Genomic DNA, 57671 nt, shown 5'->3' with positions numbered 1-57671 from the left:
CAGTCGCTGCTGCCTGCACGGCATCCCTACCGAACCGAGGCACCGAGGGTAGATGACGAAGATTTTCCGCATCGCTACAGTTACGATGCCGAGCGATGGAAGATGCATTGGGACCGAAACCCTGATGCGTCGCGAAGGGCTTTCCATGGAGAGCTGTTGCCGGAAGTGATCGGGTATGAACGCGTGTTCTTCGATGATTTCCGAACCAACCGGGTTTCTGACAGTACTGCGGGCGAAGGTGGAGAAGCCTCCATTTGGTATGCGCCGGGGCACAATCACAGCGTAGGACGGCTGGCGAGGCTCATTGAACCAAGTAGAGCGCCCGAACTCTATCGGCATGACGGCGAGGAAAAGACTTTGACGCTTTCGCTTCAATACGACGAGGGTTGGAAGGGCGCTGCAATTTATTCTGTGAATGACGCTGGTGTGGGCCGGTCGTGGCAGGGCGGTGGAATATTTCGCGTTCGCGTCAAATTCCCCGAGATCACGAGCAATCCTGGCGTAGGATATTTCCCGGCCGCTCCGTGGTTTTACAATCTCGAACAATTGTTCTGGCGCACAAGCGAGCGCATTGAGTTTGATGGGTTTGAATTCGAGGGTATCGACGATCGATGGATCAACGGTGGCTCATCACATGTCCATTCCGGCCGGTTTCCAGGTCTGTTCGGGAAGCTCGCAGAAGATGCACCGGCTATGGAAATCTTCAACGATCAGGCATGGGTCGATGTCTGGGACGGTGAGTTCCACACGTGGGAGGTTCGCATCTACGACGACGTCACGATTCTTGGTGTCGACGGGTTGGAGATCGCCCGGGTAGAGACGCCCGTGGAGTATCTCGAACGGCTGTACATGATCCTCAACGTTGCAGCGAAGCGCAATAAGCCGGAACCCGACCCTGAAGCCATCCATGAGATGACAATAGACTATGTCGAAGTGCTGCAAGCCACCGATAAGCTGGCAAGCGTTCAACTGCCCTTCATGCAGCGTCCAAAAGTCCGAGGGATTGCAAAAGTGGGGGCTACGCTAACTTGCGACGCATGGCTCGAGCCTGGCATGGACGATGTCTGGTACTTCTGGTACGCAGATGGCTATCCGCTAGGCTTCGATCTCTCGCCGAAGCTTCGTGTTTTGGAAGAGCACGCAGGATCGCGTTTGAGATGCATGGTCCGAGCCGCCGGTGCGCGGGATGCGCCCGAAGCCTGGGCGCCACCGACTGAGCGCGTGGCCAAGTCGCCGTGACATGAAGTTTTGTGTTGATATGCGGACTGCTGATGTCACACTCCGGATTGTGAAGAGGTAATCCTCAGTTGTTCGAGGCTATTGGCAAGCAAACTTGCATGTCTAGCGTCTGAGGGACTTGTGCTGGATTGCTGTCTCCGTGAGACTTGCGTTTGTAGTGCCGTAGGGTTGAGTTAAGATGTTGAAGAACGCTGTCGATAGTTCTGAGATGGACAGCAATGCCATAGACCTCTTGGAGCTCCTGCGGGTCTTGTGGCGGGGTCGCTGGATCATTGTTTGCGGCGTCGCTTTGACGGTGGTGGTTACTGCAGCCTACGTCTTCACACAGACCCCCTACTACACCGCTCGCGCCCTTGTTGTCGTTGATCCAGAGCGTTCCGAGTTCATCGATATGCGTGGAGCATTCGACACGCCGGTCGCCGGCCTCGAGAGCGATGATATCAGCATTGCTGACGAGGCCCGTATCCTGCGGTCGAGGCGCGTCCTTGAGAGGACTGCAACTCTTCTCAACTTGACTGAGCACCAGGAGTTCAACCCCACTTTGGATGATAGGGGCGGCTTCAACCTTTTGGAGTGGATCAGGAAGCTTCCTCGTGCGATCGGACAGGGCGGCTCAGAGGGTTTGGATGGTGATTTGGATGCCGAGGCGTTGCTCCTGCGCTCAGTCGTTGATCGGTTGTACAATCGCATAGATATTGAGCAATCCCTAAATTCTCGCGTGATTGGTGTCGAAACGACACTTGAGGATCCCCAGACTGCCGCCGCTATCTCTAACGCGATCGCCGAGTCATACATCGACTTTCAAAGACAAGATCGACTAGAGGGGTCTCGGCGAACTGTCGAGTGGATGACAAAGAGAATATCCGATCTTGAGCAGCAGGTGCGGCGATCCGCCGAGGCTGCCGATACTTATCGGCTTTCAATCGGCGTCGTAGACGATGATCGAATTGGCGCGTTGCGGGACCGTCTACAAAGACTGAAGCGTACACTCGAAGAAACTCGAAACCTGACATCCGCATCTGGGAAGGGGTCGGAGTCTGTCGCTCAAGTCTCTGACGACATTCTGGAGCAACAGGCCGCCCTCGAAATAAGCATAGAGCGAACTCAGGAGGAACTATTCTCTCTTGCACAGTCGCAACAGGAGCTTGAGCAATATGTTCGCCAGGCCACGGCCGATCGACTGATCTACGAAAGATTTCTCGACGAGCTGAAGGAAATCGACGCGCTCGGCGCAGTGGGATACTCAAGTGCGCGCATCATTGAGACCGCTCAGACACCTCTCAATCCATCCGGGCCCGACAAAAAACTCGCTATAGCGATCGCTGCTCTCATCGGATCGGTCCTTGGCCTGATAGTAATCCTTATCCGGGAAATCCTGCGCCGTGGTTACGATTCACGTGATGAATTGGAAAACGAAACAGGGCTTCCTGTGTTGGCGAGCCTTCCGGAGATGCGCGACGCGACCTCGCCAGTTTCTCTTCTGAAGAAAATCCGGGACGAGCCGCATTCGGAATTTGCAGAGACAATCCGAGGCTTGCGCGCCGCGATCCTCTATCAGTTGCCAAGCGAAAAAGGTCGTGTGCTAGCGCTAACCTCCACACAGCCAAACGAAGGTAAAACGGCCCTCTCTTTGGCTCTCGCGATGGTGGCAACGACCGGGCACAAAAAAGCGATACTTGTCGACGGTGACCTCAGAAAGTCCGACCTTGCATCGGTGCTGGATATCGATGCGAAGGATTATTTTGATGACCTACTTTTTGAGGACCTGCCGATAGAAAGAGCCATCTACACCGATAAGCAGTTCGGGATCGATGTGCTTCCAGTTCGGCCGAATGGGCAGTCTGATCCGAATGCAGTCGACGAAGATGCTTTCTCGAATATTCTGAAGCAACTGAGAAAGAAATACGAACTGGTAATCGTAGACACCCCACCGGTGACACCGGTTTTCGATGCTGGCGTCATTGCGCGTCATTGCGATATGACACTCCTGATTGTCACTTTCGCAAAGACGAAACGCGCTGCTGTCACAGACGCCTTGCGCAGGCTGAGGGACCTCGGCGTTGTATCGGCTGGCTTCGTTTACAATCGCGTGGATTTCCGAAAGGAAGCCAGCCGCCGTGGCGTCGCGTACAACAGTTATCAAGAGTATTGGCGCGGGGCATGACCATGTACAAACATCTTATTTGCAGCTTGCTCGCATTCATTGCTGCAACAGTCCTTTCTACAAGTCCCCTATCTGCAGAGCAGGAGTATCTGCTGCAGCCGGGCGACCAATTGACGGTGTCGATCAGCGGGTTGCTTGATAGTACAGCGACGGCCACTGTGCAGGCGGATGGTCGCGTCATCTTTCCGCACTTCGGTGACTTTCAGGCCATGGGAAAGTCCCGTGAAGAATTGCAACGTATCATTGGGCTCGCGAGCATCGGAAAGATCATTTCATTCTATACTCCGGTAGGAGATCGCTTTGAGATCGCGTTGACTGGCGATGACGTTTTCCTGGATGTCTCGGGCTATCGACCGATCTACGTTACCGGAGATGTTGGTCAAAGTGGCGAAATAAAGTACTTCCCTGGGATCACGCTGCGCATGGCGGTAGCGGGAGCGGGAGGCCTGTCAGGTACCGGCGGAGTTAGCGATTCTGCGATGCTTCGTGCGCCCGACCTAAGATCTCGCTGGGAAACCCTTACGATTGATCATGCGAACGCGGTCGCAAGCCTCTGGCGCGTGAATGCGGCCCTCGCCAACGATCCAGATCTGGAGTTCCCTGAAGCGACCTCCGTTTACATTGACGAGGCAAGCTTCGAGGAACTTCTCGCTGATGCGCGTCGTGAGGTGACACAGCTTTTGCAGGAGAAAAACAGACGAAAATCCCACCTTGATACGCGCTTTGAGACCCTAGAGCAGAGAATCGAGTTGCTCTCTCGCGCGCTTGAAAATCAACGCCACGCCTTGGCGATCGAGGAAGAAGATTTGGCCAGAATGGAGCAATTGGGTGAGCGTGGTCTGACTTCGAGGGCAGGGATCTCCAATGCCCGGCAGGCCCTATTAGGGGTCTCAACGAGCGTCTTGGATGTCGAGGGACGTCTTGCACAACTGATCCTAGATCGCGACGAGCTTCTGCAGGAAATCGACACGACCCAACTCCAGTTCGAGCAACCGCTTCTGAGCGAGCGCGCGAGCATCGTCCCGTCACTCTGGTCATTCAGGTCGCGCATAAACGCCGCGCGTGAGGCGCTTCTTCTTAACGGCGTTGCGGTTCAAGTGGCCGGGCAGGAGGAAGAGCCGGACATCACGTATAAAGTGGCTCGACGCGAAGGTGGGACTAGCTTTGTATTTCGCGCCGAGCTCGACACTTTGCTTTCGCCGGGTGATGTCTTGAACGTTGAGGTGATCTACCCCGATCGTACGATGCAGCAGAGTGCGGAGGAAGGCGTTCCCCGCCAAACAACGCAATAGCGTGGCGATCGGGCGGCAGCATTGCGAAGTGGGCAGAAGGTGGGCCCAATAGATGACGAGTGCGCCAGACATCGACGTTGTCATCACTTGCTACAATGAAGGAGCGTTTATAGGTGACGCTGTAGAGTCTGTTCTGGCTCAAACTGTCTCACACCGTGTTTCAAGCATAACGATTGCCGATGATGGTTCTAACGACGAGACCATTGCCGCCCTCAATAGAATCAATGGAACAGATCCAAGGATACAAATCCTGTTCGGCCCTGGCGGAGGAGGCATATCGAAACAACGAAACCTTGCCCTTGCCACTGGAAGTGCACCCTTCGTCGCTATCCTTGATGGCGACGATATCTGGACCGACGAGAAGCTAGAGAAACAGCTTCCATCGATCGAGAATGAAAATGGCATCGGGCTGGTTTTTTCTGAATACTACATGTTTCCGACAAACAACAGGGAGTCACTTTACCATGTGCACATCCCTAACTTCACTAATTCAAACGACCTGGCCCGCCGCTATTTTCTGGATAGCCCGACAATCCTCCCTTCAGCTTCTCTCATGCGCAGATCTTCCCTCGAGGCTATTGGCTTTTTTGATGAGAAAGTGCAGGTCTTTGAGGATACGGACTTCTTCTTCCGACTTGCGCGGGTGTGCAGGTTTGCGTTCATTGGTGAGCCTTTGACTCTGAAGCGTGTTCACCCGGACAGCATCACGGAGAGCCGCAGAGATCTCTTGTCTCACCATGCGTTTGTTGCCTTTCGCGCGGGCGCGCTTGAGCCGTCACTGTTGAAATACATCCCAAAGAGGCTTTCCGAGCGCGCGCGCAAACTAGCAAGCCGAGCCTTCATAGCCGATGATGTAAGACTGGCAAAACTCTTGCTAGGCGCTGCAACTCGGCTTTCGCCCTTGAATCATCGCGCCTGGATCCAGCTGCTCGTGGTAATACTGGCACCGGAACTTGGGCATTGGTACTTGAAACGATACAGATCAGATCAGTTCCAGTTGTTCCGCTCAAACGCCGGGAGACCCGATGCTTGACGACAAGCCTGAAGCAAGTTGTCAGCAGATGCCGGCACAACCAAAGCTCATCTACGTCATAAACAGTATGGATCGCGGCGGGGCGGAACTCGGGTTACTGCACCTCGTTCGCGCAGGCATGTTTCAAGGCTTTGATTTGAAGATCATCTCATTGGTTCGGGGGCAGGGGGGGGTTGAGACAGCCCTTGAAAAAGAAGGGGTATCGATCGAGTTTTTGCGCGACGTCAGGCAAATGGGTGTCGTAGATCTTGCGGTGGCGTTCTTCAAGTTATTGGGTATCTTTCGTCGGGAGAGACCGCGCGTGGTAATAGCGAGCCTTCCGCAGTCGAACATAATTTCAAGGCTCGCCCTGCTTTCCTCCCAAGAAACAATTTTGGTGACTTTTGAGCACAGTATTCGGTTGGCCAAGCCCGTTTATGAGGTTCTTTACAAATGGACAGGCAGTAAGGTGGACTGGGTGTTTGGCGATAGCGAGGTTACGCTTCAAGAAGCCCTCCGTTCACGCTACGTGCATGCACCACGAAAAAGCTCGTTCGTTCCTTTGCTCGAACTGCCGGCACCATGTACCAAAAAGGTCAGGAAGTGCGGTGAACCCTTCCGTGTGATTACCGCAGCTCGATTTACTAAGGAAAAAAATCTGGAAGTCGTTATCAAGGCAGTCGCGGAGCTGCGGGCGCAAGGGCATGAAATCGAACTCACTCTCTACGGGGAGGGTCCAGGCGAAGAAGCCTATCGAAGCCTCGCCAAGTCTCTTTGTGTAACTGAACAAGTCCTTTTTCCCGGTTTCGTAGAGGATTGGGCTACAAACCCTGCCGACCTCTTTGTTGTAGCGAGCCACCGAGAAGGGCTTTGCCTTGCGCTCGCTGAAGCCATGAATGCTGGTATTCCAGCTGTGGCACCGCTAATTGGAGGTATCAATGACTATGCTGATAGTTCGATGTTGGAAGTACTATCTGCCGTGGATGCAGAGACGATAGCGCATGCGATACGATTAGTTAAACAAGATTGGCAACGTGCACTCGTGAAAGCCGATCTCGCTCAGAAGCTAATCTCTCAGCGATTTGGTAAAGAGAAAGTCAGACAAGTAATCGGCGAACTCAACCTGCAGTTGCGTAGAGAGCTTGAGACCTACACGTGATTGAAAAAAACCTGATCAGTGGCCCAGACACAGGGGACTAGATACAAAAAGTTTGCTGCATAAGTAAACAAATTGGCGGCCAAAAGATTGACACACAGACAGCGCGAGATGATCCTAAGAAAGTTGTCAAAGAGTATGGTCAGGTTGACTTACTATTAGGCGGTTGGTGCAAATGAAAATTGGACTCGATTTATTGAGTCACCTGCATCGCACTCTTTGAGCTTTCTGAATTGCACAATCTAAATCATTCTAGAAGGGTTCAGGAAGAATGAAATCTTTTGGAGGCGCATTGGCATCCATCCGACTGCTATGTCCATGTCACCTTCGGGCTGATCTTCATTTGGAGGCGGGAGGGCAGTATCGATGCACCAACATTACGTGTCCACACAATGCCGAAAGACCCTTTCAGAGCATTGGCCATAAACCAGTACTAGTGAGTGCGCTGCGCTGTGACACTTTAGTCGACCCTGAAAACATTGGGAGCACTATCGAGCGCGCCACTGAAGATTACTTGAAGATCAAGCGATTCCTGTTGGGGCAAAGCAAAGTTACTACCAAGAATTGCGAAAAATTCATTGATGACTGTGTTCGTAGACAGGGACGCCCAAAAATCTTAATCATTGGTTCGGGCGTTAGGGGCGCCGGCACCTCAGAACTCTGGGGAGATAAACGACTTTTCAGATTAGGTGTTGACGTTTATCCCACTGATACTGTCGATGTGATTTGCGATGCCCATTATCTACCTTTTCCCGATGGTAGCTTCGATGGCGTTTGGATCCAAGCTGTCCTGGAGCACGTCGTCGAACCTCAAAAAGTAGTCAAAGAGATCCATCGCGTACTCACCCACGATGGAATTGTTTATGCAGAAACACCCTTCATGCAACATGTGCATGATTGAGCTTTTGATTTTACCCGTTTCACTGTTCTTGGGCACCGGTACCTTTTTCGCGATTTCGAACTGATCGAAATGGGTGGCAACGGGGCGGCAGGCACGGTACTTGCGTGGTCATTTCGGTATTTGTTTCTGGCAATTTTCAGGCATCGAGGGGTTGCCCGCGCACTGTCTTTGCCGTTTCAACTAGTTTTTCAGCTCCTTGATAAGTTTGCTAGCCCAAACTCACATTATGATAGCAGCTCAGGTACATATTTTTTGGGAAGGCGCAGTACATCAAGAATTCGTCACGCGGACTTGCCACCACTATATCGAGGCGACTTTACCTAACTTATCTTTTCGGTGAAAAGCGTCCGTTTAGCAAATCTTGACCACCAATGATCACAACCGCCGTAGAATCATAAACGCCGATGGCCGAGATGAGTTAGCAACCACTGCATGTTAAGCTGATAGATCTACAAGGTCTATCCAAATGGGGAGTTTCTATTTCTGGCTTTCGACGCATCGCCGGCTGTTAACCATGAAATCCTAAGTGATCCAATAATGAGTTCGGGCAATATACGACGGAAGTCTAAACTTGCAGGCAAGCTTGTCCGGCCCGAGTGGTTTACTACAAGAACTTGCTTTTGATGCGCTTAACGAGGGCCGCACTGTCATCAGGAAACTTGCGTGCAAATAGTGAACGCGGTTCCTGATGCCGACTTTTGGTCTGCGGTTGTTCTCCCCCCGGTAGAAGAAAGTCAAGATGAGCATCGGTGATCGTCGCAGGATGCGGACCTTCAATCCTCCAATCCGCGTAAGTCAGAGAATAACTACGAATTCGATCTCCGAACTGACTATTCATTAAGACTGTATGTGGGAAAACCTCGTCTGGAATCAAAACGTTTCGGCAGAATTTCGTCAGGCTGGTTTGGCAATCATACTGTTCAACCAAGTACTCTGCTGCATCTCTAGGTAAAGCCCACCACGCAGATCCCTTGAAAAAGGGCCACTTTCTAAACATGGCTGAGTATCCCGGTCGAGTTTCACCGAACCTACGCCATACTTTGGCGGCGTAGCGGATAAGACTACTATCATGTGTTTTAATGTGATAGCGAGCTACCAGCTTCCTGGGAGCAGCGGCGCTTGGAACTTCTTCGCACTCAATAAATAGCGGTCGATCTGGATCGGATAGCGTTTTTAGAATTGTTTCTTTAGAAGAAATTGGATAATCTGATCCACTAAGCAAAATAAAGTAATCGAAATCTACATCACCAGAGAGAAGGGCTTGTCTTAGAAGCTCGACTTCCGCTTCGACTTGTGACCATTCTCCCCAGTGTACCGACACTCTATCTTTAGCGAGCTCAAGATTAGTTGCCGAACTGAGGTCAAAGTCTTCAATCCTTGATTTCTTGTCAATATGAAGAAATGTCCGAGCAGGCAACGTCGAAAGCGATTCAAGGAGGCGAGCAAGGTGATTTGGGCGGTCATGAGCAACAACTATAAAAGCAATTTCCATTATCATCTCAGACGTCAATAACCAAATCGTCGTTTTCCTGAAAATGAGACTGCTCGCGATAAAGTATTATCTCTCTGATATCTATTCTCAGGAATTGATCGGATTCTGCTTGGTTCGCCTGCCATTGATCTGTCCAGACTAAGTAAAGTGTAATCGTAGCACTGTGGCAAAATCAAGTTTGAAGTGCCGAATAGATTCTCGGGATACTCAATTTTCCACGAATACCTGAACATGAATGTAGTGGAGTTCATGTTCCAGATCACTCTAGAAATCTGGGTAAACAGCTATCCCCGAGCGTAAACGGTTTTTTCGTGCGTGGATTGGTCCTTCGAACTCGGGTTTCGACTAGTCATCATCCCGCCGTCGTCATTGCGTTATTCAATGCGTCGGAACTCCGCACCTAGAAGGACTGTATACTGGTTGTCGAAGATCTCGCCGGGGAGTTTTGTCAAAAGCTTACCGAACTTGCCACCTGTCACTCAGATTGAGGGATGGGGTTTTGCAATCCGGACTATTGCGGAATGGATGTGGTGGAACGGTATGGGAGCCGGGGCGTCTTATGCATATGCGCGGCAATGCTATCCCTAAATCCGGACAGCAAATGTAGACGTGTCCTGATCATTCAGCACCTAGAAAAGCGCGCTTCATACGCGGTGTAAATAGAACACTATGAATTCGCTCGCTTGGATGACCGATAAACTTCGCCTTGAGGCGTCGCTTATATGATTGTAGCCATGTGAAATTCAGCTGTCCGGCTCTACGATAAGGAAAATCGCGCCGGATTCGGCTCAACGAAGAATCGCCATGGCCAACTCTATAAATTGCTGCACGGAAAGGAATCCTTTTCCAAATTACACTATCTTCCGGAAGCCTTTCGAGCAGTGTTCTATGGTTTCCTAGTTCCAGAAAGAAATCTTCATCTAAATCTTCATTGCTTCCTTCGGGGAGAAGGCTATCCAGCGGAAATATCATCGAACTACCACATGTTATGTGGAAGCTATCCATTCGGCCCAAGAAAAAGCTTCCTGATCTCCATATATACCCCTTGTCAATTAGCCAGCCGCCATCCCAATCCGCCGATTCAACAAATGAGACCAAGTCTCGATGAAATAGATCATCATCATCTGTTGGCATGACCAAAGAGCCTGTGGCTACACGATGAAGTGCGGCGAATACTCGCCTCCCCCGGTCAAGGTCTACCGCTCGTGAAAATTCTGAATAGTTAGCTGCATCGCGTGCTTCGGTATTCGCAGGAAAATCGACATACTGCAGATCAAAGTTCGAGGACAACTCAGGAAGGTTCTGTCCGGGGTTCACAACAAAGGTTGCTCGCCAATTCTGCGATGTCTGCCCTTTGAGGGATTGGACAAGTTGATGAATTCTCAGTGCTTGACTGGCTGGGTCGACAACTGAATCCGGATGTCGGACGGGAATGATGAAGTGAATCGCATTTGAACTGGTCCCAATCATTCACCCATCCCCTAACAAACAAATCAGTCGAAGCTTCTGAATTGCTCCGCCGACTGAGGAAATATTGCCTGATCAGACCCTCAGATCAAGTGCTTTACCGTCTGAAAGTTCATTGCGCTCGCTACAAAGTTCAAATGAGACAAGATATGTTCGAACAATTGTTCATTCCGAGCCTCGCGCTGGGGCACATCTAATCGGAAATGGGATTGAGTTCACTGACGAGTTGACACTACGCCTGCATAAATCCATCCCGGATTGCCCTGAGAATATGAAATACAATGAGAAGTTCAATGGCACGTTAAGCTGGCGATTTGTCGGTGCAAAGTGGTTCATGACAAACATCCCACTCCACAAAAGTGCTCAATACGCATATGCAAGTTCCAGAAATCTCATCATTACGCCTTCACGATTTGTCCTTCTTTGAAATAATTTCTCTGTAGTATTCTGTTGTGCGACGCCCGAGAGCCTCCTCGGACCAGCGGGACACATCTGTAGCTCGCGCGCCAGCTGTTAAGTGGTCCAGTCGACTGCGTTGACGGGTTAGTAAGATCAGACTATCGACGAGCGAACTGATGCTCGAGGCGCTTATCAGGGAGTTTTTTCCATCGTTAAGTACTTCTTCAATCCCAAGAAGGTCTGGACTAACAACAGGCCGCCCGCCAGCTAGGTATTGAACAGCAACCCTGGGCAACCCTTCCTGCCGAGATGTGATCAAGCCTACATCAGAAACTACTATTAAGCTTTCGGCGTCTTCACGAAATCCTAAAAAACAAACTTTGTCATCCAATCCCAACTCCTTTGAACGGGATTCGCATTCCCGGCGAGTCGAGCCGTCACCCGCAAGGAGGAAGTAAAGATGGCTCGTGTCTGCCTTGCGCCTCCCAATTTCCTCTATCAGGCCAAGTTGTCGTTTGCGAGGTTCAAACGCAGCGAGCAGGAGGACGATCTTACGTCCTTTCACATCACGTTCCAATTTGTCTACCAAGTCACTTGGAGGATTTGCGTTTTGAAACCGCTCGAGGTTCATTCCTGAATAGATCACCTCTATCCGGTCGAGGCCGGCAATCCCAGCGCGGCTGTGTGCCTCCGCCACTGCAGCCGAGACGGCGATGTACCCATCCGTCCAGTTGCTGGCAAGACGTTCAAGTCTGATGTATAACCTCCTGCGCGTTTCGGAGACGCCCTCAAAATTTACTATATGCAGTCCGTGTATCACCGCAGCCGGGAGCTTTCTTGCCGCAATGCGGCCAATCAAACCTGCCTTACTTTGGTGAGTATGAATGATGTCAGGGTTAATTTTGCGGAAGTGATTTGCAAGTTTAATGGACGCGGCGATGTCAAGGATCGGCGATATCGGATGCACAAGCTTAGGCTCGAGAACTACGGAAACTTTATCTTGGATGCAGTTTGGCCAATACTCATCGAAGTCGTTGCCGTGAATGATTGTAACGTCGTGTCCCTGTCGGGCTTGCCACAACGCGGTTGCAACGGTGTTCTCCTCCGATCCTGCTCTAAGAAAACGGGTTAAGACGTGTACAATCTTCAAGTTAAGACCTATCCAATTTCTCGATTGCCACTTAGCGGGCGCTGGAATGTTAGCTACCTAAACGACGACGAACATTCACTCAGAGAATGAAACGGGACACAACCGCCTCCCGTCAATGCTTTACACTGCATCCAGATATTCATTTGGGTTGGCGCACTTGCGTTTGCCATTGAGATTGCAAGGAAAATCGATAGTTGGGGCCGGTTTAAGGCGTGAAAGTGCTGAAAACTCTATGATGGCGTTCACTTTGCGAGCCGGTTGACGTTGATCATTACAGTGAGTTGATCTCGCGCAACATCGATTTCATGGCATTGCAGAGAGGTGTGCACCCAACTTCTCGGAACTCTGCCTGCCGAGCGACAATGCCTTAGTTGAAGCGTCCGAAGGCCCGCTCCAGGCCTCTGGATCAGCATGCAGCTGCGGCCAATCAAGATTGGTGACCGTGCGATGTGCCAATCCGCTCTGCAGCTTCCAACCAGGCTAGGTTGCAGTCACCAGTTCTATCGTCAGTGCTGTTCCTGATGCTATTCAACTTCCTCGCATGGGATCATGCGCGTGACAGTGATCCCAACTAAAGCGCGTCGAACGCGGTTGAACAAGTAGGGTCATAGCGCTCGAAACGTCGCTTCTGTGTCAAGATGATCTGACAGCCGGGTCCGAACAATGCACACTTGAACGATCTGGTGATCGCAGTCGGCATTTGGAGAATGATAGCTTTGATTCACCGGTCTGACTAGGCGACGTTTCCCGCGGGTCGCAGCCCCTCGCGAGACTTGATGTGGATATCTCTTGGGCTTTGATATAAATAGCAGTTAAGACTTCGTGCGAAGAGAGTTTCTAAGTATAGGCAGTTCAATGCTAAAACGTAAATCAGTTTTAGGTGCTCACCAAGCTCTCTATGAAGAGGGCATGAAAATCACGACGCGATCAAGTTGGAGCGTAGTACAGTTTTCAAAGAAAACAATGATACGCATTCTGCGCCGTTTGGGGTTTCTGGACGACAGTAGTATAACGCGAGAGCGTAAATCAAAGTATTGCGCCTATTTTTGGGGCGATCAACCCGCCTCTTCAATTCAAGATATTATTTTGGACTCGGACCCTGATGAATATCTTGCAGGCGCAAGATGTATGCGCTCGTATGTAGTGGTGAATGATTTTGTTGTGCCGCCGAAAAATCTCAAGATTGCAAATGTCACATATACATCAAATGGATTCGCGTGGATTGGGAAGAAGTTAGACAGTAACGCGTCTGTGACAAAGTTGACCACACGTTCAGTATTGAGATTTTTCAAGGAGATACCGCTCCGAACGCCGAGCCGTATAACTCAAGGAACGATTGTGCAGGCACACACACCATACACATATGGAGACTGGGTTGCTGAGCATCGAAATTCAATAATTTCTGCCAAAGAGTTTCCGCGCCCACTCGTCTTGCCTGCGTGGATTGGAACTCGTCCATATGTTCAAAAGGAATTATCAGACCTTGGAATAGAATATAAAGTTATTGAAGATAATACGCTTATTGAGGAAGCATATGTTCTTTCGATTAAGCATTTGGGTAATATCCTCTTGGAGGAGGAAGTTCAATTCTACCGAGAGGCGTTCAAGGTGCCGAACGTGATTCCAAAGCAGGGAAAGATTATCTACTTGTCAAGGGTATCTTTCCGGCGAACGGTTGAAACCCCAGGCCGAAGCTATCCCAGTGAGATTATCGGTCAGATTATCAGGGACATTGGTGGTAGGGTCATTGATGTCGACGGGAAGGACAGAGATTATTATCGAAAATTTGCAGATGAAGCGGATATTGTAATTGCCGATCATGGAGGCGCTATGTTCAACATATTGGAATGGAGGCCGCGTGTGGTTATCGAAATAGTTGAGGATGGATGGTGGATACCGTGTTTTGTTTTTTTAAGCGCTGCGTGTGGCGTGAACTATCATGGAATAGTCAGAAGTTCACATCGCTCTGAAAGTGATCTTCGAGACCAAATAACAATGCACATAGAAAATGGAGTTTCAAAAAAAGATCGATTGACTATTCATGAATTTTGCGGTGAAAGTCGGGTGTAACTCGGCAGTAGAGTTTGAAAGAGAATGTATTAGGTAGTTCTCGCTTGGGATCCATATTCAGAACATGACGAGGGACACCGGAGTGTTCATAACGCTACGATAAATTCGAGATGACTTGATACGCATCACTTTCCAGTCGTTGGGATAGACGGCAAGAGCAATCAAATACCAAAGCCAGCGTCTTGCACGATGTCCTCGCTCCCCCCAAAAATGCGCGCGGGCCATGGCAAGAGCTCCGGCGTAGGCACCCTTGGATTGCAAATAGTCCTTGTGCTTCCGGACGACAAAGAGCTTGGAGTCAAGTTCCACCTGTCCCGCCTTGTAGCTGCGGGCAACAAGGTATTGGGTAATGAGGGGTTGATCGACCGCGACGAAGTGGGCCCCCATCAAGCCGGCACGAACCACGAAATCGATGTCTTCCGCGCGGCGAACTCGCGTCTCGAAGGGGCCGACGTACTCCATTGCAGATTTTCGTGCAAAGAATGTGCATGTCCCGATCGTTCCCCAAGTGAAGCCCGGACGTGCAACATTACCAAGTTGAAAATTTACGGCATCCTCTCCGCGAGGTTCGACAGGATGCCGACCAAGTGCAAGACGTGACATTGTGGGTTCGAATCCTCCGAAGTCTACGACATCGCGATTGCAGAAGCAAAATACCAGCGCATTCGCGTTGGCGCGCTCATAGTTCGTCAAGCGTTGGTACTGCTTCGCGAGGCGATCTGGGCGGCTTACATCGTCATCGTCGAAGAAGGCAATGAACTCGCCTCTGGCGTTCCTTACAATGCTATTGCGCGTTGTTCCCGGCCCGCTGTTTTTCGGATGACGTATTACTCGAACGTTGTCATGTTGCGAGCAAAACTCTTTCAGGATTGACCAAGAATTGTCCTGGGAACAGTCATCCACAGCTACTATCTCGAAATTCGACCAGGACTGGGATAAAGCAGCGTTGAGCGCTCGAAGGATTGTTTTCTCCGCGTTGTAACAAGCGACGCCGATGGTAATCAGCGGATATGGTTCTTTCAAAACCCCATTAGACATTGCTTATGTAACCTGCTTCTTCTTACGTTGGAGTATCAAATGCGGGCCATGCTTTTTGAACTGTAGCCAACCGACGTCTTCATCGCTTCGAGATAATCTGCGGGCTCTATGTCCCACCGAGTGCTGGAACTACCTCAAGGCTGCCGGATAAGTATCAGGTTAATTCCGGTAAGCATCAGGCCGACTCATGTATTTGCGCGATACGCTGAAACGCCATGTTACCGTCCATCAACGCTTTCCAATTATCGCACCCGACCACACGGCCTTTGTCCATCACCACAATACGGTCGCAGCGCTGAACGGTAGTGAGCCGATGCGCGATCATCAGTACTGTTTTATCGCCCGGCAGTGCATCGATGGCAGCCATGACCTCGCGCTCCGTAAGATTGTCGAGTGCACTCGTCGCCTCGTCGAAAATGATGAGGTCTGCGTCGTGGTATAGGGCGCGTGCGATACCGATCCTCTGCCGCTGACCGCCCGAGAGTCGCACACCCCGCTCGCCGACAATGGTATCGTAGCCCTGTGGAAGCTCCTCTGTGATGAACGCATCAATTTGTGCAATCCGCGCTGAACGTCGGAGACGGTCTTCGCCGATTTCTTCTCGCGCCAAACCCAGAGCAATATTCTCGGCGACGCTGTTGTCTGTAAGGAAGATGTCTTGCGGCACATAGCCGACGGTTTGTTGCCATGCGCGCAAGTTCTCGTCGGTAATTTGATTTTCATCCACAACAAGGCGGCCCTTATCCGGCCGCAAGAGTCCCAGCACGACATCCGCCAATGTCGTCTTTCCGGCACCGGTCGATCCGACGATCCCAATTTTTTCGCCGGCTCGGATTGAAAGGGACACGTTTCTAAGTCCTGCATGATCAGCCGAAGGATAAGTGTAAGTAACATCTTCTAGGGAGAGCATTCTTTTGAGGCCCGATGGCGCCGGCACATCACGCTGCAAATCGTCATGGCTATTCCCAATGAGATCCCGATGAACGGCATCTACAGCGGCTGCCCCGGCATTGATGCGCGTGAAGCCTTCGTAAAGGCGCGTCAGTTCCGGTAGGAGGCGCTGGCCTGCGAATGCGAAAAGGCCAAGCAAGGGAAGGATGCCACTCAAGGCTTGTCCTGCTGCGAGCTCGGCTGGATCAAGCAGCAGGAGGCAGAGGAGGATGACCCCTCCGAAGCTAATGGCCTGCATCACATATCGCGGCGTCGCGGCTACAAAGTGGACAGTCGCAGAGGCCCGCGCCATGCGCTGGGCAGGGATGCGGTAGCGATCCACATAGGCGCCCTCTCGCCCGAGAAGCTTGATGTCCTTTACCCCACCGAGCGCCTCGTTGGCTAGCCGGTAGCGTTCCACATTTGAGGCCCATCGGACATGACCGGCGCGATTGATGTGCCGACGCGAAAGAAGGAAAGTCGTTCCGTAGAGGCTTCCAAAGACCGCAAATGCAATCATGGTAATGAGCGGGTCAACCCAGAGGAGTACTGCAACAATGGTGCAGACAGTAAGCGTAGCAGCAATCAATTCCCCAGCGGGTCGGAAAAACTGGCTCACGACTTCCTGGCATTCCGAGAGGACCTGCGTACTCATGTCACCAGAATTGTGATCTAGGAAGTACTCGTAGGGTTGCCGGAGATAGGTCGCGAGCAGCCTGTGACTGAGCGTGTAGGTACGCATGAATGCGAAGTGCGCGACAGCCCATGCGCGCGCAATCTGTAAAATACTTGAAAGAAAGATCACGACGAGCGCTGCTAGTCCCAGCGCCACGAGGAAGCCAAAGTCACTCGCAAACCCGCCGGCTTCGTAGACCCAGGCCAGCGCTGAAATGTCTCTTATCTGTTCGGGCTGCGAGAGCACGGATAGGAAAGGCATCACTGACCCCACCATCGCAGCAGAGGAAAGCGCCGCCAGGACAATCACGCCAAGCACTAGCCATGCATTCCGCCGCTCGCGTGCATCAAGGAGCGCCCAAGCCTTCTTCCAAACAGTGATATCAATCATTAATCTCGCCACCGTCTACAATTAAGAGCCCAGCCTTTAAATTTGGCATACTTTGCTCAAACTAATCAATTCAGCTGGGTGGAAATTCTTGAGGTACATTGCAGATATTTCGAATGCGCTCATCAATCCTCATGCAAGCATGTCTCCTTCCCAGATGCTGAAAGCACTTATCTTTGGATTCTGAATCTCAGCATCTGTCCAGAGTGTAAGGCTGCCATCGAGCACTTCGACCGAAGTTTCGTAAACAAAAGCAGCATTTTGACCGGTTTCGGCATATATATCGAGATCATTGAGAACCAACTGGTCCTCAAGATAGAGGTCGAACACCCGCGCGCCAATGCTGAAGGCTCCCTGCCAGATTTCAGCAAAATGAATCCGGACAGTGTAGATGCCGTTTTCGACAGGAATGTCATAGACAAAGCCGCCTGACTTCCAGGTTTCAGTCTGGTAAAGAAGATCATCATTCGTATTTGCGATGCTTGTCGACGTAGAGTACGTATTCCCAGCGCCATAAGTATCTGCCGCGTAGATTGTTCCGTCTGAAGCGACGTATTCATCGCCGCCTGCGTTCAGCGCAAAGACAAAAACGTCGCCACTGGGATCATCGAAAATGAAACTTTGCGATGCAGCGCCATTTGTGTTCCCCGAAGTGTCGGCAATAGCATCTGCATTTACAATGAAATCAACCTGATCGGGCGTCCATCCACCGTCCTGTAAGATCGAGTAGGTAGCGGTTGCAGATTCATTGCTCTCGGAAAAGACAATCTCTTCCGACAGAATGCTGTAAGTCCCGGCACCTGTTATCGTCATGTCTGAAAGAGCAACCGTGCTCTGATCCAGGGCCGTGTCATCGGAATAGGTTACTGTCACAGTCAGGGGATCGTTTTGGGACGTTCCCCCTGCGACGGAGATGCCAACCGTTGGGTCAGTCACGTCGCTTCCGGGCACTACAAACACGAAAGTATCGCTGGCAGCGACATTTGTATTCCCCGACGTGTCTGAGATCGCAGCGTCGGCTACGCTGAAACTTACTGGATCGATGGTCCAACCGCCATCCTGCAGAACCGTGTAAGTCGAGGTCGCACCCTTACCATCAGGCGAGAACTCCAGCGTTTCGGAAAGGATGCTGTAAGTCCCTAGGCCCGCAATCGCCAGATCAGTAAGCTCGACAGAGCTCTGCAGCAGCTCCGTTTCATCCGCATACGTCACGGTCACGGTCACTGGATCGTCGGCGACGACCCCGCCCGAAACGGTGATGGCGACCGTTGGATCCGTAAGGTCCGGCGGTGGGGTGCCGAAGCCCTCGATCTGCAAATAATCCCAATCGGCCGCGAAACTTCCTTGATTGCCACCAAGTTCTCGAACGACAAGCCCGCTGAGCTTCGCATTCTCTGTTATGCTGCTGAAGTCGATATCAAGAATGCCATCGGACACGGTCGCCGACACTGTAACCGAATAGTGGGCGTTTGGTCCGACGTTTGCGTAGATATCAAGGTCGTTTGCGACGACTTGTCCCTCAACCAGGACATCGAAGATACGCGCACCATTGGAGAACGCCCCGCTCCAAATCTCGGCGAAATAAAGATCGACTTGGAACGTGCCGTCGCCGGTTGCGATGTCATAACCCCACGAAGCACCATTATTGGCGTAACGCTCCTCGGTGTGAAGCTCATCGAGCGTTGTCGTGCCCGCGAAATCTATTAATTCGTCCGTGCTATAAGTGTTTGATGATCCTGTAAGGGATACGTTCGTGGCTTGGGTATCGGGAATGAATGTTACATCTACGCCATCGATCGTGGCAGTGAAACTTTCATCTCCGCCGGAGCTGATTGCCGCAACCGTTGCTCCGGGCCCGCTCCCGCTGGAGCCGGATCTCGATGATACCACGCCGACCGCAAGTCCAACTGGCACAAGTCCACCGCTATCATCTGGAAGGGTAAGGTCTCCCTCTAGCGCCTTGAGCGCGTCGCCGGCAAATGCAACGCTGGCGCCGGCCCCGTTGCTCACCACCGATGAAAGAGTGTAAGTCCACCTCGGCGTCACGAGGGCATTTGCCACATCTACATCGAGATAAAGCTCCAGAGTATCATTATCACCGGCGGACGCGAGTTCAGATACTTCGTAAAAGTCGATCTGCGGCGCCGTTTCGCCAATGAAATCGAAGGCAAACTGCGAGACCACTTCAAAGCCGGTCCGACCATCGCTAAGCCGAACGAGCGACACCGAGACGAAATTGTTCTGATCGCCCGCCCCAATGAAGATCCCTTGAGAAAGTTTTTCTTCGGCAGGTACGCCAGAAACATCGTCCAGGTAATTGTCGATGAGCGAACTGACCGTAAAGGCGGTTGTACCCGAGCCGACCGATACACCCAGCTGGAACCCGTTTCGCTGGCTGTCCGCGGTCGGGTCGCCAGTGTCGACCTCCTTGACCTGGAGTACACCTGGTGCTCCACCAAAGATGATATTGTCCTGAACATAGAGGCTTTCCGGAAGACCACCTCGGTTGGTCATAATCCCGGTGAACCCAATGTCACCACCATTGAAAAGTCCACCGGTTCCGTCGAAAAGGGTGTCTCTCTCGTTGGGGAAGCTGACGCCATTGACAAAAGTCCACAGCATTACTTCGCCTGGTTGGACCACATCAAGAAGACCATTGTCCGGATCAGCGGAGAAGGGGTCGATCGTGTCGTCAATCCCATCCTGGTCGCGATCATTGGGATCAGGCGTTACTCCAACTCCTGCTCCAGGCGATAGAATAACAATTTGATCCGCTCCGTACGCAGCGACGAAGATTACCCCTGGATAGGGATCGAGATCACCCTGTGTTGTGACGTCTAATGGGCTCGATGTGAGGGAACGGGACTCGACGGCGTTGACCAAACCGTCAGGCCCGATGTCGATTGCATAGATCTTGCCGTTAAAGGAGACCGTGACAAGATCACCCTGCAGCCCACCGGCGGCCTCATACACATCGAGCCCGTTTGTCGACGAGAAGAAGGTCCACAATGCACCGTTAGGAGTATCGGTGAGGCCCTCGGTTCGTGATCCGGTGCCCAACTGAACTGCCAGCCGTGGATCAATCAGTGGATTACCGAATGCGTCGACACCGGAAATCTGATCAGCATTGGGGATCAGCGGGCCGAGATCCACAGGCGCCCCCGTGGGGACGAGCGCGCCATCTACGAAATCAAGGGGCGTGCCTGCCGCGACGCCCCAGGGATTCGTTGAGTCTGCGTAGAAATAGAACCCTGCATCTGACGAGTATGCCTGGTAAAGGTTGGGGTGCCCGCCATAGTACATGACGCTGTCCGGCTGCCAGACATTGTCGTCGAGCCTGAGAAGGCTGTCCGCATTGGAAGGACCGCTATTGTTTGCAAGATTTACTGCTGGCCCATTGTCCGCAATCCCGTCGCCGTTGGAATCGACGACCACTTCACCGGATGCGTTCACAGTCAATCCACCCCAACCCGAGTTGGATCCGTTGTCGACTGTGTAGACCTCGCCTGCCGGGGTAATCGCGATGTCGTAGTGATTGCGGAAACCGGAATAGACAACCTTCACAATTCCGGAAGGATCAAAGATTGCCTGGTTCAATCCGTTGTTTCCGCCGAACACGTCAGCCGTTGAGCTACCATCTCCGGCGAGATCTCCCCCAGACGCGTCGTTGTCGCGTGTAATGTCGTCGAGGGTTGGAAGATCAAACAAATACAAATGGGTCTCGGTCGACCCGGGCGGCGTGTAGGATTTGATCTCGCCGTCGGCCTCCATTTGCTCAAGGCTGGCCAGGTCGATCGCAACGACAGAAGCAGAGTAATAATACTCAGGCGTATAGGCGAAGTTGTTGCTTTGCGCGCCAGCGTTGGTAAACCCGCCGACAGTCAGAAGAATCACGTCCTCACCGTCGGCGGTCTTCGTCAATTCGAGCCCGTTGGTCGCGTGGTTTTCTTCGGACCGAGGAAGCCCCCTCACGAGATCAAGCTTTTCCCAGGTCCCATCGGGCTGCTGTGTGAGGCGCGACAAAATGCAAGAGTTTGTATCTAGGTCTTTGTCGTCTCCTGAACCTCCGCCACCGATCCGCGGGTCAGAAGAAGACACGTAAATCACGATATTGCCGCTGTCATCAGTGGTAGTCAGAAGCCCGGTAACCTGTCGGTCTGTCACGCCCGGTTGATACTCACCCACATCGTTGTGGTTCGGCATATCCTGGATCAGCGGGATGTCTTCCCGATCGGTGACAGTCCACGTCTCGGTGGTCACGCCGAATTCATTGACGACAATCTGACGGTCTACAGTGAGCGCGACGATCAGGCCATTCTGTTGACTGATGTAAAGCCTGCCGTCCGGTCCAACATCGATCGACGTTGGATTGTTCAGGCTCACCCCCTGCAAAGCAAGCTGCGTCATTTCGCCTAAGGATCCGACCTTGGGGCCTCCGGGGTCGGTGAACGTATAGCCCGCCGTTTGGGCCGCATTCGCGTTCCCGAAACTGTCTTGAACAACACCGGCCGCTACGGAAAGCGTCGCGACGTCTCCAGACCAATCGTCGTCGGACGGCATAATTGCGTAAGTCGCCGTCGCACTCTGTGCATCGGCGGAAAGATCGAGCCGTTGCCAGAGAATGTCGAGCGCACCACCGGACGATGCGGCCGCAAAATCTGCCAAATCGAGCGTCGCAAGGTTCAGGCCGTCAGGGTCGCTATATGTTACCGTCACCGTTATGGAGCCGATGGTGCTCGTGGCCTGCTCGACGCTGATCGTGACCGTCGGGCCGCCTGTGTCCGCAGGCTGCAGATAGATTGGAGCACTGACCGGACCGGCTGGGTTGCCGTCTACCCCCAAAACGACAGACGTGAACGCCACGGGAAGTGCATCGTCGCCGTCGAAGGAAAGCGAACCGCCCGGGGCCGTGAAGTCGAACAGCGATGTGATATCCTGAACGCCGCCCGTAAGAACGACGTCCACCGTCTGAACCTCAAGCGCATTGTTCGCCCGGAACGGATCGTCCACCGCGACGAGGCGGTCGAAGACACTTATCGTGCTGCCATCTGGCGCGGTGTAATCAAAGGGCTGCGCAAACCCGATTACCATCGTCACACGCGCCGTTTCGCCAGCCGGCCCTTCAATTGTCACAGTGTTCGTCGGCTCCAGCACGCCGATCGCACCCTCGACCGTGCCGTTGACTGTCAGTTCTGTCGAGAGCATCGGGCTTGCCTCGCTGGCAAAGGCAAATGCCCCGCCCTGACTGCCATCGCTCACGAGCTGTGCAGTCGCCACGCTGCCATCGGTGAACAGAATGTCGACGCTGGCCCCTATGAGTTCTGCGCCGGATACACCGCCGATATCCCAGCCATTGAGCCGCGGGTCACTTCCGTTGATGTCGGTGGGATTTTGCGGAAGGCCAACGATCGAGTTAGGATCGACGTCCACCCCAAAGAGAACGGTTTCGCCGGTCTGGAAGCCATTGCTTGAGGCGGGATCGAAGGCGATCATCATCCCTTCGTATCCAGTTGTTCCGCCGGTTCCGTAGAAGGGCGTCAGCAAATCCGAGCCACCATAGCTCAAAGCGCCGGTGCCGCCGGTCGAGCCGTAGGTGACGCCCCGAGCGACGCTATCTCCTGCAAGACCCTCGGGATCAAAAACTGCGTCGGCGAGGACTGCGTTCGAGATGTCGATGTAAATCGCGGCGACGCGCTTGTCGCCGATATTAGTAATTTGAAAAGCGCTTGAACCATAAGTTGACACCTGGACACCGGTACTGGGCGTGACGAGAACTTGAACGGCTCCGACCTCACTCCCCGTGTAGCTGTCAACCGGAGTAATCTCCGAGAAGGGATGTCCCAAGATTTCCGTTACGGATACCGCAGCATTGCCGTTGCCGGACGTGTCTTCGACTGCGCTGGCCGCCACCGAAAATGTAACTGGATCCAGGCTCCAACCACCGTCCTGCAATATCGAGTATGTTGCGGTGGCTGATTTGTCGTCGGTCCCAAACGTAAGTGATTCCGAGAGGATACTGTAAGAACTCGGCCCGGAAATTGTCAGATCCGCCAGCGAAACCGTGCTCTGCTGCAACGCTGTTTCGTCCGCGTACGATACTGTAACGGTCACGGGTTCATTGCCGAACGCTCCACCCGACACGGAAATGCTGACGGTGGGCGAGGTCCCATCAGTGGTGGGATCGGTAAATACAAAGCTTTCTACGACGGCAACGTTCAAATTGGAGGAGGTATCACTGAATGCACCCGCGTCGACTTCAAAACTGACCGGGTCGGTTGTCCATCCGCCGGATTGCGTGATCTGGTAGGTGGCAGTGGCGCTTTTTCCATCGGGGGACAGGGTCAGCGTCTGGGAGTCAATCGTGTAAAGACCTGCCCCCAGGATGTTCAAGTCGCTAAGTGCGATGCTTGTGGTATCTAAAGCGGTGTCGTCCTCGTAGGTTACGACGACTGTGACGGGGTCCAGCTCTGTGAGCCCACCAGACACATTTATGGTCGCCGTAGGCGGTGCTAGATCGGGAGCAGGATCTTCGACAACGGACCAGATGGAAAAGGCGCTAATCTTCGGGTTTTGGATTTCTGGAGACAGCTGGAAAGTGAGGGCACCGTCCTGAACGTCCACATAATAGCCCAAAACCAAGGCTTCGTTTCCGCCGACCGACTCGAAAAGATCGAGATTGTCCTGGACCAGCACACCTTCTACGAGAATGTCGAACTCTCTTAGATCGACATCACCAAAGTAAATCTCTGCAAAATTTAGCTCGAGATAGTAGGTTCCTGGCGCGACCGCGTACTCATAGGTCAAGGTGCTTTGCCACCAACGCTCAGATTTATACAGCGTATCATCGACAGTTCCTGAAATCGACGCCGACGTCGTGTAGGTAAAGCCTTGGCTGGTTGTGTCTGCTTGATAGAAATTGCCGAGACTGTCGGTGTACGCGCCACCCCCAAGATTCATGCCGAAGATGAAATTATCTTTTACCACGGCCAGCCCCCCCAGGCTAAATCGTCAACGACTCGATGTTATCGCGGATCTGCCATCTGCAAAATAGCCTTCTTGGCGTTCCACCATCATCATCGACTGCGACCTCTGTCTGCCTCAGCTTGCAGGCCACATCGGCGTTGAAGCCCATCAATACGGGCTGATGTCGGTTCTAGAGGGTGAGGCCATGATCGACGAGGCGGTCTACAAGGACGCTGAAACCAGTCTACACATCCTGACCACGGTGAAGAAGGAGCATTGCAACGCCGCGAACGCGGCCGACATCCTGTCTTCTCGGAAGCTCGCTGAGCTCATCAAGGATCTGTCCGAAAGATATGATCTGGTGATCCTCGACACGCCGCCCACGCATGTCGTGGCTGATGCCCGGATCATTTCCAAGCAGGCCGATGCTGTCGTCTACCTGGTCCATTGGAACGAAACCCCGCAGGGGGCTGTGCTCGAAGGCCTGAAGGAACTTCGTTCGGTGGGCGCGCCCATTGCCGGGGTCGCGATGACCCAGGTGAACACGGGCAAGGCGGCGAAGTATGCCTCTAATGGCTATTACTCATACAAAGAGAAGTACACGAGCTATTACACCAACTAGGTGTCCTCAGACGATCAACCAACCGGAGGACTCTCCCGGGTAGCGATCTTCTTTCGGATCGCACGCGTACAGTTGGCTGCCTTCAATTGTTTGCCGCGATGCGCTCTTGCCTCCTGTGCTGTAAAATTGAGGATCCATTTGTGTTTATATATTTCAGACGGTTAGATGGCAAATTTGATGCTTTGCGCCGCCTGAAGCGACTTCCGCCCGAAGTCGGGAAGTTTTCAGGGGTCCATATGTAGTATAGACTTTCCAGTGATTTACTGTATGATGCTAACGCTGCCGAGACTTAGGGGTACTGCCATGAACGCCCACACCGCCTCACAAATCGAGCCTGAGCTGCTTGACCTGATCCCGAAGACCGACCCCTTGCCCTGGGAAGACGAGAGCCTGCATGGAGCGATGAAAGCGGCTGTCTTTGCTCAGTTGAAACCGGATACGCCTCATCAACTTGCCGTGGCCACGCAGATCTTTGCCTGTCTCTGGGACCAATATAGGCACGAGCATCTCACACGTGCGCTTGATCTTGCGAGTTATCGCAAGGCGGCCGTCAGCCTCCTGCATGACGAGAAGGATATCGAGGAGCTCTTACTCCCGGATGACAAGAACAAGGCTTTGGTGGCCCAGCTTCTCGGAGAGGACAACGCGGCGCGCCAGGCGGCGCTTGCGCATATCGCAGCGAAGGGGATCACGGAGGCAGATATTCTCGCCAAGGCCTATCTCGATCATTTCCAGGAGGCCGAGGCTCTGGCCCGTCGGCCGACACGTCTCGATGAGCGGCGCCGCGCTCTCATGGAAGAGTATGGGATGCTGAAGACGCAACTGGTGCGGGACGCTGTCCCGGACGCCGAGCTGATCGAGGCGCCGGGTGACGACTGAGCGCCAAAGGGCGGCAAACCGGCGCAACGCCCGAAGGAGTACAGGGCCGCGCTCTGCGGCGGAGCGTGCCAAAGTTGCGCGTAACGCCCTGAAACACGGGCTAACCTTGCCGCCCCCGTCAGAAGATGTGCTGCGTTGGGTCCGGATCATCCTGGGAGACGCCTCTGCCACGGTCGAGACCCTGGGCGATGGGGTCGGGAGCCAGGCGGTGATTGCGCTCGCCCGCGCAGAGGCCCGGCTGGAGCGGGCTCAGGTGGCCGAAAGAGACGCTGTCCTCGCGCTTCAAAAGTACACCAAGACCCATGCCGAGCCGGATCCCTTCGCGCTCGACCTTCTGGATCTCGATGATCCGGCCGTGCTCGCCACCTATTTGAAGTCACGCCACGTCGGGATCACCAAGAAGGGGATCAGGATCCTCATCTCGGCCAGTGACAACCGGTTGCCGAAATTGCGGAAGCGGCTCAGGCTCATGGATCGCTACGTGCGGGAGGCAGAGCGGGAGAAGCGGCAGGCGTACAGGGCGTGGAGCGAGATGTCTGCCTGAGGTTCCGAAACAAAGCCAAGCACACGCACAAGTTGTTCGCGATCTTCGTCTGACCCGAGCCACGGCCGGTGAGCGACTCGAACTGCCGATAACGCGTACCGTCCCCGACTCAAACGGCCGATAACGTGCCGACACTTCACGTCGCTGCGGCCTTTGAAGACACGGATCAATTGAGTGAATCTAAATTTTTAATTGATTTGAAACAGTGCTTTAGTCGCCATCGCGGTGCGTGGCTCAAGAAATGTGGCGAGAATGTGGCGCAGATCACAGATCGGAGGATGGGATCTGGATAGATTGGGTCAAGAGATCGGAGATAGACCCATGAAACTCTACGCAACCCGCACCAGAACAGACGTCCGCAGCGCTGCTCGGAAAGAGATCTACCACCGCGCTCTGGTCGCGGAGCGGTGGGCCAATGCGGGGGTTATCGGTCGGCTGATGATCCGCGCGGGAATTTGAGAGATAACAATACCCATTTTATAGATAGCGGGAGAATTAAAGATGAATGTGTTCATGATCAGGTTCGGCATAGACTTCGACCCCAAGCTCCAAGAGCGCCGTGAGGTCAAATCCTCCGGTCGGACAACCCGGCCGCGCTTTGAGCTGCCCCAAATGTAAGACGAGAGACAAGGACCGGTCGGGATGGGAGGGGCGCGAGCCCCTCTCTTTTTGCGGTGACGTCTTCTTTGGCGTCGGGGCACCCGTCACATAGCGCCAAAACCCTCTTTCTAGGGTCACCACCGCGGAGTCTTGGGGGCCCGTCGTAGCCAGAGCGGGATCGGAGAACAGGGCGCGTCTCTCTTCCGCACGTGGCAGGAGCACGACGGCTCGTGCAGCCGATCCCCAAGAGAATTCCGACCCGAACCGCCGATAACGCACAGCGATGTGCACGCCAAAGAAACGCCCTTTGCACATACAGGTAGTAAATGAAGCCGTGGGAACAGTCTGTTTCCCGCTTTGGTTCGGAAATCATCCATGAGTGTGAAGTGCATTACACTTATGGCGCATTAGATATGCTAATTTAAGTGCTGTAACGAGTTGATGTTCAGTGTGTTCGAGTGAGTGAGTATGTCGTAGTGAGTTGACGCCCTCGTGTGTATTTGGGCATCACCGACGAATTCTGGACCTAATGCTCCCACGGTCCAACAAAGCGGCGTCTTGGATCTGGCTCTGTCCCGAGGCCAATCCGAGGCGCCATATTGGTTTTACTCCAGGTGAGATGCCAGCGCAGTCTTACGGTCAGATGTCGCGGCCGGTCTTCGATCATCCTCAGGAGGTTCTGGGTAAACCTCGCCGGGTGCGATCCATTTCACAATTTCGAGGGTCAGGTTCCATGGGATGCCCAGGAACCTGCCCCTTTTTGGTCTGGATTCGATCTGATGCTCATTTTCACACTCTAAAACACCGACACACAAATCACGAGTTACCGAAATGATCCTTAAGTTCAAATCTACCGACCGGACCGACGACATCATCGACGCGCGTTTCCGTCGCCTGGCAAAAGAGTTGCAGATCGAGCGTCGCCCCGCCGTTCAGCTGTTCGCGAAGCGCGGCAAGCCGCTGGCTACCCTCGCAGCTTAATCCCATGTCATTTCCGGATATTTGCCATCGATCTTCAAGGCCTGAGATCAGGCCGCACCAAATTGAGCACTATTAACCGTCCTTTGAGTGCGTCCGAAAGGAAGACACCTTTGGCGCCTTGAGCGAGACTGCGCATGAACCACGCACAATCCGTATGCATTTACGTTGGTGTATAGAGCGATAGAATGATGGATATTCCAGCAACCGATACTGTGGACTGGTCGAGTCTTCTCCTCTGGATGACCGGGTTACTGTGAACCAATCGCCTTGGAGAATATTGCAAGCGCCCAAAGGCGAAAGCGCTGATCGACCTCTGAGAAATCAGGCGCGCACTTGGGGCAATTCTTTGTAAATTCCGTTTTTCAAAGTCGGACCGTTCGTTTCCTGAGGCAGCAGGGGCAAAGCTAATAGCATCGATCTGCCGTTCTCACTGGGTGTGTTTGGCGTGTAGAGAAAGGAAAGCGCGCTACTTCCGCCGCTGCTGGGCCCAACGCTTTCTAATGTCCCCATCATAACTCAAAATGCGCCATCGCCAAACGGCCAAGAGCGCAGCAGCTAAAGCAATTATGAACTCAACTGAAGTCATCGGAACCTTCGAACACGAAACTGAGCGGCAACTACGAGCAAGCCCGCATGACTATCTGCCCACAGTATAAGATAATCCTTATGTGGCATAAGTATGGCTGAATATGTCGTGGGCTGCGACCGTGCATGCGTCTTCTGCGTTCCGGGATTAGTATTGTCGCTGTATCGAGCAACAGTATGAATGGACATTCTCGTGCATGTCTTTCCCGCCCACGATCGCACCGTCATTGAAATCACCGTGTTAAGTCTTCTTGAGGTCTGTGCTTGTCCAATAATGCTTTGCATCCTTGAGAAGCATTGGCGACGGACGGTGACGATGGTTTTCACAACGGAATTGGGTACTGGCCCTTTATCTGTTCCGTTGGTTTGAATGGTACAAAACAGTCCGATCAGGCGCTTGCGCTCCGCATCCCAGATGCTCGCGCTAACCACGTCGCGCCTAAGAGCGAGTGTGTGCTCCGCCACCAATGCTGCTCCTATCGAGACCGTCCTTGTGAAGACGTATTCTGCACACTGGTCATTCTCAGCAGATTTTTCCGCACAGGCGAAAATTCGCCCAAGGCGACCTGCTCGACATTCGATTGTGATACGAAGAAAGCGAACTCTTCTTCCAGAGGGCGGAACATGGCACTTGAACCTTCTAAGCCTGCTTGCGGGGCATGTGTGTGGGGCAATCGGTTGCTGCGGAGCCTGGCCTTGGCAAGCTGTCTGCTCTGCGTATTGGCAAATACGAAATCTATCGCGCAGTCGGTTGGCGCTCACCTTCCTTTGGCGGAGCAGATCGCACCACCCTATGGGGCCAAACATCTGTGCTCTGAGCTGGCTTGGGCCTGCGAAAGCAGGCGGTCAAGCAGCCTGTCGACGGACCAACAATTGCATCTTGCAAAGAGATTGAGCCAGGACATCAACCGGCGTGTTCGACCGGTAGAGGACATTCGGCAGTACAAGAAAGAAGAGTACTGGGCGCTGCCCACCGTGCGTGGCGGTGACTGCGAAGACGTTGCCTTGTTGAAGAAAAAGGAACTGATCGCAAGGGGCGTGGCGCCAGAACGACTATTAATGGCGACCGTGATGAGCCGACGAACCGGTCCACACGCGGTTCTGGTGCTGAGGCTTGCCTCAGGTGACTACATACTGGACAGCGTTACAGCGACTGTGAAGCTATGGCATCGCACGGGATATACGTTCTTGAAGGTGCAAAACCCGGATAGTCCCGAGACGTGGGTGCGTGTCTCTGGGCGCGGACAACTCTAGAACTGGCGAACGCGTCGTGAGGTGCGCCGAGATTGTCTCGGCGCACTTCATTCGCAAAACCACTGACCTTTTTGCGTGACCGCGCGCTTAGCTACGCTTGCCGGGCCCCTCCGGGCATCCCGGGTTATCCTCATCTACTCGATCCGCATCATTCCCGTGGCCCCGGTCGCGATCGTCGCCACATGAATCGGTCTTGTTGTTTTGCCGACCGCTTGACTTGCCGGGATTGTCCTCATCATACCCGTCCGGATCGTTCCCATGCCCCTTGTCCTTGTCTCCCTGGCCGCCGCCGCCCTGGCCGCCGCCGCCCTGGCCGCCGCCGCCCTGGCCGCCGCCGCCCTGGCCGCCGCCGCCTTGGCCACCGTTTCCAGTTGAACCGCCGCCGCTTCCGGTTCCGGCTCCACGATTTTCGCCGCCTTCCCCTCTCGATTCAGGCGCCTCGGGAATTGCCGCAACAGGGACATCAATCAAGATTGCCGCCAGCGCGGGGCAAGCTCTAGTCGTGCCTTCCAAAATCGCAGCGAAGTCCTTCCTTTGCCGAAGATACTCCAGCATCTTCACGGTAACGACCTCGCACACACAGATGTCTTCCACAGATGTCATCTGCCGAGCCGTCTTTGATGTACAGCGGATCTTGCCCTCGGTATCCAAAGACTGCGCTTGAGTCCCGTCAAGCACACCCGCCAAGAATACCATCGAAATCGCCGCAACTGTGCAGCCCAGTACGTTCTTGCCTGTCATTTTCTGCTCTCCTCCAACTCTTTGAGAACCCGCGGCATGCGTGTCACAGCACTCCCCGCACGCGAAATTCTAGCAAAAACAAACATACGTACATTGACATGTATCAACTCTTGGCTGCTCTTGCGGTAAGGCGATTATTCGTCCCAGCGCCATTGATATGCTGTGACCTCCATATTCCGTTAGACCGTGATCTGCCTTGAAAGCTTGTGTCATGAAATCCGTTGCAACTTCGCTCTTGGAGCGGGCAAGGGGTAAAATCGAGCGTCCCTGTCCGGGGGAGATAAGGCGGGAGGTTCGCCTGGTCAGTGCCGGACGAATGTTTGCTTCCGATGCAGTTGGAGGGGCAGGGGCGTTTATTGACTGATGCCCGGTTGAGGCACGTCAAAGTGTACATAGGGAGGCCTGCTAGGATCGCGGAGAAGTGCGGGAGGAGAGAAACCATGTACAAGCATATTCTTGTCGCCGTGGCGTTTCACGAAGATCAGGATTACGGAAAAGCCCTTAAGGCGGCGGCAAGGCTGGCGGATGCTGATGGCCGGGTAACTTTTCTGCATGTCAGAGAAGCAGTGCCCAGTTCGGCTCTGGCATACATTCCATCGGACTACGCAAGCGAAGTGAGGCAGGAGATCCTGGATCGCTTGGATCGCTTAGCAGCCCAGATGGAGAACGGGAGCGGCGTTTTGGTCGAAGGCCATTCCGGTCGCACGATCCTGGAATGGGCGACGAAGCATGACGTGGATTGCATCGTGATCGCATCTCATAGACCCGGCCTGCAGGACTACTTTCTTGGGAGTACCGCCGGACGTGTGGTCCGACACGCGACATGTTCAGTCCACGTGACCCGATGAACAGAGTATTCTTTGCATTTCTGCGCCGACCTTTGCCCAAGAGCTAGGTTTAACCGTCCCACTCGGTGGTTCGGCGGCCCCCTCAGGTCGACGTCAGTGACACAACGAGGTCTGCTTGCCGGTTACCGGTACGGATCCTCCTCGGATTCCTCCAACGCGATGCGGATCTAGTTGAAGTGTTGCGACCTATACTTTTGTATAGTATGATTTCGATGGGTGTTGTCGGCCGACATTGACTCCCAAAGATTTCGCTTGAGATCCCTCGTCCCGTGTCTGTCGGCTGACAACATCTCCTTACACCGCCAATATACTAAATTCATAATTCTGAATTGCCTCTGCCACCCTGGCCAAAATTTGGGTAAATATGTTGCGCGGATCGCTGAACTAGACAGTGTCTGAGAAGCATGAAGAGCTCGCAGCAAGAGCCTTCAAACCCAAAAATAGAGGAACCGCAGGGCCGATGCCATATCGTTACTAACGCAGTTGCCAAATCCGCGCACTCGAGCTGACTTATGGTCGTTTGCCTCGTCGCTATTCCAATAGCGGCTAAAAGCCATAAACTCTGTGGAAGACCTGCCGATCAAGCTCAAAGACCACGGCAAGCTCCCCAAAAGGGATTTGCGAACTGAACGGACCCGGTCTCACCATACGACTGTTAAGTCTTCATAAACGAACAAAACCTGGCGGCGCGCGCCTCGCTCATGTCACGCTTAGCCAAACATGATCTTGCAGCAAGGTGCTTCGCAATAGAGCAAGAGCCTATAGAATCGCAGGTTTCTTTTGCGGCTCTAGCTCCGATGCCACCAGCATAATCCCGTGAACTTCGTCGCGAGTTTGGTCTAGTACCGTTTCGGCAGATAGCACTTCGGCAACGAAGCTCGGCTCGTCCTCTCCTTCGGCAGCCTCGCCTGCCGCTGCCAGCCTGCGCTCAAGACCAATGAAACCAAACATGGAGGCCGCTCCTTGTAACTTATGGAGGCTGCTACCAATCTCTCCCCAGTTTTCCATCTGTGGTCTTTCACGTATTCTCTTCAAGTCGATGAACGCCTCTTGAAAGAAGGCTACGAGTTTCTCTCGCATAACATATGATCCGAGAACCGCATTCAGTTCGTGAATGACACTCTTGTCCAGCAGCCTCGCGCCACCCGGGGACGACGTTTGCTCGATGGTCGATATCAGGTCGTTCAGGACAGCAAGCCGGATTGGCTTGCCGGATAATCCATTCATTCCGGCCTCAACGGCCACTTCGGCGAAATCGGCGGGATCGTAGGCGGTCAACCCTTGAATGTGCGTCCGTTCATTTGGTCCTTTGCTTCGTCTGATGCGCTTTGTGGTTTTTATACCGTCGAGCCCTGGCATATTGATGTCCATTAAGATCAGGTCATATTCTCGAGCAGAAGTTTGTGTGATCGCCTCTAATCCATTGGCCGCCTCGTCAACGCAATGGCCCGAAAAAACAAGCATCTCAGCCAGAACAGACCTGTTCACTGCGCTATCATCGACAATTAGAATTCGGCGTTCGGTCTTTACGTTGCGATCCTCGTTAGATAGAGCCGGTACATCGGATCCCGCGCTTTCGACTTCCAGCGGAACAACTAGTGAGAACGTACTGCCAACTCCGGGCTTCGACTCTACAGACAGATCCCCGCCCATTAGCCGTGCGATCTTTCGTGAGATGGAAAGGCCAAGCCCATCTCCGCGATTTTGCCGTCCATCCGGCTTCGCGATCGCGACATATTCATCGAAGATTACTTCTAGTTCATCTTTGGAAATCCCTTTACCGCTGTCCCAAACGGAAATTTTTGCCATCGCGGCGCCTTCCGATCGCACGCATTGAAGGGACACCTTGATTCCGCCTGCCTCGGTGAACTTGATCGCATTTCCTATAAGATTGGTGATTATCTGAGTAATTCGCGTTTCATCGGCAACGAAGGTCCCAAAAGCACTTGGGCACACGGAAAGTTCGATAAAGAGGCCTTTTTCGCGAGCGAGAGGAGCGAGGACATCGACCAGACGCCGGATTGATTGAGCCGGGTTGAATTGCGAGCTCTTTATGGCCATGGAGCCTGACTCAGCACGGGTAATGTCAAGTGCCTCGTTTACAAGCTGCAGAAGGATTTCCCCTGAAGCGGACGCTAAATCAAGATAGTGCAACTGTTGATCGGTCAGGGGAGTTCTTCGAAGTAGATCGTTTACGCCAAGAATACCATTCAGTGGTGTGCGCATCTCGTGGCTCATCACAGTTAGGAACCGCGACTTGGCTCTGTCTGTTTGCTCTGCGCGGTTCTTTGCTTCCAAAAGTCGACTCTCGGCGAGCTTTCGATCGGAAATATCGCGGACATAGATGACGTTTAGACGATCTGGTCGTTCAATAACTGTGGAGAAGTTCACTTCTGCTGGAAAGTCTTGTTTGGAAAATCGGGTTGCCGTCATCTCAACAAGGCCTGAAGAGATTATCCTAGGCAGATCGTTTTCTACCGGTGCTGTGACCTCGATCCGGTTTGCCGCGTTCGGTTCGTTCGGCAAGAACGTCTCAAAGAAGTTGCAGCCGATCGCGGCCTTGGAGCTGCATCTGAAAATCCTCTCTGCCGCTGGATTGATGTCCAAGACATTCAGGTTTTCATCAGTGACGATGACTGCGTCCAATGACGCTGCAATCGTAGATTTCAGGCGGGCGCCAGATAACTTAAGGGCGACACTTTGACGGCGAGCACTGGACAGAAGATGATTCACGACAAGCAGAGAAATGGTCAGAAGTGCAATGACAACGAGCGCAATCGATCCGAATACAAATAGATTTGACCGGAAGCCAGAACGGCTGGCTTCTGTCCGCTGCGCACCTTCAGCGATCCCGAGAAGCGCGATCTGTCGCGCCATGGGACGTATCTCAGTGGTAAGAGTGATGAGACGAGATAGATCTCCGGAAGTAATCGATTGGTCCTCGTCAAGGATCGCCGCGACGGCTGACGCATAGTGATGCAGTGACGTCATGAGGGGCTCTGCCTCCTCCAAGTCCGACAGGATCTCGCCGGATATCCCGCGCCGGACAAGCGCGATGCGACTGAGTGCGATTTCCGCTCGGACGCGCACCGCGCCTTCGTCCAATGCCGGGAGCGATCTCTGTTCCAGAAGGGTCGCGTAGAGAGTCGAAAGTTCAGCGTCTAGCTGCTGGATCGTCCACTGCGCGTTTTCGTTTCCTGCCGTTGATAGTTCGTCAAGCTGAACCCACAGGCTCCGCCCCATGAACGCGAGCAAAACAAGAAGAACCACCACCATTGAGAATAAGAAGGTTTGAACGATGCGCATCGTCGCGAGCGATCTCTTCAAGTTTGATCCATCTTACAGAGTACCCTATTTGACCAACACGAGCCGAGACAACTGCCATACGGAACGTGATCGATTAATCTCGCTCGCAAACTCCGGATCTGAATCGAAGGGGTAGATCACCCAGAATGGCCCTTTTTCACGTATCGACATGGTATCGCCATTCATTCGTGAGGCGACAATTGGTGCCTTCTCGTCGAGCTCCTCAACGGGCATCTCTATGGAATAGTCGTTCAGTGCGACCATCCGAAGCGTAGAACCCTCGGCCTCTGCATGCTCAAGAAGGTTGAGGATCGAAACACCGCTGAAGTGATTGATCCCATCCGTCCATACCGTTGATGTCGAGAACCCGACCTGTTCAAGCGCATCAAGGTCCTCAAGCGTAAACTTCACTTCCGAGCCGTCGAGCCTTTCAACGTACAACGCCGAAAGGTCGTTGTCCGTGGCAGTTCCAGCCTGCGCGACCCAGATGAAAGCCGCTGTAAGAGATACACGCCAAACTGACATTCCAGAAGTCCTCCCCGTCTCCTTATTGATTTGATGACACCATTGAGAGATAATTGAAAGTGTGGCTCGAGCTTAGCGTCCTCAATTTCACGGCTTTGGCCTCCGCTGTGCCGCCTCATTTAGAGCAATGCTTTTGGTAGAGAGATTTTTGAGATGCCTACAGTATTAATAGCTGACGACCACGAACTCGTACGCGATACAATTGCTACCTATATCGCCGCATCCGAAGGTTTCACGGTGAATGTCGCTTCGGATTTTCATGAAGCTGTAGACGCCCTTACGGAAGCTCCAGAGACAGATCTTGTAATCCTCGACTATGAAATGCCGGGGATGAATGGACTTGAGGGCCTGCGGAAACTTCGGGATCTTCATGGATCCGTAAAGGTAGCGCTGATGTCTGGTGTAACCAACGATAAGACGGCCGCTCGGGCTTTACAGTATGGCGCATGCGCATATCTGCCGAAATCGCTGTCTGTGCGAACCATGTTGGAAGGCATTCGGAAGGCGATGTCCGGCGGACGGTTCTTCCCGATTAATATATCTGAAGACGAGAGTGCGGGAGCATCCTGCCTTGAATGGCAATTGTCACCAAGGGAGTACGATGTGCTTGAGCTTCTGAGTTACGGCAGGTCAAACAGGGATATCGCGAGTGCACTCACCCTTAAGGAAGTAACGGTCAAGCTGCATGTGACCAACATATTGTCGAAGCTGGGTGCAGATAACCGTACGCAGGCGGCGTTGATGGCCAGGGAAAGACGCTTGTTCTGAGCATTGCATACAGCGTAGCCCTCTAGACAGTACGGACGAACTGGCTCAAGCAACCTATACAAAAGTATGGGTTCATGGTAGACGCGTCTCCATCGATGAACGGCGAGTTGGGTTCGTGAGCCAGCAGAAAAGGAAGATAAGCGCGCGCGGTGCGCCTCTTCGATGGGGCTTAGTGCGACTTTGCACGGGACTGAGAGATTTATCATGATCGACATTCATTGTCGGTTCTGCCTGTCGCTCGAAGCGGATCAAATATCGGAGGCTCTGAGGTCGACAATATGTCATCACTGTTCGATCTCGCAGGCAGAACTTCTGACTAAGGGCCAATCCCTTGAGGCGTGTGGCGAGGAGTTCATGTCTGATCCCGTCATGCAATCAACTGTGATGACAACCATCACATTGTGCCCCGCTTGCCACGCTGCCGAACACCGTACACTGCAGGGTAAGCACGTTTCGTGCCAGGTCAGGGCGCGCCATGAACGGGAAGGGTTGCGTTAGATGGCTCTGACCTGCCCCCCGAGGATCCCTCATTCATAACGAGAGTCTGCAGGTCTGGTTTTCATATTCTTCGTCGGTGTTCTGGGCAAGCGCGCCGGGCGCGGAGCCCTCAGATTGCTCAAGCGCCCGGCGCGCTTCTGCGGGGGGCTGGTTGCCAAGCGATGCGTGCGGCCTGATACGGGGCAATTTTCTGGGGGGCGGCGGATCGCTGCGGGGACTGCAAATCGACTCGAACTGCCGATAACGCAGACCGGTCCCGACTCTTCAGCGGAGCACAAGTACGGGTCTCCTACTCAGAGCAATCACCTCCGCGGTTTGGCTTCCCATCATCATTCTGCGAAGTCCCCGGTGTCCGTGCGACGCCACGACGATGAGATCACAACCTTCTAGCTCCGCTGTCTCAAGAATACCTTCAGCTGGATTTTGATCTCGCAGGTGCCGGCTTTCCGAGCGAACACCGATAGAGGCTGCCCGACCCAACGCAGCCTTGTGTATCCTGGACGCGGCCCGCGTTGTTGCATCTTCGAACGCTTGAATAGCGTCCGGTTTCCCTCGCTCAGCTTCACTTGCCATTGCGTACGACGACCAGACTTGTGTCACAGTCAAGATCACAACCGAGGCTCCAACGGACTTCGCCAACTCAAGACCGTGCTCCACAGCGCGGCTCGCAAGATCTGAGCCATCTGTCGCAATCAGTATCTTTTTATACACGTAGCATTCCTTCTTCTTTGTCGGACGATCTGCTGTTCGAGGAGACTACGGTCTTGGGTTCTCAGGGTGGGCTGGGAACTATTTCTCCGCGGCGGCGACGATGTTCTTCACTGCAAGAAAACTGTCAGGCGTCACGGAAATTGTATCGATGCCGGCATCGACAAGCACCGCGGCAAAGTCCGGATAGTTCGACGGGGCCTGCCCGCAAAGTCCGACCTTCCGACCTTTTGCATGCGCACGCTCGATAATCGATCGGATCATCCAGACCACCGCTGGGTGACGCTCGTCAAACAAAGATGCGAGTTTATCACTGTCCCGGTCGATCCCGAGGGTCAACTGTGTGAGATCGTTTGAGCCGATCGAGAACCCATCAAAGCGCTTGCAGAATTCCTCTGCCAGAATGACATTCGACGGCACCTCGCACATGACGTAGACCTGCATGCCGTCCTTGCCGCGTTCGAGCCCGTTTTCTTTCATCACTGCGAGAACGCGGTCGGCTTCTTCCGGAGTGCGGCAAAACGGGATCATAATGATGACGTTGTCGAACCCCATCTCGTTGCGCAGCTTGGCGACGGCCCGACACTCAAGAACAAATCCGTCACGGTAGCCGTCATCGTAGTAACGCGACGCACCGCGCCAGCCGATCATTGGGTTTTCTTCGTGCGGTTCAAACTGTCGTCCCCCAAGGAGATCGGCATATTCATTGGTCTTGAAGTCGGACATCCGCAGGATCATCGGGTTGGGGTAGGCAACCGCCGCGATCCGACTGAGACCTATGGCAAGCTGATCGATAAAGTACTGCGGTTTGTCATCATAGCCGGCCGTCATTGCCTCGATCTCGGTGCGCACGGTCTCATCGCGGACCTCGTCGAAGTGAAGAAGTGCTTCGGGGTGCACTTTGATTGTATTCGAGACGACGAATTCCATACGCGCGAGACCAACACCATCCGCTGGCAACTTCCACCAGCGAGCCGCGGTTTGCGGATTGGCGAGATTGAGCATGATGCGCGTCTTGGTTTCCGGAACATGATCGAGATCGAGCTGCTCGACCGTAAACTCTGCCGTGCCCCCGTAGACGAACCCCGTGTCTCCTTCGGCGCAGCTTACGGTAATTTCCTGTTCCGAGTGGAGAACATGGGTCGCGTCACCACAGCCTACGATGGCCGGCACACCAAGCTCGCGCGAGACGATCGCCGCGTGAGAGGTCCTTCCTCCATGATCCGTCACAATCGCGGAGGCCTTCTTCATGATGGGGACCCAATCCGGGTCAGTCGTCGACGTCACGAGCACCGCCCCCTCGACAAACTGGTCGATGTCTTTGACGTCTTCGATCAGGCAAACCAAACCGGTGGTTACCGCTGACCCGACCGAGATGCCGGTGACCAGCGTTTCGCCGTGCGCCCCGACCGTATAGGACTTCAGGTTTCCTGCATCCATGCGGCTCTGCACGGTCTCTGGACGGGCCTGGACAATGAACAACTCGCCCGTGATCCCGTCTCGGGCCCATTCCATATCCATGGGCAACCCGTAGTGGTCCTCGATCGTGACCGCCATGCGGGCAAGGTCCAGAACCTCGGCATCGGACAGGACGAACTGTCCGCGTTCAGCCTTGGAAGTCGGGACATTCCGGATCGTCTCGCCTGGGGTCGACGAATAGATCATCTTCATCTCCTTGGCGCCAAGAGATTTGGCGACGATCGGAGAGAGCGTCTCGTCCTGTAGAAATGGTTTATAGACCTGGAACTCGTCAGGCGTAACGGCACCTTGTACGACGTTTTCGCCCAAGCCCCAGGCGGCGTTGATCAGGACGACCTTGTCGAAGCCAGACTCCGTGTCGATGGAAAACATCACGCCGGACCCACCGATGTCAGACCGCACCATCTGCTGAACCCCCACCGACAGCGCGACCTGCGTGTGATCAAACCCTTGGACAGTGCGGTAGGTGATTGCGCGGTCCGTGAAGAGCGAGGCATAGCAATTCCGACAGGCCGCGAGCAATTCGTCCTCACCCACGACGTTGAGATAGGTTTCCTGCTGTCCGGCAAAGCTCGCATCGGGAAGGTCTTCCGCCGTTGCTGAGGATCGAACCGCAACAGGCAGGTTCTCCTGACCGGTCCGACGGCAAAGGTCCCGGTAGGCTTGGCGAATAGCCTCTTCGATATCGTGGGGCCAGTCGCCTGCAGCGATGGCCTGGCGGATCTTTTGCCCGGTTTGAGCCAGTGTTTTCTTGCCCGCTGTAAGCTCCGCAAGACTATCGGCGATCACGTCTCCCAGCCCGTTTGCATCGATGAAGCTCCGGAACGCATCGGACGTCGTGGCGAACCCGGGCGGAACCGCAATGCCTTTTGCAGCAAGGGACTGCACCATTTCCCCGAGGCTCGAATTCTTACCCCCCACGAGAGCAACATCTTCACGCTTTAGGTTGTCGAAGAATATGACTGCAACGCTATCGGTCGTCATGAGCACTCCTGATCTGGCACCGGTCCCGCGGTCAAACCTACGAGAGGCTGCGGTGGGCGCGTTGATCAGTGTCAAGGATTCCTAGTTCGGAACGGTTGATGCTTGCTTCAAAGAATGAGGACGGACACATGACACGATCGAACTTGCTCGAGCTTGCGGACAGGATTGAGGCCGCGCTGAAAGTCGAAGATGCCTTGGCGGGGGATATCCTGGCAGCGATTGCCGAGGTGGACGCAGCGGTTGATGCTCAAGGTAAGCTGTACAATCTCGACTCGACGGATCAATTGCTGTCGCTCGTTCACCTTGTGCTCCCTGGGTGGACGGTCAGTTTGAAGGGAAAGGCCTGGCAACCGAACGGGCATTGGGTGTGTTCCCTGAGAAAGACATCCAGCCGGGACAGTGACGAATTCATCGGGGTCGGTCGTGCGCCAACCGTTCCGCATGCACTGCTCGGTGCGCTTCTTCGCGTTCTGGGGCAGCAGTCGCATTAACAAGCTTTCAGGATGGCGGCGGCGTTCAGACCTGGCGCCGGGTACATCGCTGGACCCTTATGGAGCTTTGGGGACCTTTCCGTCCTGTACGGGCCTTTTGCGATTTTATGCTTCTGATGCCGTTGCCTGACCGCTCAATAGGGAGGCTCTGCGGAAGGGGACATGGCAGGCCTCGGCTTTCGTCTGGACCTCTTCCGCGGGTTTGATGTGCGGTTTTCTGATTGCCCGACTTCCAAGCCAGTGGAGCCAGGAGCGGTGATACGCCTCGGCTGGCCGCCGTTATGGGTCCCATTCCCGGAATGCCGAGTCAGATTGTAGACAACGCATACCGTCCCCAACTCAAACTGCCGGTAACGCAGACCAGGGCTTGGAGGACACTTCGCGTCACTGCAGGGCATTCATGACGCGGATCATTTGAGTGGACTTCAGAGTTTAATGCTTTTGAATCGGTGCCTTAGTCACCATAGCGGTGGGCGATCGGGAAATGTGTCGAAAATGTGGCGCAGATCACAGATCGGAGAATGCGATCTGGATAGATTGAACTAGGAAATCGGAGAAAGACCCATGCAACTCTACACAACCCGCACCAGAACAGATGTCCGCAGCGCCGCCCGGAAAGAGATCTACCATCAGGCCCTGGTCGCGGAGCGGTGGGCCAATGCGGGTCTGATTGGACGCCTCATGATGCGGGCCGGGATCTGAGCCAAGCAACGAGTTCAAAGTTTGACGAGGAGTGAATTAACGATGGATGCTTTCAATATTAATTTTGGGATCGGAATTGATCTGAAGCGCGACAAGCGCGGGGAACATAGGCTGGCAGACCGGAGAACACGGTCGCCGTTGGACTGGACACCGAAATAAGTCGAGGGACAAGGACCGGTCGGGATGGGAGGGGCGAGAGCCCCTCTCTTTTTGTGGTGACCTCTTCTTCGGCGTCGGGGCGCCCGTCCCATAGCGCCAAAACCCTCTTTCTAGGGTCACCACCTCGGAGTCTTGGGGGCCTGTCGTAGCTAGAGGGCGATCGGATAACAGGGCGCGTCTCTATTCCGCATGTGGCAGGAGCGCGCCGGCTCGTGCAGCTGATCCCGACGAGAATTCCGACCCGAACCGCCGATAGCGCACAACCCGTCTCAACGCTCAGAATTCTTCCTACCGATACAACTATGACATGCGCCCTACGGTCGGGATTACCTGAAGAAATGTGGCTTTGTCGACAGAAAGTCAGGGCGAATCGTGGTATGTTCACAAATCGGATCGGAGAAAGATCCATGCATGTATACACCAGCATCGCCAAATCAGACGCCTGCACAAATCGTTGTAAGGATGTTTGCCGCAAGCCGCTCATCGCAGTGCGGTGGGCCGAGGCTGGGCTCACCAACGGCATGAAGATGTGGGTGGGAATTTAAAGTCGAGACAGCGTTTACCCGTTTTTCTGAGGAAGGAGTTGAGATGAACACCTTCATGATCAGGTTCGGAATCGATTGGGATGCCAAGCAACATGATCGACGCGAAATCAGTTCAGCCGGACGGACAACACCTCCACGGTTCGACCAAGAGCGCATCGTAAACGAGGAACAGCGGCCGGTCGTGGAGCAGGGGCGTGTGTCCCTCCTTCTTGTATGGATTCGCGGTATCCGTCGCCGAGATCCCCGGCAGTAATGCCGTTACCGCAAACGGAGCGCGCCCACTAACCGAGGTCAATCTCCGGATAGTCGTCTTCGTTTAAGGGCTTGCTGCTTGGCTTGCGCAGAACGAGGTGTTCACCGACAGCGGCGAAAGTTTGCGCGAGGACGCGGGCAAGGGGGGTGATCACATGTCGAGACATCGTACTCTTTCAAGATTCTACTATTTGATTGAGAAGTACTTGCTCTGCCGGAGTTTGGATCAATCTCAAGGTGTTAGGTCACAGGTTCGTGTGTTTTCTGTGAACTATGGACCGTCACGGTGCCCCCCCCCGCTCTCACTCCTGGGGGGGACCCGCCGCAAGTTTCGGCAAGTCCCCAGAAGGCTAACGCCCAGGACACGAACTACCGATATCGCCTATACCCGGACACTCTAGCCGCCTCGAACTGTTGATAACGCGCCACTGCCTCAACGCTCACGTACTGCCTCAAGCGACTTAAAAGGGCACATGCAAGCGTGGAGTTTGTATTTGGCCGGACGAAACACGAAATGGCGATGGTTGCATCGGTTTCCTGCTGTCTTTGACCTCCGTCATTCCGTCTTTCTGAAGCCCTGGCATGATTCCATAGGAGATTGCGCGTAGACGGGGATTCTCTTGCTTAGAACTGACAACCTGGAAACTGCGATCCAACGAAACCGCGACGAGCTGTTCCGTTTCGGGACGGCGCTGCTCTTCATCGTGGGCATCATGCTGTTCACCATCGTGCGCACCGATGGCGGCGTTGACGGCATCCTGCTGGTCACTGCTGCGATGATCGGTGGCTATATGGCGATGAATATCGGCGCGAACGACGTGGCCAACAACGTAGGCCCGGCCGTAGGCTCACATGCCATCACGCTGACGGGGGCTATCCTCATCGCCGCCTTTTTCGAAGCTGGCGGTGCACTGATTGCCGGCGGAGATGTCGTTGGCACCATCAAGAGCGGAATTATCGACCCTGATCTGGTCGCCGACCGGGATACATTCATCTGGTTGATGATCGCCGCACTTCTGGCTGCCGCAGTCTGGCTGAACTTCGCAACCGCTGTGGGTGCGCCCGTCTCAACAACCCATTCGATTGTCGGCGGCGTTCTCGGTGCCGGGATCGCGGCGGCGGGATGGAATATCGCAGACTGGTCCGTCGTCGGCAAAATCGCGGTAAGTTGGGTGATCTCGCCGGTCATGGGCGGGCTGATCGCCGCCAGCTTTCTATATATCATAAAGCGCACCATCACTTACAAATCGGACGTTCTCGCGGCTGCCAAACGGATGGTGCCGGTCCTGGTGGCCACAATGGCCTGGGCCTTCGCCACATACCTGATGCTGAAGGGCATCAAGAAGATTGTTTCGGTGTCCTTTCCTGTTGCGGTGCTGATCGGGATTGCCGTGGCCGGAAGCGTCTACCTGATCATGCGTCCCTACATAGAGCGGATGACGACGCGGCTCGAGAATCACAAGGCGAGCGTGAACGACCTATTCACCGTACCCCTGATTTTCGCAGCAGCGCTTCTCAGCTTCGCGCATGGCGCCAATGATGTGGCGAATGCCGTGGGGCCGCTTGCGGGGATTAACGAAGCCATCGTTGGTAGCGGTGGAGTGATCGTCAACGCGGCGATCCCGCTCTGGGTCATGGCGGTCGGCGCGATCGGTATATCGCTTGGCCTCGCACTCTACGGGCCGAAGCTCATCCGGACTGTCGGCACCGAAATCACCGAACTCGACAAGATGCGCGCGTTCTGCATCGCGATGGCTGCAGCGATTACGGTCATTATCGCGTCGCAGCTTGGCTTGCCCGTTAGTTCGACCCATATCGCTGTTGGCGGCGTCTTCGGCGTCGGGTTTCTGCGTGAATACATCAAATCGAGCTACGCACGCATGCTCGATGAGATCCGCGAACATCACGCGGATCACGACCCCGAAGAAATCGAAGCGTTCCTAGTGCGGTTCGAGGCGGCCGATGTCTCAATGAAGGGTGAGATGCTGCGTGAGATGAAGGCGCAGGCTGCCGAAGACAGGCTCCTAGGCAAGCGCGAACGAAAAAGGCTCGGGCGAGTCCACCGGGTAGAACTGGTCAAGCGTAACCTCCTTTTGCGGATCGCTGGGGCGTGGGTGATCACTGTCCCGATAGCGGCGATACTCGCTGCTGCGTTCTTCTTCATGATCCGTGGAATGCTGCTACCATAAATACGGTGTCGGTGCGGGTCGGTCCTTTTCACGGCCCTCACCACCCAAGACTTTTTGCGTCAGTCTCTAGGTGAAAGGCGGTGTGTCGTGGCCCGCCCTGCAAAGAAGTGTGAGATGGGTAGGGTGCGCAGACTTTGGAGAAAAACCCTGTATCGCGTTCGCCACCGCGTGCCCGCAGGTGCGCGAACGCTCCTAGGCCTGCTGTTCATAGTCGGGGGCGTATTCGGCTTTTTGCCGATCCTTGGCTTTTGGATGATCCCACTTGGCATCGCGATTGTTTCGCTGGATCTAAGATCGGGATCGCGCGCCTGGAGGAGGTGGCGCAAGGGATGATCACTTCTCTCAATTGCGTCGGCGACAGCAAGACCTAAGTTCGCGAGGCACATCAACAGGCAGGCCTTAAGCAGATATGCGCTCTTTCTTCATGTCCCGCACGGTCCGCTCAAGCTCGCGTATCCGGCTTTCCATCTGACGCTGGTTCTCGGCCATTCTGTTCGAAATCAGCCGGGTCAACGCAAATCCGAACTCGGGATGCTCCTGGCAAAGCTTGAGGATCCTATCCCGCTCTATCCAATGGATCTCGCCTGTTGTGACACAAACAGCCGTAGCTGTCCTCGACTGCTCATTCGAAAATAGCCCGACTTCGCCCAGGAGCACCCCTCTTCCAATCGTCTTGTCAAGCTCCTCCAGCCTAATTTGCCCGCTAGAGATGTAGTACATTCTGTCCGCGACATCGCCCTTTCGAAAAATGACATCGCCTTCACGCATTTCGCACGGCGTCATTGATCCCAGGAGCAGGTCAATTGACACCTCTCCCCGCGCGGCACGGCGAACTCTTTGAATGCTTGTGAGCTGTTCCCATGTCCTGAAAATGTTAAGCGGGAGGAGAAATCCATGAAGCAGGATGATTGGCATAAGATCTGCGGCAAACCCATAGAGCAAGAAAGCCAGGTTTGATGAGATGGCGGCAATCCGCAGAGGGACGAGGGTCTTCATACAAAATGTCAAGAAGACCAGGATCGATGCCAAGTAACCGAGTGCTTCAACAGGATTAACCGCTGTCATGTTCTTCCGTCTCTTGAGGACCTGTCGTGACGATCCGAATTCCCCTGCGGCAAGTAAAGTAAGCCAATGCTTGGGTCGGAGTCTTAGTGGAGTTCTTCAAGGTTTCCAGACGTTATCCGCTTTGTGAGCCCTACTCGTATTGTCGAGAAGATTGCCTACTTTCTAAGGGTATGGTGAGCAGTTGGTGCGACGACTTGAAGGTCATATCCCGCTTTGGCCGAACGAGGATGGGACCGTGAATGCACGACTGGGATGTTGTAAGGTTCGACATCAAGGCTTGAGGCAATTGGGACGCCGTCTGATCGCTATTTGCAAGATCTTCAGCTCTCTGGTTCGTTCGATCGTTTCAATATCGATCTTGCTGGCCGGTTTTGCACGAGCCGATGCGTTGCAAGATGAGATCGCCCGCGAGATTGCGGCCATAGAAGCCGGAGAGATGAAGGTTATCGGCGGCGTGAGGCTCACGTCGCTCGATTTCGTTTCCGAGCTGTATTCTTTGCGGGATCATATGCCCCTATGGAGCAATGCCCTCCACAGCGAGGATTTGGTGCGTGAACTATTGGGGGCCAGACGGCACGGCTTTCAGCAGAGGGATTTCTCGATATCGTCGCTTCTTGAGTTGCGTCGCTTGGCGAATGAGGGCCCAGCGGCAGCTCAGGCCCGGTTTGACATCGCAGCCACCGAAGTCGCTGCACGGCTCCTCCATCATGTGTATCTGGGTAAGGTCGACCCCCTTTCTCTCGATCCCACCTGGTCTTTCGGCCGTGCATTCGTGCCGGCCAATGCCGCGGCAATGGTAAACGAATACCTCGAGGTGGCATCCTTCGGGGCACTTGTTGACGATATCGAGATTAACCATCCTGCGTATCTTGCGCTCCAGGAGGCTCTGGACCTGTACCTGTCAATAGAGGCTCGTGGCGGATGGCCTGCAGTGCCTGAGGGCAAAACCCTCCGCTATGGCGACAAAGACGAGCGTATCGCAATCCTCAGAAAGCGTCTTGCCGCTACAGGTGATTACACCAGTGTTCCAAGCGAGATGCAGGTCTTCGACGATGAACTCCTCGCGTCGGTTCAAGCATTCCAGGCGCGGCATGGGCTTGAAGTGGATGGCGTGGTGGGGCCCAAGACATTTCGCGCCCTAAACCAAACGGTCATGGAACGCATCGATCAGCTTCGCGCGAGCCTCGAGCGCGCGCGTTGGCTGTTTCGTGACCTCGGCAATGACTACGTATTTGTGAACATCGGCGGCCCGGAGGCGCAGTTCGTTCAGAACGGCAAGACGGTCTGGAAGGCGCGCGCAATTGTTGGCCAGGCCTTCCGCCAAACACCGGTCTTTCGGGACGAGATTGAATATATGGAATTTAATCCCACCTGGACGGTGCCGAGATCAATTTTTCTTAAAGACAAGCTCCCGCTGATCCGACGTGATCCTGGATACCTTGCACGCGGTGGCTTTACAGTCCTGGATGCGAAGGGGCGTCCGATCAGCCCGAACTTCGTGGATTGGGCAGGTACACCCAACATAACCCTGCGCCAAAGGCCAGGCCCGAAGAACGCGCTCGGGCAGGTGAAGTTCATGTTTCCGAACGCACACTCCGTTTATCTGCACGACACTGACGACCGCTCGCTGTTCGACCGCGCCGAACGCAATCTCAGTTCAGGTTGCGTGAGAATCGAAAAACCCTTCGAACTAGCTGACCTTCTTATGAAGGATGACCCAGACTGGTCTGCAACACGTCGTGCGGCCATTCTCGCGATCGGAAGCACGACGCGGGTCAGACTTCCGAAGCCGGTCCCGATATTGCTAACGTACTTCACGGCTTGGATGGACGAGGAGCGCGTGGTTCAGTTTCGCGAAGATCTCTATGGGCGGGATGCACGGATTCTGGCTGCACTCGACGCCGAGTTTCGCGGATGACCAGGTTGCAAGATGCTCAGGGATCTCTTCGGGACAGCTACGGAGGTCCGCCCGCAATAATCGGTCGTCTTCTTAGACCTTTTTCGTGGATTTCCGACAATCGACTTCCATCACCGGTCAATGATCGCCGGGCTGCCCCAACATCACCCCATCGCGGGGCAAGCGCGGAGGGTGCCTTGTGAAAATCAATCGGCGGAACTTTTCGGCGGGGCTGGCTGTTTTCGGCATTGCCGGCTGTAGTGGGGCTGACCCTTTCAGTGTTGAGGAGGTGGGGCTCGCTTCAGACCTACCTCCGGACCTCCGCCCTACGCCGAATGCTCGCTACGAGGAGTGGGTTGCGGATTTCCGCGCGCGCGCTGTCCGGCAGGGCTACTCTGAGAGCCTCGTCTCATCCGCCTTCCGCGGCACCGGATACCTTCCGGGCGTCGTTGAACGTGATCGCAACCAGATAGAATTCAGACGATCCCTGGAAGATTACCTGTCTATTACGGTTTCAGACGAGCGCGTTACCAAAGGACGCGCGTCATATGCCCGGAACAGGACGCGCCTAAAAGCGATCGAACGCGCTTCTGGTGTCAATGCCTACATTGTTGCAGCGATATGGGGCATCGAAAGCTTTTTTGGGGAGCGACGAGGGGAGGTCCCAGTCGTCTCTGCAACGTCGACGCTTGCCTATGACGGGCGTCGGGGCCGGTTCTTCAAGCGCCAGCTCTTCGCCGCGCTCGAAATACTTCGAATGAGTGAGGTCGCGCCGGGTGACCTCAGGGGGAGTTGGGCAGGGGCGATGGGGCACACCCAGTTCATTCCGACCTCTTACCTATTTTATGCGGTCGATTTCGACGGAGATAGCCGCCGCGATGTCTGGTCAGATGATCCAACCGATGCGCTTGCTTCCGCGGCGAACTACCTTTCCAGAAACGGCTGGCAGTCGGGGCTTCGATGGGGCGGCGAGGTTGGGAGTGACGCACCTTCTGGCAGTGTCATTCAGCCGCAGGCGGGTGGACCGAGGTTTTCCACAACGTCAAACTTCCGTGCCATCAAGCGGTACAACAATTCAGATGCCTACGCGATTGCGGTCGGTCACCTCGCCGATCGCATCGCCGGCGCGCCACCCCTTCGGGGCAGCTTTCCACCTGACGCGAACGGCATGACCAAGGACGATCGCATCGCTCTGCAGCGTCAACTGACGGCACGCGGTTTCGACACAGGGGGCATTGACGGCGTCATCGGTCCTACAACCCGTGACGCGATCGGAGAGTATCAGGCGCGTATGGGGCTGCCCGTGACCGGGGATCCGTCGATGGATCTGCTGCGCCGCCTGAAATGATCTTCAATTCTCTTCGAATCGTTTCGCCGGAACGGAGCAGAGCGCCGGGCGAATGGCTAACCTTTGCGTTTCCTCCTAGGCGTCGGGGCGTTCGAAATCACGAACCGCTTGCCTTCGACAAGTTTGAGAAGATCGAACGAACTAATGAGGCCGACGACTTTTTTTTCATGCGTGACGATAACATGGTGGATCTTGTGCTTCCGCATCACGCGGGCAGCCACGCTCACATCATTGTAGGCCGGAACGACAACGATATCGCGCGTCATGATCCGGCTCACCGGTGAAGTGTCTTTCACCCGGCGGGCAAGGTCAGTGGTGGTCACGATCCCGAGCGGTTCGTTCTCCGGCCCAACGATCGGGATGGAATGTACTTTGTTGCGGAGCATCATGTCCCGGACATGTCCCACCGTTTGATGGGGCGTCGATGTCACGACGCGCTTTGCCATCAGGTCCGCGATCTTTACTGCCACCGTCCTGTCCTCCGAAGTTGACCCCACATCGACGAGTGTGGCACGCCATCAGTTTAACTTCTCCGGAGGCGCTGTCTCTGTCCGAGATCAAGATTCTGCCCGTTTCCTGTTTTAGTGCCTGTTTGCCACGACACTCAGGCGGAGACGTCCTCACAGGTCAGAGATACGTCCTAGAGGCTTGCGAGTAGGGCATTCTGGAGCCCTCGGACAGGCATGTTTGTCAAGTCCTTTGGGACCTCCGCCACAGTTGTCTTTCGAAGATCGTCGCTTATGAAGATCGTCGCTTATTTTGTCTCTCAGGATGCCCAGGAATGAGGGTGGCACGGCGATGATGAACCCCGTAATTGGCATTTCACTGTGCCTGCGGGCGAGGTCTTCGAAAATCGCCTCGGCGAAGGCCTCAGCCTGCCGCCTCTCAGGATCCACAATATCAGTGGCACTGCCAGGTCCATGTGTCATCGCAGCAGCGCCACCGTCAAAACGTCGACCGGGCTGATCCTTGATCCTTCTTTCCTCGGTCTCCTGATCCGCATTGAGACGGTCCTGAACCCGTAGCCTGGGATTTGCGACAGGGCCTTCGTGCCCAGCAACATGGCTCTCCGAGCGTCGCAGGCTAGCACGACAACCATTCACGCCGGACTTGAACTGCCCATAAGGCGCCCCGTGTCTGACTCGAACTGCCGATAAGCCATCGCCGATTGCGCAGGGCCAAGAAAGAATAGACAGGGATCATTTGGCCCCCTCAGGCCATTTCGACGCACTACACCTCGAACCGGAGTTTGAAAGAATGGGTGGGTGTGTCGGTCTATCGCTGGAGCGGCCGTGCAGAGCAGCCCAGCCCAGAGTGTCTGGCCTCGGAGAGGGCTGCTTTCGCTCCATCCGGCTAGTGATATTGTTCCCCGTGCGGACTAGCCACGCTTTTTGGGGATCGCTATCCGTGGTCGATCTCCGGATAGTCGGCTTCGTTTAAGGGCTTGCTGCTTGGCTTGCGCAGAACCAGGTGCTCACCGACAGCGGCGAAAGTTTGCGCGAGGACGCGTGCGAGGGGAGTGATCATATGTCGAGACATTATACTCTCTCAAGATGCTACTATTTGATTGAGAAGTACTTGCGCCGCCGGAGTTTGGATCAATCTCAAGGTGTTAGGTCACATGTTCGTGTGTTTGCTGTGAACTATTGACCGTCACGGTGCGGCACTCCCCGCTCTCAGTTCTAGGGGGTGGATCCGGCGCAAGTTTCGGCGTGTCCCCAGAAGGTTAACGCCCAGGACACGAACTACCGATATTGCCTATACCCAGACACTCGAGCCGCCCCGCACTTCCGATAACGCAGACCTGTCCCGACGCGAACTTCCGATAAAGCGCCCGCGGGAAACGTCTGTGTTTCATGCGGTCGGCAGATGCATTTAGCGTGTGGAAAGCGCGATGCAGTTTCAAGGTGTGAAAACGGGACGCAATTCTGGTTTGCGTCAGGTCCATCTCAAACTATTGTGAGTAGGGGGTTTATGCATGAAGTTACGCGTGGGTCTGTTCGGTTGCGGAAGAATAGCGTCCCACTTTCATGCTCCAATCCTGTCTCAGCTCCCGGATGTTGAGCTAACTGCACTGGTGGATATTGACCCGGAAAACCGCGGGCGTCTCGTACATCTTGCACCCGGGGCGATGCAGTATTCGGATTGGCGGCGGGCACTTGAAATCGGCGCTCTTGATGCTGCTGTAATATGCCTTCCGCCTGCGTTGCATGCTCCCGTCGCCTGTGCCGCATTCGACGCATCCTGCGCCGTATATGTGGAGAAACCTCTGGCTCTCTCGTTGGAAGACGGGCGCTCTATGATCCGTCGTTGGCGACAGTCAGGAAAGACCGGTATGGTCGGCTTCAACTTCCGTTTCCATCCCCACTACCTTCAGGCGGTCGGCATGCTGAGGTCCGGACACTTGGGAGAGGTCTGCGCCGTGAGATCGGTGATGACTTCCGCAAAACGAGCGCTGCCGGGATGGAAGGCCAAAAAAAACAGCGGCGGTGACGCTCTGCTAGATCTCGCGATCCACCATGTCGATATTATCGGCTTCCTTACGGATTCTAGATGGCAGGTGGATTCTCTTCATTCCGTGAGCACACAGAAAGACTGCGGATCTGTGGCCATCCTTAGCGGCGCGCTGGAAACAGGCGCACCCGTATCTGTTACAGTCGCTCAGACAACTTCAACCAGCACTCATCGTATAGAACTTCTTTGTGAGAGAGGGCATTTGCATATCGACTTGGCTGACGCAGGTGTTCCGCCCTTGCAAGGAGGATCCAAACTTTCTCCAAGGCTAGCCCGACTTTTGGCCCGTCTTGCAGCTGTGACACCGCGAGAGTTGCTCCATAATCCGTATCGCGAGCCATCCTTCAGAATCGCACTTGAAGCCTTCGTTTCTGCGGCCCGCGAGAACAAACAAACTTCACCCGATCTTGAAGACGGGTTTGAGGCGCTCGAAGTTGTGTTGATGGCCGTGAAGGGGCGAACGCTGCAAAAGTGATCGAATAGGAGCCTTGTTTTGCCAAACGCCACCAAAGCCAGCAGCTCTCTTCCAGAGCTTACTGTCGTTCTGACAACGGCTGGGGATCGGCGCGTGCTTCACAGGACGTTGCAGGCGATCGCGTCACAAACCATTGCAGACCGAATTGAGCTCCTGATCACCTCATCGGATGCGTCGTATGCTGACGAAGAAACGGATCTGCTCTCCCACTTTCACGGCGTTCGCTTCTTTACTCAAGATGTGGATAATGTTGATTTTGCAGCAGGTAGTACGCTTAGGGAGGCCCGCGCCCCCTTTGTTGCTTCGATAGAAGATCATGCCTACCCGGAGCCAGAATGGGCTGAAAAGACCCTAGAGATGTTCGATGATAGGACAGTGGCTGTCGGCGCGGCCTTTATGGCCGCCAACGCAGGGTCGCGATTTGGATGGGTGAACATGTTGATTGCATTTGCGCCCTGGAGCGAGAAGACGCCAGAAGGAGATATTGACTGGGTTTGCCTGCACAACTGCACTTACAGAAGGTCTGCTTTGGAGGCCTTCGGTCCCGACATGTACACAAAGTTCAATCGTGAATCCGAAATCCTCCATGATTTGAAAAGTGCTGGCGGCGTTTTCCGCTTCTCTCCAAGTGCAAGGGTGCGGCATTTGAATGTGTCTAGTCTCCAATCGACTGCCGCGCTGCGTTTTACGGCGGGTCGCCTTTATGGCGCCAACCGGGCAGAAACTGAAGGGTGGAGCATCTTTCGTCGACTCGTATATGTTCTTCTGTGCCCGGCAATTCCATTCATCCGCTACGCAAGGATGCGCAAAGGGATTTTTGGAGGCCACCCACAGATTGCCGAGAGGGGGCTCGGCCCTGTTGTTCTTCTAGGCCTCGTATTCGACGCGGCTGGCCAGGGCATCGGCTACTGCTCAGGCCCGGGAAATTCGAGAGCGAAGTTGGTGCGGCATGAAATGGATAGGTTTGAACATCTGAACCGCAAGGATCTTGAAGTTTTTGGCGCTTGGACTTGATTGGCGAGTATCGAGGCTACGCGAGGTGCTAGAGCAGTCCCTGCCGCCGATACCAATTTGCGGTTTTGCGGACCGCTTCGCGTACCGGTACGCCGCGACGCAAATCGAGGTCGGCACGCGCTTTTGACAGATCGTAGCGTCGAGGATTTACGTGGAAATCGAGGTTCTCAACTCCAGGTAACTGCGCTTTGAATGGCTGCCCCATCCGCTCGTAAAGAAAGGCCGCCGGACGAATGATTGGATCCAGCCAAGCCTTTCGTTTTACCTTGCCGCCCGTTTCTTCAGCGATGATTGTAAGAAAATCCCACAGGCGTAAGGGCTCGCTACCGATTAAGTACACTGGTGCCGATTGCGTGGCGACAGCCGCGCTGGCGATGATTGCATCTGCAATATCGTCGACATAACTGAAATGATTGTACTGGCGGCCGCTTCCAATCAGCGTGAACGATTGCCGGGCGATCAAACGAAACACGCGTACCATTGTTGGATCGCCCGGTCCGTAGGTGTGTGTCACTCTGCAAATTGTTGCCGCAAGGCCAGTCTCTTTACAGATCTGACGTAGGGTTTTTTCTGCGTCGAGCCGGAGCACTCGGTAAGGGCGATTGGGGTGCTCGGGGGTTGTCTCGGATATAGTCGAGTACCCATGGTCACCGGATACGCCCGCTGAACTCGAGAGTACCATGCGCCGCGCGCCAGCAGTTACCGCTGCCTCAGCGACATTTCGCATGCCTCCCAAAATGACCTCTCTGTTCCCGGCGCGGTGCTCGACCCGTCCCGCATCCGGTCCACTGCCAATCGCGTGACGCACCACAGCTAGGTGAATGACTGTATCCACGTTACGGAAAGCGAACCCTAGGCTCGAAGGATCCGTAATGTCTCCAATCGCAAGTTCGACCCCAAGTGCAGAGAGACGCGCGGTGTTGCTTGTCGGCCTGACAAGAGCGCGCACGGCAGCGCCCCTTTCGACAAGCATTTCGGCAACCACGGTGCCGATAAATCCCGTTGCGCCAGTGATAAGGCACTGTCCCAATTTGTCCTGAAGTGACTTTGACATGCCGAAGACGAAAGCACTTTGCATGCCTGCTGACAACGGTTCGCGGTTCCACATGCACTGTAACTAACCACTCTTTTAAGATACCTTGCGGCTTCGAATGGCATCTCAAAGCTAGCTTGAAGCAGATTGCAGGAGGTCAACACTACGGCACATCTTGGCCGGGCGAAGTTGGGACGGGGGCATCAAAAAAGCCATTGAAAGTTTTGCTCATCAGTGATTACGGCTCTCCCTCAGGCGGTGCAGAGCTACAGATGCTTGCCTTGAAGGAGCACCTAATCTCGCGCGGGCACGACGTGCGGTTTCTGTCGTCTGACGTCATGCTACATGGGGTTGCGACTTTGGCGGACCGTACCTGCAAGGGGTATTCCGACCGAAGGCAGGTGCTTACGCAGACTTTAAACCTGAGTGCTTTTCGGGCCTTACGTAGAGAGCTTCGTGAGCATCCGCCCGACGTTGTGCACATCCGTATGTTCCTGTGGCAGCTTTCACCGCTTATTCTTACTGCTCTCCGTGACGTGCCAGTCTTGTTTCAAGCCGCCGTCTATAAGGCTGTCTGCCCCAACGGTCTGAAGATCCTGCCGGACGCTACTCAATGCACGTCCCGGGCGGGATATGTCTGCTATCAGACTGGGTGCGTATCAGCCGGAACGTGGATCTCGGCGATGGCGCAATTGGCCATGCTTCGACGCTGGCGGCAAAACATAGATGCAGTCGCTACGCTAAGCCAAGCAATGGCTAGGATCTTTGAAGAAAACGGCTTTAAAGATGTGCTGGTCCTGCCGAACGGTATCGATGAGGCGCCGTACTGTCCGTCGCTCAGCAGCTCTCCACTTGTGGCGTATGCAGGACGTCTTTCTCGCGAGAAGGGACTGGATGTCCTTTTCGATGCTTTCGATGGAGTTCGGAAGCGTCTTCCGGGTGCCAGGCTCCTTGTCGTCGGGACTGGACCACTTGAGGACGTGCTTCGACGCAGGGCGAGAGGGGCCGGTTCACAGGTGCAAATTGAGGGACAGCTCGAGTACGCCGACCTACAGGAGCGACTTCAAGAGGCGTGGGTCCAAGTAGTCCCCTCCGTCTGGCAGGAACCATTTGGCAATGTATCCCTCGAAGCAATGATACGAGGCACGGCCGTGGTGGCGTCAGATGTCGGAGGACAATCGGAGCTAGTTGATGATGGAAGGACTGGGTACTTGGTCCGACCCGGCGATGTCGAGATGCTGACAGAAAAATTACTACGCTTAGTGACAGACCGCGCACATGCTGAGGCTCTCGGGCAGGCTGGACGCCAAAAAGCGCAAGCGTTCTTCACGCGACGCGCAGCAGTCGACAGAATTGAGCAAACCTACGAAAAGATCCTGGCGTCTGCCCGGTAACATCAGTGATCACGTCAGCGGGTGCTCACGGCTTAAAAACAAACGCTATGGGGCCTTGCAAATTAAACATCTTGGAGTGCTGGGTCCCAAGCTCCACTCGAACTGCCGATGAAGCGCCGGAGAACTTGGACTGCTATACTGTCTACCCCCAGTTCTCGTGGCATCTGCCGATCGCCTGATCCACCCTTCAGCGGCTAATGGGATGTCTGGATCTTGAGCCAAAAACGGAAAATCGATCCGCCGTTTCCGAATTCGTCCGAAAGCGGGTAACCTCTGAGAAGTCATCAATTGGGAACTCGAAAAGGAAAGCATCGAACCCTTTGATAAGCGCAGAATATTTGGCGCCGCATGCGCCAGCTCTCTCAAGTGGTGTCTGCAGCACCAGATCAGAAGATGATAGAGGTTTCGTCGAACTCTTGCTCTATGCCATCGATCCCCAAAAGGGTGATCGAATTTTCACCATCGGTGATTACAGTATTGCCGTCGACGTTGGTAATAAAAAGATCTTCCAGTGTCAGATTGGAATTCGAGAAACTGAGATAGTCTTCCCCAACCGCAAAGTCCTCGATCACGTCTTTGCCCCAACCGGCGCCGATGGCGTAGGTGTCGTCACCAGCGCCTCCGAAGAGGCTGTCGTTGCCGCCGCCTCCGCTGATGAGGTTATCGGCATCGTTTCCAACGATCACGTCATTGTACTGGCTTCCAATTGCATCCTCGATTTTAGTGCCGAAGGCGATCGCAACATTTTCCATTCCTGCTGATGCAACGCTGCTGAACGCGCCTTCGTTGAGGTCGATCCCGACACCGAATGTGGCCGCTGACATATCAATGGTGTCATGCCCTCCGCCGTCCCAGATTACTTCTGTCCGGTCTGACAAATCGTCGAAGTTGTAGACGTCATCTCCTGCAGCATGGGTGCTGTTGGCGCCGTAGAGGTACTGAAGTGCCGCGACATCATACAGTTGGAAGGAGGTCGGAGCGCCGCTGTAGCTTGGATGGCCGAACGCATCCATGACAGTGTACTTTTGATTTTCCTCACTCTCTGGAAGCGTTGCATGATCGAGGCCGACTGCATGGCCAATCTCGTGCATGAGTGTGAAGTACTGAGCAGATCCGCCCTCGAAGCCGTCTCCAAGGTAGGCAAATACAGAGTCTATCCAAACGTCGCTGGCCGTTGTGCCAACTTCGGAGCCTTCCGGTTTGTATGCCAGGCCGGAAAATCCGGAGAGATCGGCCTGGCCGAAAACCAAGGTTGCCTCTCCAGGGTCGGCGACTTCTACAAATGTCAGGTTCGCAAAACTTTCGATCTCTGACAGAATCTCCAAAGTGGCCACTTGCTCTGCATCGCTGAATGCTCGAAACGTTGCCGCAAATGATCCTTCGCCTGGATAATATTCGGGCGCAGTGTTCGCGAAACTATAGGTAACGGTTGCGGATGTTCCGATCTCGCTGCCCATGTTCAGGCGGTATGGATCCCCGTAAATTAGACCATCGACGTAATATGGCGCTGGTTCTGTCTCAGGCGGGTTCGTTTCAGGTGCAGGGGCGGTAACATTGATGGACACAGCTGCAACGGCGGTCTCGCCAGAGGGATCGACGGCCGAGTAATAGAAGCTGTCCTCGCCTGTGAAGCCATCTGCCGCTGTATAGGAGAAAGTGCCATCGACCTGCATGGTCACGGTGCCGCCATTGGCCGTTTGTATCGGGACTTCACCCTCGGTTGCTACGAAGTCGACGAGTGCATCCGGGCTCGTCCCGACGGCGGAAATCCTGAGCAAATCCCCATCTGGATCTTCATCATTTTCCAATGTGTTCGGTGAGCCGAAGTAATCAGCGCCGGGATCGAAGGTGAAGAAATCGTCGGTAGCGATAGGGGCATCATTCACGGGTGCGATGTCCATCGTAACCGTCGCAGTGTCGATCGCACCGTTCTCATCCTCGACTGTGTAGGTAAATGTGTCCTCTCCGTAAGCATCTGCCGCGGGAGTGTATGTCAGGGTGCCGTCGTCGTTGATGGACACCGTGCCCTTGGCGCCCTGAGTGACGCCAGTAATTACGAGACCAGAACCAGCATCATTATCGAGGACAGCAATTACATAGCTTTCGTCCTCAAGTGTATTGCCACTGTCTGATGCTGCGCTGAGGTCCGGCGATGGAGTTGTAAAAAGTGTGGCAACCTCTACGAGGTCATCGTCAAAGAAAAGCCATTCGATCCCACTCAAGAGATCTCTGAAGCCGGTTACGAGAGAGGTCACAACAAGGTTGTCGTCGACAATCTCAATTGAGTAGTCGGCGACTGGGCCATCGAAGTACGCGATGTCCGATCCATCTCCACCATGAAGAATGTCGGATCCGTCACCTCCAAAAAGCTGGTCGTCGCCGTCACCACCTGTCAGAGTGTCGTTGCCGGTCTCTCCGTATAGGCTATCATTGCCAATGCTGCCAGTGATCTCATTATCTTCGTCGTTACCTCGGCCTGCAAAGTCACCCGATCCTTCATAAATGAGGTTCTCGACATTCGGATCGAGCGTCCAATCAATGGAAGTGAAAACAGTATCCGTGCCGGCATTATTTTTCTCGAAAATCAAGTCACCTGGGTCGTCGACATAATAGGTATCGTTGCCTCTGCCGCCGACATAGGTTCCGGCATGACCGTCGGCCGCGTAGATTAGGTCCTCATCTCTACTATTACCCGAGCCACCGTTACCCTTGTCTGTATTATTCTTTGGCATGGCTGTGCTCGTCCCGAAAGCATCGCATCGGGTTGCTAGCGCGATTATTGGTCAGGGTTGCGGCAGCAATATGGCAAGAGTTAGAGCTTCACGATGACACATGAAGTGAGTTCACACTAAAGCATGCGACTGAAAACCTGAATCGCGGGGATTCCTGTTGGAGCTGATTTGTGATTCATCCTGTCTGGGAGGATGGATCATGT

General features: G+C 54.3%; 39 protein-coding genes and 1 pseudogene (1 of these 40 running past the window's edge). 23 read left to right on the top strand and 17 right to left on the bottom strand.

Annotated elements, in window-relative coordinates; translation table 11 throughout:
• The 6 genes from RXV90_RS19300 to RXV90_RS19275 all read left to right on the top strand — a co-directional run.
• Nucleotides 1-1239, top strand: the 3' portion of a protein-coding gene (locus RXV90_RS19300) for a LamG domain-containing protein (protein WP_316650769.1). The gene continues 819 nt to the left of window position 1, outside the view; the window shows 1239 of its 2058 coding nt (coding positions 820-2058); its start codon lies beyond the left edge, outside the window; it ends in the stop codon at nucleotides 1237-1239.
• Between the two features lie 208 nt (nucleotides 1240-1447).
• Nucleotides 1448-3403, top strand: a complete 1956-nt coding sequence (locus tag RXV90_RS19295; protein ID WP_316650767.1) for a GumC family protein — start codon at nucleotides 1448-1450, stop codon at nucleotides 3401-3403.
• Entirely contained in the window at nucleotides 3400-4695 is a 1296-nt protein-coding gene (locus RXV90_RS19290) for a polysaccharide biosynthesis/export family protein (RefSeq protein WP_316650765.1), read from the top strand. Before RXV90_RS19295 ends, RXV90_RS19290 begins: the two co-directional genes overlap by 4 nt.
• A gap of 52 nt (nucleotides 4696-4747) precedes the next feature.
• Nucleotides 4748-5728 carry a glycosyltransferase family 2 protein gene (locus tag RXV90_RS19285; protein WP_316650763.1) on the top strand — a complete coding sequence of 327 codons (981 nt, stop codon included), beginning with the start codon at nucleotides 4748-4750 and terminating at the stop codon, nucleotides 5726-5728.
• The gene (locus RXV90_RS19280) at nucleotides 5721-6866 is read left to right on the top strand and encodes a glycosyltransferase (RefSeq protein ID WP_316650761.1); all 1146 of its coding nucleotides are present in this window, start codon (nucleotides 5721-5723) and stop codon (nucleotides 6864-6866) included. The genes RXV90_RS19285 and RXV90_RS19280 overlap by 8 nt, the downstream gene beginning before the upstream one ends.
• Before the next feature lie 433 nt (nucleotides 6867-7299).
• Nucleotides 7300-7764, top strand: a complete 465-nt coding sequence (locus RXV90_RS19275) for a class I SAM-dependent methyltransferase (RefSeq protein ID WP_316650759.1) — start codon at nucleotides 7300-7302, stop codon at nucleotides 7762-7764.
• A gap of 604 nt (nucleotides 7765-8368) precedes the next feature.
• On the opposite strand, the gene RXV90_RS19270 is transcribed toward RXV90_RS19275, so the two are convergent.
• From RXV90_RS19270 to RXV90_RS19260, 3 genes are all read right to left on the bottom strand, one after another.
• Complete coding sequence (locus RXV90_RS19270) at nucleotides 8369-9256, bottom strand: beta-1,6-N-acetylglucosaminyltransferase (protein ID WP_316650757.1); 888 nt, start codon at nucleotides 9254-9256, stop codon at nucleotides 8369-8371.
• A 618-nt stretch (nucleotides 9257-9874) separates the two neighbouring features.
• Nucleotides 9875-10726 (bottom strand): hypothetical protein, encoded by an 852-nt coding sequence (locus RXV90_RS19265; RefSeq protein WP_316650755.1) that lies wholly within the window; start codon nucleotides 10724-10726, stop codon nucleotides 9875-9877.
• A gap of 403 nt (nucleotides 10727-11129) precedes the next feature.
• A complete protein-coding gene (locus tag RXV90_RS19260; protein WP_316650754.1) occupies nucleotides 11130-12272 on the bottom strand; it encodes a glycosyltransferase in 1143 nt (380 codons plus the stop codon).
• 855 nt (nucleotides 12273-13127) lie between these two features.
• Between RXV90_RS19260 and RXV90_RS19255 the strand changes: the two genes are divergently transcribed.
• Complete coding sequence (locus tag RXV90_RS19255; RefSeq protein ID WP_316650753.1) at nucleotides 13128-14342, top strand: glycosyltransferase family 61 protein; 1215 nt, start codon at nucleotides 13128-13130, stop codon at nucleotides 14340-14342.
• Nucleotides 14343-14399: 57 nt separating this feature from the next.
• On the opposite strand, the gene RXV90_RS19250 is transcribed toward RXV90_RS19255, so the two are convergent.
• From RXV90_RS19250 to RXV90_RS19240, 3 genes are all read right to left on the bottom strand, one after another.
• The gene (locus tag RXV90_RS19250) at nucleotides 14400-15380 is read right to left on the bottom strand and encodes a glycosyltransferase family 2 protein (RefSeq protein ID WP_316650751.1); all 981 of its coding nucleotides are present in this window, start codon (nucleotides 15378-15380) and stop codon (nucleotides 14400-14402) included.
• Nucleotides 15381-15555: 175 nt separating this feature from the next.
• Nucleotides 15556-17376 (bottom strand): ABC transporter ATP-binding protein, encoded by a 1821-nt coding sequence (locus RXV90_RS19245; protein ID WP_316650749.1) that lies wholly within the window; start codon nucleotides 17374-17376, stop codon nucleotides 15556-15558.
• A gap of 129 nt (nucleotides 17377-17505) precedes the next feature.
• Nucleotides 17506-24357: a malectin domain-containing carbohydrate-binding protein gene (locus RXV90_RS19240; protein WP_316650747.1), complete on the bottom strand. Its 6852-nt coding sequence runs from the start codon at nucleotides 24355-24357 to the stop codon at nucleotides 17506-17508.
• A 160-nt stretch (nucleotides 24358-24517) separates the two neighbouring features.
• On the opposite strand from RXV90_RS19240, the gene RXV90_RS19235 reads away from it, so the two are divergent.
• The 6 genes from RXV90_RS19235 to RXV90_RS19210 all read left to right on the top strand — a co-directional run bounded on the left by RXV90_RS19235 (nucleotide 24518) and on the right by RXV90_RS19210 (nucleotide 29801).
• A complete protein-coding gene (locus tag RXV90_RS19235) occupies nucleotides 24518-24958 on the top strand; it encodes a CpsD/CapB family tyrosine-protein kinase (protein ID WP_316650745.1) in 441 nt (146 codons plus the stop codon).
• A 303-nt stretch (nucleotides 24959-25261) separates the two neighbouring features.
• Complete coding sequence (locus RXV90_RS19230; RefSeq protein ID WP_316650744.1) at nucleotides 25262-25837, top strand: hypothetical protein; 576 nt, start codon at nucleotides 25262-25264, stop codon at nucleotides 25835-25837.
• A 127-nt stretch (nucleotides 25838-25964) separates the two neighbouring features.
• A complete protein-coding gene (locus RXV90_RS19225) occupies nucleotides 25965-26381 on the top strand; it encodes a hypothetical protein (protein ID WP_316650742.1) in 417 nt (138 codons plus the stop codon).
• Between the two features lie 321 nt (nucleotides 26382-26702).
• A complete protein-coding gene (locus tag RXV90_RS19220; RefSeq protein ID WP_316650740.1) occupies nucleotides 26703-26840 on the top strand; it encodes a hypothetical protein in 138 nt (45 codons plus the stop codon).
• Nucleotides 26841-27812: 972 nt separating this feature from the next.
• Nucleotides 27813-27962 (top strand): hypothetical protein, encoded by a 150-nt coding sequence (locus tag RXV90_RS19215; RefSeq protein ID WP_316650738.1) that lies wholly within the window; start codon nucleotides 27813-27815, stop codon nucleotides 27960-27962.
• Nucleotides 27963-29171: 1209 nt separating this feature from the next.
• On the top strand, nucleotides 29172-29801 hold the full coding sequence (locus RXV90_RS19210) for a transglutaminase-like cysteine peptidase (RefSeq protein WP_316650737.1): 630 nt from the start codon (nucleotides 29172-29174) through the stop codon (nucleotides 29799-29801).
• An 87-nt stretch (nucleotides 29802-29888) separates the two neighbouring features.
• On the opposite strand, the gene RXV90_RS19205 is transcribed toward RXV90_RS19210, so the two are convergent.
• Entirely contained in the window at nucleotides 29889-30542 is a 654-nt protein-coding gene (locus RXV90_RS19205; RefSeq protein ID WP_316650735.1) for a hypothetical protein, read from the bottom strand.
• Nucleotides 30543-30982: 440 nt separating this feature from the next.
• Between RXV90_RS19205 and RXV90_RS19200 the strand changes: the two genes are divergently transcribed.
• The gene (locus RXV90_RS19200; protein WP_316650734.1) at nucleotides 30983-31390 is read left to right on the top strand and encodes a universal stress protein; all 408 of its coding nucleotides are present in this window, start codon (nucleotides 30983-30985) and stop codon (nucleotides 31388-31390) included.
• A 759-nt stretch (nucleotides 31391-32149) separates the two neighbouring features.
• On the opposite strand, the gene RXV90_RS19195 is transcribed toward RXV90_RS19200, so the two are convergent.
• Together RXV90_RS19195 and RXV90_RS19190 are read right to left on the bottom strand one after the other, a co-directional pair.
• Nucleotides 32150-34696: a hybrid sensor histidine kinase/response regulator gene (locus RXV90_RS19195; protein WP_316650732.1), complete on the bottom strand. Its 2547-nt coding sequence runs from the start codon at nucleotides 34694-34696 to the stop codon at nucleotides 32150-32152.
• A 45-nt stretch (nucleotides 34697-34741) separates the two neighbouring features.
• Nucleotides 34742-35221: a putative pterin-binding protein gene (locus RXV90_RS19190; protein WP_316650730.1), complete on the bottom strand. Its 480-nt coding sequence runs from the start codon at nucleotides 35219-35221 to the stop codon at nucleotides 34742-34744.
• Nucleotides 35222-35374: 153 nt separating this feature from the next.
• On the opposite strand from RXV90_RS19190, the gene RXV90_RS19185 reads away from it, so the two are divergent.
• Nucleotides 35375-35989 (top strand): response regulator transcription factor, encoded by a 615-nt coding sequence (locus RXV90_RS19185; protein WP_316650728.1) that lies wholly within the window; start codon nucleotides 35375-35377, stop codon nucleotides 35987-35989.
• A 531-nt stretch (nucleotides 35990-36520) separates the two neighbouring features.
• Here RXV90_RS19185 and RXV90_RS19180 read toward each other — a convergent pair.
• The 3 genes and pseudogenes from RXV90_RS19180 to ppsA form a co-directional block, all read right to left on the bottom strand.
• Nucleotides 36521-36664 (bottom strand): annotated as a pseudogene (locus tag RXV90_RS19180) (IS3 family transposase); the annotation flags it as partial.
• Nucleotides 36665-36751: 87 nt separating this feature from the next.
• Complete coding sequence (locus tag RXV90_RS25875) at nucleotides 36752-37198, bottom strand: universal stress protein (protein ID WP_410482387.1); 447 nt, start codon at nucleotides 37196-37198, stop codon at nucleotides 36752-36754.
• Between the two features lie 78 nt (nucleotides 37199-37276).
• Nucleotides 37277-39658, bottom strand: a complete 2382-nt coding sequence (gene ppsA / locus RXV90_RS19175; protein WP_316650727.1) for a phosphoenolpyruvate synthase — start codon at nucleotides 39656-39658, stop codon at nucleotides 37277-37279.
• A 128-nt stretch (nucleotides 39659-39786) separates the two neighbouring features.
• On the opposite strand from ppsA, the gene RXV90_RS19170 reads away from it, so the two are divergent.
• From RXV90_RS19170 to RXV90_RS19160, 3 genes are all read left to right on the top strand, one after another.
• Nucleotides 39787-40149, top strand: a complete 363-nt coding sequence (locus RXV90_RS19170; protein WP_316650725.1) for a hypothetical protein — start codon at nucleotides 39787-39789, stop codon at nucleotides 40147-40149.
• 564 nt (nucleotides 40150-40713) lie between these two features.
• Nucleotides 40714-40851, top strand: a complete 138-nt coding sequence (locus RXV90_RS19165; protein ID WP_316650723.1) for a hypothetical protein — start codon at nucleotides 40714-40716, stop codon at nucleotides 40849-40851.
• Between the two features lie 1576 nt (nucleotides 40852-42427).
• Nucleotides 42428-43996, top strand: coding sequence for an inorganic phosphate transporter (locus RXV90_RS19160; RefSeq protein WP_316650721.1), 1569 nt, complete (start codon nucleotides 42428-42430; stop codon nucleotides 43994-43996).
• Nucleotides 43997-44395: 399 nt separating this feature from the next.
• Here the strand turns inward: RXV90_RS19160 and RXV90_RS19155 are convergent, their stop codons facing one another.
• Entirely contained in the window at nucleotides 44396-45061 is a 666-nt protein-coding gene (locus tag RXV90_RS19155) for a Crp/Fnr family transcriptional regulator (protein ID WP_316650719.1), read from the bottom strand.
• Nucleotides 45062-45347: 286 nt separating this feature from the next.
• Here RXV90_RS19155 and RXV90_RS19150 point away from each other — a divergent pair, with 286 nt between their 5' ends.
• Together RXV90_RS19150 and RXV90_RS19145 are read left to right on the top strand one after the other, a co-directional pair.
• On the top strand, nucleotides 45348-46979 hold the full coding sequence (locus tag RXV90_RS19150; RefSeq protein WP_316650717.1) for a L,D-transpeptidase family protein: 1632 nt from the start codon (nucleotides 45348-45350) through the stop codon (nucleotides 46977-46979).
• 178 nt (nucleotides 46980-47157) lie between these two features.
• Entirely contained in the window at nucleotides 47158-48306 is a 1149-nt protein-coding gene (locus RXV90_RS19145) for a lytic murein transglycosylase (protein WP_316650715.1), read from the top strand.
• Between the two features lie 56 nt (nucleotides 48307-48362).
• On the opposite strand, the gene RXV90_RS19140 is transcribed toward RXV90_RS19145, so the two are convergent.
• Together RXV90_RS19140 and RXV90_RS25870 are read right to left on the bottom strand one after the other, a co-directional pair.
• Nucleotides 48363-48776, bottom strand: coding sequence for a CBS domain-containing protein (locus tag RXV90_RS19140; RefSeq protein ID WP_316650713.1), 414 nt, complete (start codon nucleotides 48774-48776; stop codon nucleotides 48363-48365).
• A 150-nt stretch (nucleotides 48777-48926) separates the two neighbouring features.
• Complete coding sequence (locus tag RXV90_RS25870; RefSeq protein ID WP_410482386.1) at nucleotides 48927-49409, bottom strand: host attachment protein; 483 nt, start codon at nucleotides 49407-49409, stop codon at nucleotides 48927-48929.
• Between the two features lie 875 nt (nucleotides 49410-50284).
• Here RXV90_RS25870 and RXV90_RS19135 point away from each other — a divergent pair.
• Both RXV90_RS19135 and RXV90_RS19130 read left to right on the top strand, forming a co-directional pair.
• A complete protein-coding gene (locus RXV90_RS19135; RefSeq protein WP_316650711.1) occupies nucleotides 50285-51295 on the top strand; it encodes a Gfo/Idh/MocA family protein in 1011 nt (336 codons plus the stop codon).
• A gap of 18 nt (nucleotides 51296-51313) precedes the next feature.
• The gene (locus RXV90_RS19130) at nucleotides 51314-52309 is read left to right on the top strand and encodes a glycosyltransferase family 2 protein (RefSeq protein WP_316650710.1); all 996 of its coding nucleotides are present in this window, start codon (nucleotides 51314-51316) and stop codon (nucleotides 52307-52309) included.
• A 28-nt stretch (nucleotides 52310-52337) separates the two neighbouring features.
• Here the strand turns inward: RXV90_RS19130 and RXV90_RS19125 are convergent, their stop codons facing one another.
• Nucleotides 52338-53417, bottom strand: a complete 1080-nt coding sequence (locus tag RXV90_RS19125) for an NAD-dependent epimerase/dehydratase family protein (RefSeq protein WP_316650708.1) — start codon at nucleotides 53415-53417, stop codon at nucleotides 52338-52340.
• Between RXV90_RS19125 and RXV90_RS19120 the strand changes: the two genes are divergently transcribed.
• Complete coding sequence (locus tag RXV90_RS19120; RefSeq protein ID WP_316650706.1) at nucleotides 53351-54736, top strand: glycosyltransferase family 4 protein; 1386 nt, start codon at nucleotides 53351-53353, stop codon at nucleotides 54734-54736. The genes RXV90_RS19125 and RXV90_RS19120 overlap by 67 nt on opposite strands.
• A gap of 386 nt (nucleotides 54737-55122) precedes the next feature.
• Here RXV90_RS19120 and RXV90_RS19115 read toward each other — a convergent pair whose 3' ends face one another.
• On the bottom strand, nucleotides 55123-57468 hold the full coding sequence (locus RXV90_RS19115) for an Ig-like domain-containing protein (protein WP_316650704.1): 2346 nt from the start codon (nucleotides 57466-57468) through the stop codon (nucleotides 55123-55125).
• Between the last annotated feature and the right edge of the window lie 203 nt (nucleotides 57469-57671).

This window comes from Ovoidimarina sediminis (genome assembly GCF_032586175.1).
GTDB classification, from domain to species: Bacteria; Pseudomonadota; Alphaproteobacteria; order Rhodobacterales; family Rhodobacteraceae; genus Ovoidimarina; species Ovoidimarina sediminis.
Note: the sequence above shows the minus strand (reverse complement) of the source record. Positions and strands in the feature narration are given on the sequence as shown.

Bases quoted from the DNA above. Each gene is read 5' to 3' on its own strand.
- RXV90_RS19295 (WP_316650767.1), top strand. From the start codon at position 1,448: ATGGACAGCAATGCCATAGACCTCTTGGAGCTCCTGCGGGTCTTGTGG.
- RXV90_RS19290 (WP_316650765.1), top strand. From the start codon at position 3,400: ATGACCATGTACAAACATCTTATTTGCAGCTTGCTCGCATTCATTGCT.
- RXV90_RS19285 (WP_316650763.1), top strand. From the start codon at position 4,748: ATGACGAGTGCGCCAGACATCGACGTTGTCATCACTTGCTACAATGAA.
- RXV90_RS19280 (WP_316650761.1), top strand. From the start codon at position 5,721: ATGCTTGACGACAAGCCTGAAGCAAGTTGTCAGCAGATGCCGGCACAA.
- RXV90_RS19270 (WP_316650757.1), bottom strand. From the start codon at position 9,256: ATGGAAATTGCTTTTATAGTTGTTGCTCATGACCGCCCAAATCACCTT.
- RXV90_RS19265 (WP_316650755.1), bottom strand. From the start codon at position 10,726: ATGATTGGGACCAGTTCAAATGCGATTCACTTCATCATTCCCGTCCGA.
- RXV90_RS19255 (WP_316650753.1), top strand. From the start codon at position 13,128: ATGCTAAAACGTAAATCAGTTTTAGGTGCTCACCAAGCTCTCTATGAA.
- RXV90_RS19250 (WP_316650751.1), bottom strand. From the start codon at position 15,380: ATGTCTAATGGGGTTTTGAAAGAACCATATCCGCTGATTACCATCGGC.
- RXV90_RS19245 (WP_316650749.1), bottom strand. From the start codon at position 17,376: ATGATTGATATCACTGTTTGGAAGAAGGCTTGGGCGCTCCTTGATGCA.
- RXV90_RS19235 (WP_316650745.1), top strand. From the start codon at position 24,518: ATGTCGGTTCTAGAGGGTGAGGCCATGATCGACGAGGCGGTCTACAAG.
- RXV90_RS19230 (WP_316650744.1), top strand. From the start codon at position 25,262: ATGAACGCCCACACCGCCTCACAAATCGAGCCTGAGCTGCTTGACCTG.
- RXV90_RS19220 (WP_316650740.1), top strand. From the start codon at position 26,703: ATGAAACTCTACGCAACCCGCACCAGAACAGACGTCCGCAGCGCTGCT.
- RXV90_RS19215 (WP_316650738.1), top strand. From the start codon at position 27,813: ATGATCCTTAAGTTCAAATCTACCGACCGGACCGACGACATCATCGAC.
- RXV90_RS19210 (WP_316650737.1), top strand. From the start codon at position 29,172: ATGGCACTTGAACCTTCTAAGCCTGCTTGCGGGGCATGTGTGTGGGGC.
- RXV90_RS19205 (WP_316650735.1), bottom strand. From the start codon at position 30,542: ATGACAGGCAAGAACGTACTGGGCTGCACAGTTGCGGCGATTTCGATG.
- RXV90_RS19200 (WP_316650734.1), top strand. From the start codon at position 30,983: ATGTACAAGCATATTCTTGTCGCCGTGGCGTTTCACGAAGATCAGGAT.
- RXV90_RS19195 (WP_316650732.1), bottom strand. From the start codon at position 34,696: ATGCGCATCGTTCAAACCTTCTTATTCTCAATGGTGGTGGTTCTTCTT.
- RXV90_RS19190 (WP_316650730.1), bottom strand. From the start codon at position 35,221: ATGTCAGTTTGGCGTGTATCTCTTACAGCGGCTTTCATCTGGGTCGCG.
- RXV90_RS19185 (WP_316650728.1), top strand. From the start codon at position 35,375: ATGCCTACAGTATTAATAGCTGACGACCACGAACTCGTACGCGATACA.
- ppsA (WP_316650727.1), bottom strand. From the start codon at position 39,658: ATGACGACCGATAGCGTTGCAGTCATATTCTTCGACAACCTAAAGCGT.
- RXV90_RS19170 (WP_316650725.1), top strand. From the start codon at position 39,787: ATGACACGATCGAACTTGCTCGAGCTTGCGGACAGGATTGAGGCCGCG.
- RXV90_RS19165 (WP_316650723.1), top strand. From the start codon at position 40,714: ATGCAACTCTACACAACCCGCACCAGAACAGATGTCCGCAGCGCCGCC.
- RXV90_RS19155 (WP_316650719.1), bottom strand. From the start codon at position 45,061: ATGACAGCGGTTAATCCTGTTGAAGCACTCGGTTACTTGGCATCGATC.
- RXV90_RS19135 (WP_316650711.1), top strand. From the start codon at position 50,285: ATGAAGTTACGCGTGGGTCTGTTCGGTTGCGGAAGAATAGCGTCCCAC.
- RXV90_RS19125 (WP_316650708.1), bottom strand. From the start codon at position 53,417: ATGTGGAACCGCGAACCGTTGTCAGCAGGCATGCAAAGTGCTTTCGTC.
- RXV90_RS19115 (WP_316650704.1), bottom strand. From the start codon at position 57,468: ATGCCAAAGAATAATACAGACAAGGGTAACGGTGGCTCGGGTAATAGT.